Consider the following 56,856-nt stretch of genomic DNA (forward strand, 5'->3'; position numbering starts at 1 on the left):
AAAACACTTCCCAGGAACTCATATTGCCCAAGAAGAACTCCATGCCCAGGTCTTTGATGGGCGTGAAATAGCCCACAAAGGTGAAGCCGGTCCACATGGCAATGGCCAGCCAGACAATGTGTTTGTAAACTTTTTTGAACAGCTTTTCGAGCGACATTTTTTCGCCGTCCAGCCGGATGCGGGCACTGCGATCGCCTTCGACCTTGCGCTCCACCCACAAGAAAATCTCGCTGTAAACCGTTTGCGGACAGGCATAACCACACCACAAACGTCCGGCAACGGCCGTGAACAAGAACAGCGAAAAAGCCGAGATCACCAGGATCGCGGTCAGGTAAATGAAGTCCTGCGGATACAGGACAAAACCAAAAATATAAAAGCGGCGCGCACCCAAATCGAACAGCACCGCCTGGCGCTGGCCCCACTCGATCCAGGGCAGACCATAAAAAACCAGTTGTGTCAGGACCACCATGAACCAGCGCCACTTGGCAAAAATGCCTTGCACGCTGCGCGGGTAAATCTTTTGGGTCGCTGCATACAGCGACACCATTTGCACGTCGTCCTCAGCAGCTGCCACAGGGACGATGGGCACGATCTTTCTGGAAGGGTTTTCTTGGGAGTCCAAAACACGGGCTTTCAAATGAACAGAACACCCTCAATGGGGTGTCCTGAATCGGTCAACGATGGATAGGCGACCTTATTTGGCTGCGGCTACTGTCTTGTTGGACAGGCCCCAAACATAAGATGCCAACACATGAATCTGGCCTTCGGTCAACTTCGAAGCCTGAGCAGGCATCTGGTTGACTTTGCCGTTGTTGATCATGTTGACGATGGCGTTTTCACCCCAGCCGTGCAACCAGATGTCGTCCGTCAAGTTGGGGGCTCCCATGGCGTGGTTGCCTTTGCCGTCCATGCCGTGGCAAGCCGCGCAAGCACCGAACTTGGACTTACCCAAAGATGCACGCAGTGAATCATGTGGACTGCCCGACAGGCTGAGCACATAGTGGGCCACGTTGCGCACGTCTTCGGGCGAGCCCACAGCTGCGGCCATGGGGGGCATGTTGCCGTTGCGGCCCTGGGTCAAAGTCGCCTTGATGATGTCGGGCGTGCCGCCATACAACCAATCGGCATCGGCCAAGTTAGGGAAGCTCTTGCTGCCGCGTGCATCAGAGCCGTGGCACTGGGCACAGTTGTTCATGAACAAGCGGTCACCGATGGCCATGGCCTGAGGGTCTTTGGACACTTCTTCTGGGGGCATGCCCGAGAACTTGGCGTACAAAGGTGCCACTTCGGCATTGGCTTTGGCGACTTCAGCATCGTACTGACCGGCCGATGTCCAACCGAACTTGCCAGCCAGATTGCCCACACCGGGGTACATCGCCAAATACACGAAAGCGAACACGATGGTGATGATGAACAAGCCCACCCACCAGCGCGGCAGGGGGTTGTTCATTTCACGCAAGTCGCCATCCCAGACGTGGCCCGTGGTGTTGTCATTGGCCGTCATGGCCTTGGCTTTGCCGCTGAACCACAGAAGGATCAGACAGGCCATGATGCTGACCAGCGTGATGCCGGCCACATACAAGTGCCAGAAATTGCTGATGAAGTCACTCATTTTGATTCCTTTGATTTGTTATGTACTGAGGACAATTCAGTCTTCCTGACGAAACGGCAGTTGCGCGGCTTCGTCAAAGTTGGCTTGGTTGCGGCGTGACATGGCCCACCAGATGATGCCCAGGAAGATGGCAAAGGTGAGCACGGTCACGATCGAACGCAGGGTGTTGATGTCCATGGCCGTTCCTTATTTGCGGTGGATACCCATGCCTTGCAGGTAGGCGATCACGGCATCCATTTCGGTTTTGCCTTTGACGTCTTCGCTGGCTTTGGCAATCTCTTCGTCGCTGTAAGGCGCGCCCAGTGTGCGCAAGCCTTTCATGTGTGCAGGCAAGCTGGCACCGTCTACGGGGTTCTTTTCAAGCCACGAATAAGCGGGCATGTTCGACTCGGGCACCACATCACGCGGATTGTTCAGGTGGATACGGTGCCATTCATCGCTGTAACGGCCACCCACACGGGCCAGGTCCGGACCGGTACGCTTGGAGCCCCATTGGAAGGGGTGGTCATACACAAACTCACCAGCCACCGAGTACGAACCGTAACGCAGAGTCTCGGCACGGAAAGGGCGGATCATTTGTGAGTGGCAGTTGTAGCAACCTTCGCGCACATACACATCACGCCCAGCCACTTGCAGCGCGGTGTAAGGCTTGAGGCCTTCCACAGGCTGGGTGGTGGATTTTTGGAAGAACAGCGGCACGATCTCGACCATGCCACCGAACAACAACACGATGAGGATCAGCACGATCATCAAAAAGTTGTTGGTCTCGATTTTCTCGTGGGAGACGCCACCTGTTTTTTGGTTTTCAGCCATGTTTTATTTCTCCTCAGGCGTGAGCGGTCAGGCTTGGAATCTGAACTTCAACCGAGCGACCTTGTGTGGCCGTCTTGATCGTGTTCCACAACATGATCACCATGCCCCCCAGGTACAACAAACCGCCCAGCAAGCGCAGCACATAGAACGGGAAGGTGGCTTTGACCGACTCAACGAAGGTGTAAGTCAAGGTGCCGTCGGCGTTGACAGCACGCCACATCAGACCTTGCATCACACCGGCAATCCACATCGCAGCGATGTAGATCACGATGCCGATGGTGGCGGTCCAGAAGTGGATTTCAATCGCTTTGACGCTGTACATCTTTTTCTGGCCAAACAGGCGGGGAATCAGGTAGTACATCGAACCCATGGTCACCAGGCCCACCCAACCCAAGGCACCCGAATGCACGTGGCCCACGGTCCAGTCGGTGTAGTGGCTCAAGGCGTTCACGGTCTTGATGGACATCATCGGACCCTCGAAGGTCGACATGCCGTAGAAAGACAAGGACACGATCAGGAAACGCAGGATCGGGTCGTCACGCAGTTTGTGCCATGCGCCTGACAAGGTCATGATGCCGTTGATCATGCCGCCCCAACTTGGAGCCAACAGGATCAGCGAGAAGACCATGCCGATCGACTGCGTCCAGTCAGGCAAAGCGGTGTAGTGCAGGTGGTGAGGACCTGCCCACATGTAAGTGAAGATCAGGGCCCAGAAGTGCACGATCGACAAGCGATACGAATACACGGGACGCTCGGCTTGCTTGGGGATGAAGTAATACATCATGCCCAGGAAGCCTGCGGTCAAGAAGAAGCCCACCGCGTTGTGGCCATACCACCACTGCACCATGGCGTCTTGCACGCCGGCGTAGGCAGAGTAGGACTTGAACGCACCCACGGGCAACGCAGCGCTGTTGACCAGGTGCAGCAAAGCCACAGCAATGATGAACGCGCCAAAGAACCAGTTGGCCACATAGATGTGACGCACCTTGCGGGTGCCCACAGTGCCAAAGAAGACCACCGCAAACGCCACCCAGACCAACGTGATCAGGATGTCAATGGGCCATTCGAGTTCGGCATATTCTTTGCCTTGGGTGTAGCCCAGTGGCAAGGAAATGGCGGCCAGCAAGATGACCAATTGCCAACCCCAGAAGGTGAAAGCGGCCAGTTTGTCGTTGAACAGACGGACGTTGCAAGTGCGCTGCACCACGTAATACGCCGCTGCGAACAAGCCGCAACCGCCAAACGCAAAAATCACCGCATTGGTGTGCAGCGGTCGCAAGCGGCCATAACTGAGCCATGGAATGCCCAGATTCAACTCGGGCCAGGTCAGCTGGGCCGCGATGATCACGCCCACCAGCATGCCCACCACACCCCAAACCACCGTCATGATGGCGAACTGACGTACAACGGTGTCGTTGTAAGTCGTCGCCTGCATATTGGCAAATTTCATTTTCACCTCTTCTTTTTTAAAAACTTCGTTGCGAGTTTGCCCGGGTGTATACCCGCGGGACTTGATCAAAATCAATCGTTTCGCAATATCCGCTCACCTTCGGCCTCAATGTCTTCAAATTGACCTCGGTGAATGGCCCACCACAAGCCGGCCAGGATGAAAAACACCAAACCGACCGACAGGGGGATCAACAAATACAGGATGTCCATGGTTGTTCTTTCATGCTGCTGGAGTGCTGGACGCCACATCTTTGGACAAGCGCAAGGCGTTGAGGACCACCAGCAAGGAACTCAGCGCCATGCCCAAACCAGCTGCCCAAGCTGGCAAGCAACCCAAAAGGGCCAGAGGAATGCACGCGGCGTTGTAAACGGCGGCCCACACCAGGTTTTGCTTGACGATCCGCAGGGTCTGACGGCTTCGCACCAGGGTCTGCACCAGCGCGTGAAGCTGTCCCCCCATGAGCACAAAATCGGCCTTGGATTGCGCCAAAGGGACCGCCTGCCCCAAGGCAAAAGACACATCAGCCCCCGCCAACACCGGCCCATCGTTCAGGCCATCGCCCACCATGGCCACCCTGTGCCCGAGGGCTTGCCAAGCCTGTACCGCCTGCAATTTGTCCTGCGGGCTGCAAGCCCCACGGGCATCGTCGATGCCGACCAAGGATGCCACCTGCGTCACGGCGCTTTGCGCATCGCCCGAGAGCACCTTGAGCTGCAAACCCAAATGCTTCAAGGCCGCGACCACCGCCGGGGCTTCTGAGCGAAGCTCCTCGGCCAACTCAAAAGTGGCGATCCACCCTGCATCGTCCGCCAAACTGACTTGCAAATGCACACCCTCATAAACAGGGGCCTGGCAATAGGCGGCCGAGCCCAAGCGCAAAGGCACAGCGCGACCCGATACGGTCAACAGACCGGACACGCCCTGCCCCACTTTCTCGGAAACCGCCTGCGCCGCCTCGGACTCCAAGGTCGAAAGGCTGCCTTCGGCCAAGGCACGTTGACGGGCTTCTGACCACAAGGCCCGAGAAACCGGGTGCAGGGAATGGCGGGCCAGGATTGCCGCCCATTGCAAGGCTTGCGCCTGCGAGGTGCCCACCCGGGTGTGGATGTTGGCCACTTCAAACGCATCACGGGTCAGCGTGCCGGTCTTGTCAAAGATCACGGTGTCGATGGTCGCCAAATTTTGCAAAGCCTCCAGGCGGCGCACCAGCACCCCACCTCGCGCCAGCGCACCGGCCGAAGCCAGCATGGCCGCAGGGGTGGCCAAAGACAAAGCGCAAGGACAGGTCACGATCAGCACGGCCACCGCCACCATCAAGGCATGGGCAGGATCGGTCGGCCACCAATAAATGGCCGAAGCCAAAGACACCAACAAAATGGCCAGCAAAAATGGCTTGGCCCAGCGGTCCACCAGCAAAGCCATGGAGGGCTTGGACAGAGAAGCACTCTCCATCAAGGAAACAATTTGGGCATAACGCGTGGAGGCCCCCACTTGCTCGATCTTCACCTCGATCGTGCCGCTCAGGTTGTGGCTGCCAGCAATCACTCGGTCGCCGGCCTGCCGCGACAAAGGACTCGACTCCCCTGTGAGCAGGGCCTCGTCCACCTGCGTTTGACCGGCCAGCACCAGGCCATCACCGGCCAAGGCCTCGCCTGGCAGCACCTCAATGACATCGCCCACCGCCAAACGGCGAATGGAGATCAATGCCCACAGCCCATCGGGCATGCGTTTGCGCACGCTGTCAGGCAAGCGGTTGAGCACCGCCTCCAGCGCGCCAGCGGTGCGGTCGCGCATGCGCAACTCCAGCCAACGCCCCGTCAACAGAAAGAACACAAACATGGTCAACGAGTCGAAATAGACCTCGGCCCCAAAAGGGCCGGTGGGCTCAAACGTGCCGATGCTGCTGACCACAAAGGTCACCACCATGCCCAAGGCCACCGGCAAATCCATGCTCACCTGCCGGTGCCGCAGGTCGCGCCAGGCGCTGCGCAAAAACGGGGTGCACGAAAAAAACACCACAGGCAAAGACAAGACCCAGGAGGCCCAGCGCAGCAAATGCACCATCTCGGGCGTGATGTCGCCCGGCTCGGTCACATAGACCGGGGTTGCATACATCATCACTTGCATCATGCACAGCGCGGCCACGGCCAAGCGCCAGACCATGCGGCGACCTTCCTGACGGCGCCTTTCATGGGCATGTGCATCGTTGGCGGGTATGGCCTTGTAGCCAAAGCGCTCAACCGAGCGCATCCATTCAGAGGGCCGGGTGAGCTCCGGCGACCACACAATGCGGCCGCGGTGGCTGGCGGCATTGATTTGCACAGCCCCCACACCCGGTACGGCGCGCAAGGCATCTTCGAGGGTGATGGCGCAAGCCGCGCAATGCATGCCTTCGAACACCACGCTGGAACTCCAGCAACCGGCCTGGGTTTTTTCCGGAAGACTGAAGGCGGCCCACTCCTGCGGATCGTCCAGCAATTTCAGACCTTGCTCGCGTTCCAATGCGTCTTCTTGCGCGATGGCGAGAGGTGGAGATGGCAAAACATTGACTTCAGTCATGCCTGAACGATAAGCCAAGGCCCTGACACGAAGCTTGATGTGCATCAAGAAGCGGGCCAGCGCTGCGATTTAAGCTGAAGTTTTCAACGACGCTGAGGAGCACCTTATGTACAAATGCATTCTTGTGGCCACCGATGGTTCCACCCTGTCCAAAAAAGCAGTGACCAACGCGATCGCGCTGGCCGCCACCTGCGGCGCCGAATTGGTCGCCCTGAAAGTCGTGCCCCGTTACCCCCAAGCCTACTTTGAAGGCAGCATTCCTTTGTCCGCCTCGGAAGTCAGCCGCATCGAAGGCCAATGGACCGAAGCGGCCAAAGCCGCGCTGGATGCGGTCCAAAAAACAGCCAAAGCCAAAGGCGTGGTCAGCAAGGGCGTGACGGTGAAGTCTGATGTGGTCTCGGACGCCATCATTGCCACAGCCAAAAAGCACAAAGCTGATCTGATCGTCATGGCCTCGCATGGCCGCAAAGGCATCAAACGCTTGCTTTTGGGCAGCGAAACGCAACAGGTGCTCACGCATTCGCACATCCCGGTGCTGGTCTTGCGCTGACTTGAACGGGAGCCTCTCGGGGCTCCTGCTGGTGAGGGGCCACGCTGGAATATGGTCATAAAATAGCATTCACTACAAAGTATTCGCATTCATTTTGAAAACAGCCAAACACACCCTCGCGCGCCCGATACAGGCGCTCGGCAACGCTCTGAAATGCGCAACAGTCCTGAGCTTGGTCAGCTTGAGCCTCATGGCGGCAAGCGCCAACGCTCAGGAGCTGATGATCGAAAGCTGGCGCAAGGACGATCAAATCTTTTGGGACAAAGTGCTGATCCCGGCATTTCAGAGAAAACATCCGGGCATTCGCCTGAAATTTGTCCCTGAAGAAGCCCTCAGCTACGACCCGCGCCTGGACGCACGACTGTCCACCCGACGTGCTGGCGATCTGGTGTTTTGTCGACCATTTGACGGCGGCATGCGTTTGAATGCCAAGGGTTACTTGCAAGCCCTGACAGAACCCCAGCTTCAAAATTTCGATCCAAACGCCCGCCGCGCATGGACTTCGGACGATGGCAAAACAACGTATTGCATGCCGGTAGCCTATGTGATCCACGGCATCATTTACAACAAACAAATCTTCAAGGACCTGCAACTGGAGCCACCCCACACCGTTGCGGAATGGATGACCTTGCTCCAAAAAGTGGCCGCCGCAGGCAACGTCACCCCATTGGCCCTGGGCACAGCAGACATGTGGGAAACGAACCAAGTGATCTTCACGGGCTTAGGGCCGAACTTTTGGGAAGGTGAAAAATCACGGCAGGCCCTGATTCAGGGCCGCAAGAAATTCACCGATCCGGAATTCATCAGGGCATGGCGCATGATGGGCCAACTCAAGCCCTACATGCACGCCAAACAAAGTGAGATGTCCAACAGCGACATCCAGATCCTGTTTGCCACGGGCTTGGCGGCCGTCTACCCCACAGGCTCATGGGACATCGACTTCCTGCGCAACACCAGCTTCGCCTACAAAAAGAAAATCGACATGGGCGTCTTCAAGCCCCCTGTGGAGGCTGTGGGTCAACGTTGTCATCTGTCGGTACACCCAGACTTTGGGATCGGCATCAACAAAAGCACCAAACACCCCGAAGCGGCCAAACTGTTCATCGACTGGTTGGCCTCTGCGGAATTCGCTCAGTTATTGACGGACACACTGAGTGGCTTCTTTTCATTGTCCAAACACAAGGTCATGGTCAATGACCCCTTGAGCCAGGAGATGCTGGATTGGCGCAAAAGCTGCGACGACACCATCCGTTTGAACGCCGAAAAACTCAACCGGGTCTGGCCCTCATTGGAAGAAGAACTCTGGTACGTCAACGTGAAAGTCATCAATGGAGAGATGAGCGCTGAGCAGGCCGCAGAGCACATCCAGCGCATTCATGAAAAGAACGCGTATCTGAAAAAGTGACCGCACTTGTGCCCACAAAAAAGACCGCCTCGGCGGTCTTTTTTGTGGCACTTGCAGATCTCAGTTGAACAAGCCCTTGTACTGATCGCGCAGCAAGTTTTTTTGCACCTTGCTCATGGTGTTGCGCGGCAGCTCCGTCACCACAAAGCATTTCTTGGGGATCTTGAAATTGGCCAGCTTGGCTTTCAGCTCGGCGATGATGGCATCGGGCTGCACGGCAGCGCCTGGCTTGGCGATCACCACGGCCACACCCACTTCGCCAAAATCCGGATGCGGCACGCCCACCACGGCGCTTTCGGCCACGCCCTTCATCTCGTTGATGTAGCCCTCGATCTCGGCGGGGTACACGTTGTAGCCACCGCTGATGATCAGGTCCTTGCTGCGACCCACGATGGTGACATAACCTCGCTCATCGACCTTGCCCACGTCACCGGTCTTGAAGTACCCATCGGCTGTGAATTCTTCGGCCGTTTTTTCGGGCATGCGCCAATAGCCTTTGAACACATTGGGGCCTTTGACCTGGATGCCACCGATCTCACCCACCGGCAAATCCAGACCATCGTCGCCGCGCACGCGCAGCAAAACATCCGGCAAAGGAAAGCCCACCGTGCCGCCTCGGCGCTCGGACTGCTGTCCATAGCGTTTGTCTGCCGCGTAAGGGTTGGAAGTCAGCATGGCGGTCTCGCTCATGCCGTAGCGCTCCAAAATGGTGTGGCCCGTGCGCGCTTGCCATTCGGTGAAGGTCTCGATCAGCAAGGGGGCGGAGCCCGCGATGAACAAACGCATGTTCTTGACCGCCGCCTTGTTGAGGCTGGACTCGGCCAGCATGCGCACATACAGCGTGGGCACGCCCATGAACACAGAAGCCTTCGCCATGTGCGCGATGGCGCGCTTGGGATCGAACTTGGCCATCCAGATCATCTTGCTGCCGTTGATCAGGGCACCGTGGATGGCCACAAACAAGCCATGAACGTGGAAGATCGGCAAAGCGTGGATCAGCACGTCTCCATGGCCATCAGGTCCTCCGGTCGTCTTCCAGCCCCAGTAGTCTTTGAGCGTCAGCGCATTGCTCAGCATGTTGCCGTGCGTGAGCATGGCGCCTTTGCTGCGGCCGGTGGTGCCGCTGGTGTAGAGAATGGCGGCGAGGTCATCGGCTTTTCGGCTGACGGTCTGGTGCTGATCGCTGTGGTGCGCCGCACGGTCGAGCAAGCTGCCGGTCCGATCGTCGTTCAAAGTGAATACATGCTGCGTGCCTGCCTTGAAAGCGATCTTGCTGACCCAACCGAAGTTGGCACCACTGCAGACCACCACGGCGGGCTCGGCATTGCCGATGAAGTACTCGATCTCGGCGCTTTGATAAGCCGTGTTCAATGGCAAGAACACATAACCCGCCCGCAAGGTGGCCAGGTAAAGCATCATCGCTTCAACCGATTTTTCGACCTGCACCGCCACGCGACTGCCTTCGGGCAAATCGAGCGACTTCAGCAAATTGGCCATCATGGCGGTGGCACGCTCCAAGTCGGCCCAGCTGTAGCGAAGGCCTTCATCGGTCTCTACGGCGGTGGCCTGGAGGTCAGAGGGAAATGCGGCACGCAGTGCCGAAAACAAATTGTGTGAGCTCATGGATGATGTGCAAATATGAAGAAAAAGCCCCGATCAAAGGGCCTTTGAAACCCTTGAAAAATCAATCCAGCTTGGCACCAGAGGCCTTGACCACTTGTGACCACTTGGCCAGTTCTTTCTTGATGAAGCCATCGAATTGCGCACCGGTCAGGTTGGGAAACTCAGCGCCCTGCCCGGCCCACACGGCCTTGGCTTCGTCAGCCATGCACGCACGGCGCACTTCTTCAATCATGCGGGCCTGCGCATCGGCAGGCGTCCCCTTGGGGGCCCAGATGCCATACCAGGTGGACACGGTGTAGTCGGGCAGACCCAACTCGGCGGAACACGGCACGTCAGGGAAAGCGGCATTGCGCTTGCTGCCCGACACCATCAAGGCCTTGATGCGACCGCCCTTGATGTGCGCCGCCGAAGACCCCAAACCATCGAACATCATGTCCACGTTGCCCGCGATCAGGTCTTGCAATGCAGGGCCTGCACCACGGTAAGGGATGTGGGTGATGAAGGTCTTGCTTTGAAGCTTGAACAACTCGCCCGCCAAATGGTGCGAGGTGCCACCACCGGCCGAGCCATAGTTGAAGCGGCCAGGGTTCTTCTTGACTTCGTCCAAAAAGGCTTTGAAGTCGGCGCCTTGAAACTTCTTGGGATTGACCACCAGCACCTGCGGCACATTGGCCACCAGGATCAGTGGCACCAGATCGCGCTCCAGGTCATAGTCGAGCTTGGGATACATGAAAGGCGCAATGGTGTGGTGCACCGCGCCCATGAAATAGCTGTAGCCATCGGGCGTACTCTTGGCCGCCACCCCGGCGCCCAAAGTACCGCCCGCGCCGCCCCGGTTGTCAACGATGAGTTGCTTACCCGTCAATTTGGAAAACTGCGCAGACATGGGCCGCGCAAAAGCGTCTGTTCCACCGCCAGCAGGAAAAGGCACGATCAAGGTCACGGGCTTGGCAGGCCAAGCGCTTTGGGCCTGTGCAACACCCGCCCCGGTGGCCGCGATCGAAGCGGCGTACTTGAGAACGCTGCGGCGATCCATTTGAAAATTGAATGCTGTCATGGTTGTCTCCTCTTTGATGAATGTGTGCAATAGAAAAATGACGGTACTAAAAATACAAACGCGCCACGTCGTCCGAAACCGGCACATGGCCTTTTGCCAAGCCTAAGCGATAGCGATCGAGCTTGCGCAAGTCGTACAGGTAATTGACCATCAGGCCAAAAGATTGTTTGACGCCTTTGCCTGACATGTCGGCCGCCCAATGGATGTGCTCCACGCGCGCGCCATTGCCCAAATGGAAACGCGCAACAGGATCGGCCGGACGTTCCTCGATCAGCTCTTTGCCCAGGTAATGCGCCGCGCAGCCCAAAAGCCATTGGCGCAAGACCGACTTTTCCGGCAAAGTGGGCATCAGATCCAGCGCCGACAACACATGCTCGGCCGATGCAGGCTCAAACCCCACGGCACGGCCCAACTGGGATTTCAATTTTTCTGGCGTGGCCTCCAGCATGCGGCTGGCGTTTTTGTTGAGCCAGCCACGGAAACCCGGAATGGGCGACAAGGTGGCAAAAGTCTTGAGCTTGGGGAAATCCGAGCGCAGCGTCTCGACCACACGCTTGATCAGGGAATCCCCGAAACTCACCCCTTTGAGACCGGGTTGCGTGTTGCTGATGGAGTAAAAAATCGCGGTCGTGGCTTTGCTCAAATCCACGGCTTCAGCCGACTCGTCCAGCAAAGGACTGATGCTGCTGGCGATCTCGTTCATGAACGCCACTTCCACAAAAATCAGCGGTTCATCGGGCAAACGGGGGTGGAAAAATCCGTAGCAACGGCGGTCCGAATCCAGCCTGTTTTTCACATCGCCCCAGCTCTTGATGTCGTGCACCGCTTCGTACTTGATCAGTTTCTCCACCAAGCTGGCGGGCGAATCCCAGCTGATGCGGCGCAACTCCAGAAAGGCCACGTCGAACCAGGTGGTGAACAGGTTCTCCAACTCGGCTTCCAAGGCCAGCAAACGCTTGTTCGATTTGAGCGCGGGCATCAAGTCCTGGCGCAAATCCACCAGAAAACGCATGCCCTCCGGGAACACCGCAAAGCGTTGCAACAAGCGCGTGCGCGGCGACACCAAGGCCTTGCGCATGCGGATTTCGGCAACCCCTTCATCGGGCGTGCCCACAGCCGCCTCGTATTGCTCACGGGCTGCCCTGACCTTGGTCGCATCGGGTGCAAATTGTTCACTCATCAGCAACCAACAGTCCTGTCGCTGCTCAGGCGTGGCTTTGCTGTACCACTGGGCCACACCCCTGGCCCGCTTGCCACCTTCCACCTCGCTCACGCTGGGGTCCACGATGGCTTGTAATTCGGTCAGGGTGCGCCGCAAAACACGCGGCGACAAGGCCTCTTCTTTTTGACGCAAAGTGGCGTTGAGCCGTTCTCGTGAAGAGCGCGCTGGAGGCCCTTTGTCAGCCACTGATTTAGCGGCACGCCCCTCCTGCTTGACCTCTGGCACTGCAGACTTGTGGCCAGCACGCTTGCCTGCAGGCAACCAACCGGCCACCGTGCGTCCAATCCATTCGGATGTGTTCATGTCGTTACCCCAAGCTTGTCGTGTTCTGTGCTGACGGGCGCGATGCGGCTCTTGTGGTGGCGCGCCAGCTGCCGCAAAGCTTCTCTTTGCCGAGTCAAATGGGTGCGCATGGCCACTTCGGCACCTTGGGCATCCCGGGCCTTCAGGGCCGCAAAGATGGCCATGTGTTCGGCCAAGGACTGCGCCAATCGCCCAGGCGCATTGAGCTGTTGCAGGCGCGCCAATTTGAGGATCTTGCGCAAATCACCGATCACCTGGGCCAGCCATTTGTTGCCCGCGATGGCGATGACGGCTTCATGGATCGCGAAATTGGCCGCGTAATAGTCGGGGATGCGCCCTTGCGCAGCGCTGTCCTGCAATTGCCGGTGCAAAGCCTCCAGCGCAAGGATGTCGGCATCGCCTGCATGCAAAGCCGCCTCATGGGCACAGCGGCCTTCCAGCAAAGCGATCACGGGGAAGATTTCATCGAGATCTTGCTCGGTCACTTCGTTCACAAAGCACCCACGGCGTGGCTCATGGCGAATGAGCCCTTCTGCGGTCAAGACTTTCAGGGCTTCGCGCAAAGGGGTCCGCGAGATGGCCAACTGCTCGCACAGGCGCGTTTCGTCCACAAATGCACCGGGCGATAAATCGCCCGCAAAGATCAGGTCGCGCAGTCCCTGCGCCACCTGTTCGTGCAATGAATTGACGTGTCCTGCCATCTTGGTGCTCGGATAATTTTCTGTAATTACGCATAATTACAACCCAAGCAACCCGCACTTGTCGACAGGCTTTGGCCTGGAAATCGTCAGGAAAAACCCTGAATCAACAGGAAAATTTCAAATTTCCAGCAGGGCCAGCGCCCGCGCATACGAAGTGGCAGGATCGGTCACATCAAATTGCACGGTCTTCCATCCGACTTGGATGGCCCCCAGCACATTGCGGCTTTGGTCGTCCACGAACACGCAGTCTTGGGCCGATACACCCAGTGCGTCGCGGCACATCTCGTAGGCCCGGCGGTCGGGTTTCAAGATGCCGGTGTAGGTCGCATCAATGATCACATCAAAGAGTTTTAAGAGCGGCAGCCGCTCGCGAAAGCTCGCACCATAAAACAGGTCCAGCTCGTTGGACAGCACCGCCAGTTTGCAGCCCGCTGCTTTGGCCTGGTGCACAGCAGCGATGGCCTCGGGCCGAATCACGGCCTCGACATCGGCCCCCCGGGCCCGCTGCACAAAGGTCTGCATGTCGGTCCACGCTTCGCCCACCAGCTCGCCCACACTGCGGGTGCGGGCCATCCAGTATTCGCGCTCGGTGATGTGATCAGCCTGCATGGCCTGCCACAGCACATCGGTCTCGGGCGCAAAGGGGCCGCGCCAGGTCAGCGTGCCGGGCGGCAGGCCCAGCGCCGCCTCGCTCAGGTCGTGCGTTTCAAACAAAGTACGGCTGATGACCCCACCAAAGTCGAGCACCAGCGCCTTGGAAGATGGCGCGCTCATGGCGCGTCTTTCTTCACCAGCCCACGCGCCAGCCAGTCGTCGAACACCGCCAACACATGCTGCACAAACGCGGCGTCGTTGATGTGGGCGTCAATGCGCGAAACTTCGGCGGTGCCCCAGTCGCATTGGCGGCATTCGTCCATCAGCGCAGCCAAGCCTTCGGCGTCGTGCAACGGTGCACCCGGTCGGTCCCACTCTTCTATGCCTTGCAGTGGCAGCACCAGGTGCACCGGGCCTTGGGCTTGGCGCAAGCGACTGGCCAATTCCCGGGCAAATTTGCGGCGCATGTCGGCGTCAATGCCCACCGAGGCGATCAATCGGTTGTGGTCGTGCGAGGGCCGCCCAGCAAAGCGCTCGGGCATTTGGCCCCAGGCCGGGTAGTCCACCAGGTCGGTCGCACCCGGGGCCACAATCATTGGTACGCCTTTCAGACCTGCGCCCATCAAACGGTCAGGCCCCGCGCTCACCACCGAGCCGCCCATCTGGTTGACCATCTCCTGCAGGCTGAAGTCCATCACGCAGGCGAACTGGCCTTGCGCGGCCAGCGATTCAAACGCCCTGCCCCCCATGCCCGTGGTGTGGAACACCGCCAGATCGAAACCGCGTTGGTCCAGCTCAGGCTTGAGTTGCACCATGTATTTCAGGCAACTCGACCCCAGAGAGGTCATGCCGACCACGGGCCGCGCAAAACGCGGCACACGCGCCACACGACAGGCCCCCACCACCGCCCCTGCAGCTTGCGCCAGGGCCGACTGGCACAGGCTGTTGAGGCCATACAAGCCGCCAGCCCACAGCACCATCATCAAATCGGGCGGCATGCGCTCGGGCGGCAACAGGGGCGAAAACGCCACCGTGGACAGCACCACCTTGGGCACGCCCAGTGGCAAGCTGCTGGCGACATCGAGCGCCAGGTCGGTACCCATGGTGCCGCCCAGAACCAACAGGCCATCGATCTGACCTTCGCGGTGCATCTCGGCCGCCAGAGCACTTGCGCCTTGGGCCATCAGGGCCATGGCGCTGTTTTCATCGCCACTGTCGATCACTTGCTGCAAGGTCACGCCTGCCGCGTTGGCCACATCGGTGTTGCTCACGTCAGGCGTCACTTTGCCTTTGGCCAGCACCCCCACGTCCATGATCAGCGCCAGGCCGCCTGCTGCCCACACCTGCTCGCGCAAAAAGTCGATCTCATCGCTCTTGGTGTCGACGGTGCCGACGATCAGAATGACGGAGCTCTTCATGCGCGGCCCTCTTGTACAGCGGCAAAGGCGGATTCGAGCACGTCGCACATGAAGTCCACTTCCTCGCGGGTGATGACGAGAGGCGGCGACAAAATCAGGTTGGGGCCCGAAATGCGAACCATCAGCCCCGCCTTGTAAGCCGCCTTGGCCACCCGCGCCGGGATGTCGCTGCTGCGGGTCATCGGTGTGCGTTTGGCCTTGTCGCTCACCATTTCGATGCCCAGCATCAAGCCCACGCCACGCACGTCGCCCACAAAGCTGCAGGTGTCCACCAGCTTGCCCAATCGGCTCTGCAGGTGCGCGCCCACACGGGCCGCGTTGCCCGGAATGTCCAGCGCCTCGATCTGGTCGAGTGTGGCCAGCGCCGCCGCGGCTGCGATCGGGTGCGCGCTGTAGGTGTAGCCGTGCGAGACCGAGGCAGTGCCCGTGGTGTCGGCGTCAAACACATCGGCAATGCGGCGGTTGATGGCCGTGGCCCCCAGCGGGATGTAGCCCGAAGAAATGCCCTTGGCCAGGCACCACATGTCGGCGTTCACGCCCCACAGGCGCGTGCCAAACAGCTCGCCGCTGCGGCCAAAGCCAGTCACCACCTCGTCGGCGATCAAGAGCACGCCGTACTTGTCGCAAATCTGGCGAACCAGCGGCCAGTAGTTGGGCGGCGGCACGATCACGCCGCCCGCGCCCTGCACCGGCTCAGCAATGAAAGCCGCCACAGTGTCCGGGCCCTGGAAAACGATTTCGCGCTCCAGCAACTCGGCGCAAATTTCGCCCAGACGGATCGGGTCATCGGTGTATGGGTTGTGATAAGCCCAAGGCGTGTCGATGTGGAAGCACCCGGGCAGCAGCGGCTCGTAGGCGCGGCGAAAATTGGTGTTGCCGTTCACGCTCATGCCGCCAAAGTGCACGCCGTGGTAGCCCTGGCGCAGGCTGATGAACTTGAAGCGGTCGGCCTGGCCCTTGAGCTTCCAGTACTGGCGGGCAATCTTCAAAGCTCCTTCCACCGCGTCCGAGCCGCCGTTGGAGAACATCACGGTGGCCACCTCTTCGGGCTGCATCATCTGCACCAGGCGCTTGGACAACTCGATCGCCCGCACATGGGTGGTGCCGCGGAACACGTTGTAAAAAGGCAGCTCGTCCATCTGCGCCACGATGGCGTCGCGCACCGGCTTGTTGCTGTGCCCCAGGTTGCAGGCCCACAGGCCGCCGACGCCGTCAAGCATCTTGTGACCATCCACGTCCCAAATCCAGCAGCCCTCGCCTTTGGCAATGATGTCTGGCGTTGACTTTTTCATCGCACCCGGATGGGCCATGGGGTGCCACAGGTATTGGGCGTTGTCAGCCTTGAGTTGGTCGGTGTCCATTGTTTTCCCTTGGTATTTTTCAGAGCTGAATCCAGGCGGTCTTCAGGTCCAGGTATTTGTCCATGGCATGCATCGACTTGTCGTGCCCGTTACCCGACTGCCGCACGCCGCCCAGCGGCACGGTGATGTCCGGGCCGCCGTAGGTATTGACATGCACCAGCCCGGCCTTGATGGCGCGCACCATGCGGTGGGCTCGCGAAAGGCTGCCGGTCCACACCCCTGCAGCCAAGCCGTATTCGGTGCCGTTGGCCAGGCGCACAGCATGGGCCTCATCGTCAAAAGGCATGACGGCCAGCACCGGGCCGAAGACTTCCTGCCGGGCAATGTCCATCTCGGGCTGAACGCCATCGAGCACGGCGGGGCTCATGTACTGGCCACCAGGCACAGGCGCAATCACCTGACCGCCGGTGCGCAGACGCGCGCCCTGCGCCAGCGCACGCGCCAGCATGCTCTGGTTGCGGGCCAACTGGCGGGCGCTGCTCACGGCACCAATGTCGGTCGTTACATCCAGCGGGTCACCCACACGCAAACTGGCCGCGATGTTTTGCAGCCGATCTACAAATTCGTCGTGCACCGAGCGCTGCACCAAAAGGCGCGAGCCTGCCACGCACACCTGCCCGCTGTTGCGGAAAATGCCCATGGCCGAGACCTTGGCCGCCTGCGCCAGATCGACCGCATCATCAAACACGATGTTGGGCGACTTGCCGCCCAGCTCCAGATAGACCCGCTTGAGGTTGGACTCGGCCGAGGCTTTCAGCAACAGACGCCCCACCGGGCCGGAGCCCGTGAACGTGAGGATGTCCACGTCCATGTGCCGAGCCAGCGCCTCGCCAGCCACTGCGCCCGTGCCGGTGACCACATTGAGCACGCCCGGGGGCAAGCCCGCGTCCAGACACAGCTGCGCCAGGCGCAGCAAAGAGAGCGACGCGTCTTCAGAAGGTTTGAGCACCACCGAATTACCCGCCGCCAGGGCCGGGGCGATCTTCCAGGCGCCGATCATGAGCGGAAAGTTCCACGGCACAATGGCCCCGACCACGCCGACCGCTTCCTTGTGGATCAGCCCCAGCGTGCCCTCGGGCGTGGGCGCGATTTCGCCATTGATCTTGTCCACGCACTCGGCGTAATAACGGAAGGTGCCCGCCGCGCTGCCCGGCTCGGCCTTCCAGGCCATGGCAATCTCGGTGCCGTTGTCGCGCACACCCAGCACCGCCAGCTCGGCGTGGTGCGCTTCGATGCGGTCGGCAATGCGGTGCAACACCTTCTTGCGCTCGGCAGGGGCCATGCGGGACCACACCCCTTGCTCAAAAGTGCGGCGAGCCGCCTGCACGGCGCGGTCCACATCTTCTGCCCCAGCGGCAGCGATGCTGCACAAGGTCTGACCGTCAATGGGCGAGACGACCGGCAGCGTCTGGCCCGACGCCGCAGCCCCCCACTGGCCGTCAATCAGCACGCCCTGGTTGGGGATAAGTTGGTGACGCAGCGCGTCGATGTGTTCTTGTTTCATGTTCAATTCACTCCAAATTTCATGAGCCCGGACGCCGATTCAGCGTCAGTCCGGCACGTGCAGCACGATGCCATCGAGCGTACTCGACGCGATCAGCTGGCAGCTCAGGCGGCTGCCCGCTTGGCGCGGCGAGGTGACGATGTCGAGCATGGCGTTTTCCACTTCTTCCATCGGCGGGCAAGCGGCGAGCCAGGCTTCATCAACGTACACATGGCAAGTGGCGCAGGACAGGCAGCCGCCACACTCGCCCGCCACACCGGGGATGCCGTTCATTTGGGCTGCGTCCATCAGGTTGGTGCCGTCGTTGACGTCATCGCTTACGCGGTCGCCGTTGCTCATGATCCAGTGCACTTGGGGCATGGTTCGGTCTTTCTGTTCAGATGAAACGGATGTAGTGGTCGCGCAGTGCATCGCCTTCCAGGCCTGCGGTGCGTTCGATCTCGTGGCGCTTGATGCCCACATGGTTGGCCACCAGGCCTTCGCCCAGGGCTTGCGTCAGCACGGTGTCGGCTTCCAGGGCATCCAGCGCGCCCGCCAGGGTGTCGGGCACGCTCTGGGTGGCGTCCTTGTTTTCGAGGCAGTCGCCCGTCTCGATGGGCTGGAGTGCATAAGCGTTGGCCACGCCCAGGCGCGCCGCCTGCAACACCGCAGCGGTGTGGGTGTAGGGGTTGGCCGCTGCGTCGCCCATGCGGTGCTCGATGCGCGCGCCGGGTCCGCTTTCGGCCGACAGGCGCACCGTGACACCCCGGTGGTCCACCGCCCAGTTTTGCCAAAAGCCCGAGAGGCTGGCCGGTTGCAAGCGCTGGTAAGAATTGGCGCTGGGGGCCAACAAACCCGCCAGCGCCTGGTGGTGGTGCATGAGTCCGGCGGTGCAACCGAGCGTCAAGGCGTTGAACTGGCTGGCGTCGTGCCCGCCCGAGATCGCGTTGTGGCCCTGGCCATCGCGCAGGCTGAAGTTGATGTGCACGCCGCTGCCGCCAACCGTCAAGATGGGCTTGGGCATGAAGGTCAGCACGATGCCGTGTTGGAAAGCCACCTCACGCGCCAAGAGGCGGAACAAAAAGATGTCGTCCACCGCTTTGACGGCGCGGTCGTATTTGAGCGTGAACTCGAACTGCGGCGCGTCGTACTCGGTGTTCATGCTGTCGATGCGAAAGCCTGCCGCCGTGGCCTTTTCCCACAGGGCATCGGTGAAGCCCCTCGGGTCGGCAAAGGGGCCGGTGGCATACACATGGGCTGCAGGCGTGTCATAGGGTTTGAGCGAACCGTCGGGCTCGATCTGGAAGGCAAAGGCTTCGAGCTCGATGCCCACCATCGGGTCGTAGCCCATGGCCTGCCAGTCGGCCACGGCGCGCTTGAGGGCACTGCGCCCGCACATGGGCAGCGGTGTACCGTCGTTGGCTTTGAGGTCACCAATGGCCACCTGGGTGAAAGGCTGCCAGCCGGGGCGAATGTCCTCGGGGGTGTAGACGGCCTCCATGTCAGGCAGGCCTTCCATGACCATGGCGCCGGGCGCAGGGATCAGCTCTTTCTCATACGTCACGCCGAAGGTGCCCCGGCAAAAGCGGGCACCGCCGCCCTGCCCGGCTTGGAGCGTGACGTATTTGCCCCGCGGAATGGCCAAGTGGTCACAAAACAGCACCCGCAGGCGTTCTTGAACATTGGACATGGTGATTCCTTTCAAACCTAGGTTCAGATGAGGTGCATGCGCAAGGGCAAACGTTTGATGCCCGAGACAAAGTTGGATCGCAAAAAGGCGTGCTCACCCGTTTGCTCGATGCGGTCGACGCGCTTGATCAGCTCCTGCATCAAGACGCGCAACTCCAGCCGCGCCAGCCACATGCCCAGACAGGCGTGCGCCCCGCCCTGGCCAAAAGACAGGTGACGGTTCACGCCACGGCTCAAATCCACAGTGAATGGTCGATCAAAAGCCCGCTCGTCGCGGTTGCCAGAGATGAACCAGAGCAGCACTTTGTCGCCCGCCTTGACTTGTTTGCCGTGGTACTCGAAGTCCTCGGTGGCGGTGCGGCGGAAATGCGTGGCGGGTGAAGCCCAGCGGATGAACTCGTCGGCCACGCCTTCCCAAGCGGCCTCGCCTTGCACCGCCTTGAGTTGCTGCATCAAGCCCGGCTGGTTGGCCAGCGCATGCAAGGCGGCGGCAATTGAATAACGGGTGGTGTCATTGCCCGCGGCCACCAACAGGCAAAAGAAGTTGCGGAATTCGGTGTCGCTGATCACGTTGCCCTGGGCGTCGGGTTGGGTGATCAGGTGGAGTACGCCGCTGGTGTCGCCGGCGCTGCGTTTGCGCTCCATCAGCTGCGCGGCGTAGTCGAACAGGTCGGCCCCGGCAGGCGAGCGGAACGGCATGAAGCGGTAGGCCTCGGTGTCCATTTTGTCGACCACATGGCTGGTGAAATCGCTGTCGGTGTTGGCCATGAGCGCATCGCCCCTGTCCACCAGCCAGTCCAGGTCTTCTTCGGGCAGGCCCGCGATGCGCCCGAGCATGCGCATGGGCAGCTGGCGGGCAATGTGGTGCGTGGCGTCAAACTCGCCCAGCGCCAGGGCTTGATCGAGAATGCCCACACACAGCTCGCGAATCTGGTCTTCGTACAGCGCCATCATGGGCTTGGAAAAGGCCTTGGCCACCAGCATGCGGGTGCGGGTGTGCTCGGGCGGGTCGGTCTCTTGAAAGGTCCGCCGCGCCATGTACTCCTCGTGCGACTGGTCTTCCATGCGGATGCCCTGTGCAGAACTGAGGCGCTGGTGGTTGCGGTTGAGCTCCAGGATGTCGGCGTGCCGCGTGACCGACCAAAAACCTTTGCCATCGGCCCACTCGCACCAGGCCATGGGGTCCTCGTCGCGCAAGCGTTTGAAGGTGTTGTGCGGCGTGCCGTTCACATAGCTGTCGTGGCTGGAGATGTCGGCGTGGCCATCGTCGCTGGGGTGCCAGACGGTCATTGCGGGTTTTTCCTTGCGTGTTCAAAAAATTGCGCCATCCACTGGCCAAACAACGGCACATCGACAGGCTGAGCCAGGCTGGCGTGGGCACGGGCCAGGGTGTCGGCATCGAGCTTGTCGGCCAGGAAGCCCAGCAGGGCCTGCATGAACACCAACGGCATTTCGGGGTGGTACTGGGTGGTCCAGATGTGCTGGCCGATTTGCATCGAGCCGATGGGGCAAAAATCGCTGCCGCCCAGACACTCGGCCCCCTCGGGCATGCGGGTGACCTGCTCGTTGTGGGCGGCCATCAAGGTGGTGGTGCTTTGCGCGGGCTGCATCCAGGGGCGTGTGGCCTGCCAGTGCGTGGGCGCGGTGCCCAGGCCCCAGCCTGCGGCGTTGCGCGCCACCTGCCCGCCCAGCGCCCGGGCCACCGCCTGGTGGCCAAAGCACAGGCCGATCAGCGGCTGGCGAGCCGCATCGACGGCGCGGATGAAATCCAGCAATGGCCCCACCCAGGGCAGGCGGTCGTCGTTGACCGAGGCCGGGCTACCGGTGATGACGTAGCCGTCAAAGTCCTCGGGGCTGGCGGGCAGCACCCCGTCCTTGACCGGCAAGACCTCGTAAGACCAGTCGGGCCGCAAGGGCTGCAGCAGGTGAACGACCTTTTGCCCGTCGTTCGGAAAATGCGCCGCAAACGGCGAGGTGTCGTCGTTGGTCAGCAAAACGGCGATATGCAGGTTCGGCAGGTTCATCCGGAGTCTTTCAGGCTGATGCCCATGCTATGCACAAGGCGAACAAGCCACTATCAAGTTTGGGCACCGTACACCCCGGGTTTTCACGAAAAAGCCCGCACTTCGGAACCGGGCACACTCAGGGGCATGCATTTGCGCCGCGTTTTCTGCCCTTGATGAGCACCCCTGCCTCTGATTCACCTTGGGTCCAGGTGCTGGACACCCAGGACATGGACCAGCACGCCCTGGCCCAGCAGGGCTGGGCGCTGCAGTACGAACAACTCTCACCCGGCCAGTTCAAGGGACGCATCCACCAGGTGCAGCTGCCGGAGGTGACCCTCCTGCGCGAAGACACCAGCATCGCCTTGCGTCAGCGCGGGCGGCTCGACGACAGCGTCTACGGCTTTGCCATGGCGCTGCAGGACTCGCCCGACCTGTTTTTCAACGGCCAGCGGGTCCCAGCCCACGCCATCATGTGTGGCAAAGGCGATGAGGTCGACCTGACCACCCCGCCCCACTTCACGCTGATCGCGGTGGTGGTGGAGCGCAGTCTGCTCAACCCGCTGTGGGAGCGCATGTACCAAAAGCCCCTGGCGCATTGGCTCGAAAAGCAGCTGGTGCTGCAAACCACCGACGTCAAGGCCCAGAACCTGCGCGACCTGCAACTGACCTTGCTCGACCAAGCCAGCGCCTTGGCCCACCGCCAGCATGACGAGCAGGCGCTGCGCCAGCTGCGTGACGAGATCCTGATGGAATGGCTAGAAGCCCTGCCCGCACAGGTCGACACTTCGGAGTTGCCCACGTTGGAGCGCCGAAAAAAACTGGTGGACCGCGCCTGCGAACTGATGCTGGGGCACGCTGACGAACCCCTGTCCATCCTCGAGGTCTGCAGCCGCGTGGGTACCAGCCGCCGCAAGCTCAATTACTGTTTTCAGGATGTGCTGGGCACCACACCGGTCAAATACCTGAGGTCCTTGCGCCTGAACAGCGTGCGGCGGGCATTGCGTCAAGCAGCGCCAGGCGTGACGATCCAGGACATCGCCTCGCACTGGGGTTTTTGGCACCTGAGTCAGTTTTCGCAGGACTACAAACGCCTGTTTGGCGAACTGCCCTCCAGCACCTTGCACCAGCGGCAAAACTGAACTGCACCGGGTAAACCCCGGAGATGGTTTGCCACTTTTCGATAGCGTCAACGCCCGGACCGGGCTCAGACTTACTCAGCGACTGCATGCAGCAGGGCACAAGACAACCCCACAAGGAAGACAACGATGAACACCTCCCAATGGCTCAAGCGATCACTCTTTGGCTTACTCTGCAGCGCCGCTGTGTTTCAGGCTGCGGCGCAAAGCTTTCCCAACAAAGCCGTCAACCTGGTGGTCCCCTACCCTGCAGGGGGTCCTTCTGACTTTGTGGCACGACAACTGCAGCCCGAGCTCAACCGGCTGCTGGGCCAACCGGTCATCATTGAAAACATCGGCGGCGTGGGCGGCGCGATCGGCATCCAAAAAGTGCTCACCGCCCCCGCAGATGGTTACAACATGACCTTGGGCACCCCCATGGAATTGGTGCTGGCCCCATTGGCCATGTCGGCCGTGAAGTTCAAACCCGATGACATGAAGCTGGTGGCCCAACTGGTGACCACCACCATGGTGCTGATCACCCGCAAAGACCTGCCGGCCAACAATGTGGAAGAGCTCATCGCCATGGCCAAAAAGCCCGGCGCCAAAGAGCTGTCCTATGGCAGCGTGGGCCCCGGCTCGCTGTACCACCTGATCGGCGAAAAATTCGCCCAGCAAACGGGCACCAAGATGCTGCATGTGCCCTACAAGGGCGCGGCCCCCCTCATGACCGACCTGATGGGCGGGCAGATCGACATGGTCTTCATCCCGCTGGCCGGCAGCACGCCCGCCATGATCACCGAAGGCAAGGTCAAAGCCTTGGGCCTGACGACCAAAACAGCACACCCTCGCTTTCCGAACATCGCACCCTTGGCGGCCCAAAAAGGCCTGGAAGGTTTTGAGTTCGATCTGTGGGCCGGTATCGAAGTGCCCAAGAACACGCCTGCTGATGTGACAGCGCGACTGAACAAAGCCATCTACGAAGCTTTGCAAAACGCCGACATCCGCAAAGCCTATGAGGCGACTGGCAACACCGTGGCCAAGCCCATGAGCCCGGAAGATCTGGCCCGTGTCTACAACAGCGAAACCGCACGCTACCAGGCCATCGCCAAATCGATCAACTTGCAACCCCAATGATGGTCTGTGCTGCCAACGGCACTTGGGCTTTGAGGCGCTGCGTGTGAACGAGCCCTGGCGCACGGCCACCGAGCTGCTCACCCTTTTGCGGACGGGCGACATCTCCAGCCTTGCGTTGCTGGAGCAGCACATCCAGCGTGTGCTGCAACTGGACCCGGCCATCAACGCCGTGGTGGTGCGCGATTTCGAAAGCGCCCGCCAGCGTGCCCGCGAGGCCGATGCGGCCTGGCGGCGCGGTGAGCACTGGGGCCCACTGCACGGCCTGCCCATGACCGTCAAGGAATCCTTCGATCTGCCAGGCACCCCCACCTGCTGGGGCTTTCCAGACTACAAGGACAACATCGCCCAACACCCGGCGATCGCGGTGCAACGCCTGCAGGATGCGGGCGCCGTGGTGTTTGGCAAAACCAATGTGCCGGTGGCCCTGGGCGACTGGCAATCGTTCAACCCGGTCTATGGCACCACCAACAACCCCTGGGACTTGAGCCGCAGCCCAGGCGGCTCGTCGGGCGGGGCCAGCGCCGCATTGGCCGCAGGCATGACGCCACTGGAGCTGGGCAGTGACATCGGTGCCTCGATCCGCAACCCGGCGCATTACTGCGGCGTATATGGCCACAAGCCCACCTGGGGTATGGTGCCCATGCAAGGGCACCAACTGCCGGGCGTGCGCTGCATCGACAGCCTAGACATCGCCGTGGCCGGCCCCCTGGCGCGCAGCGCGAAGGACTTGCAGCTGGCCATGCAAGTGCTGACCACCCCTTTGCAACAGTTCGGCCCCATGGGCTGGACAGCCGCGCAATGGCGGCGCAACGAGAAAGCCCCGCACCAATGCCGCGTGGCCATCGTCTACGACGACCCCGAAGCCCGCGTGGACCACAGCATCCAAAACCGCCTGCATGCGCTGGCCGACTTTTTACGCGCACAAGGCGTGACAGTGTTGGAGGACCACCGTCCGGTAAACAGCGCGCAGTCGCACCGCGTGTACACGCACCTGCTGCGTGCAGCCACCGGTGCCTGGCTGGACGACAAAACATTCGCCCGATTCCAAAGCCTGGCAGAGCAAGCCGATCCATCACAAGACACCATGCGCGAACGCGTCTGGCGCGGCAGCACCCTCACGCACAGAGACTGGGTGGAGTTCGACCAGCAACGGGCCGTGCTGCGCGCGCAATGGCGTGACTACTTTGGCACGGTGGACTTGCTGATCACCCCGGTGGCCACCTCTCCTGCGTTTTTGCATCAACAGCAGGGCGAGCGCTGGGATCGCATGCTCCAGGTCAATGGCCAGGACCAGCCCCACACCGACAGCCTGTTCTGGGCGGGTTACCCCGGCGTGGTCGGTCTGCCCGCCACGGCCATCCCGATCGGGCAAAGCCCAGAGGGCTTGCCCGTCGGGGCGCAGATCATCGGCGACACCTTGGCAGATCCCCTCTGCCTGAAAATGGCCCGCTGGCTCGAAACCGAATGGTGCGGCTTCGTGCCGCCCCCACACCTGAACTGAACAGCTTGCCCAGGACCGACATGACCGACATCACCGACTTCAACGCCAGCGCACTGTCTGAGCGCATCCACAATGGGCAAATCTCCTGCACGGAGGTCATGCAAGCCTACCTGCAGCGCATCGACATGCTCAACCCGCGCTACAACGCCATCGTCAACCTGGCGCCAGCCGACCAGCTGATGGCACAAGCCCGCCAATGCGACGAAGAACTGGCGCGTGGCCAGTCGCGCGGTTGGCTGCACGGCATCCCGCAAGCCATCAAGGACACGGGCCATGCGCTGGGTTTTCCGACCACCTTTGGCAGCCGTTTGTTGGCCGGGCAAATGCCTCGCGCCGACAGCATCATGACCGAGCGCATGAAAGCCGCTGGCGCCATCGTGATCGGCAAAACCAATATGCCTGAGCTGGGCCTGGGCTCGCACACTTTCAACACCCTGTTTGGCACCACACCCAACGCCTGGGACACATCGGTCAGTGCAGGCGGCAGCAGCGGCGGCGCGGCCGTCGCACTGGCCCAACGCATGCTGCCCGTGGCCGACGGCTCGGACTTCATGGGCAGCCTGCGCAACCCGGCGGGCTGGAACCACCTGTTTGGCATGCGCCCTTCCCAAGGACGCGTGCCTTTCGGCCCGGGTGCCGATGTGTGGGTGGACCAACTGGGCACCGAAGGCCCCATGGCCCGCAGCGTGCAAGACCTGGCGAGGCTCCTGGCCACACAGTCGGGCCGCGACCGTCGTCAGCCGCTGTCGATCAACGCTGCGCTGGACGTCTCGGGCATCCAGTACACGCCAGATGCACTCCAAGGCCTGCGGGTCGGCTGGCTGGGGGATCTGGGCGGTCATCTGGCCATGGAAGACGGCATTTTGGGCGTCTGTGAAGACGCACTGCGAGAGATGCAAAACGCTGGGGCCCACATTGAGCCCACAGCACCGGGCTTTGACACCCAGGCCCTGTGGGAATGCTGGTTGGTCTGGCGCCGTGCGCTGGTGGGCCCCAAGGCTGCTGCACTGCTGCAACTGCCCCATGCCCGTGAAACACTCAAACCCGAAGTGCTGTGGGAATACGACAACTCGGTCAAGCTGTCCTACATGGATTTCCAGCGTGCCAGCCAGCAACGCACAGCTTTCTACAACCACCTGCTGCAAATGTTCGAGCGCTTTGATGTGCTGGCCTTGCCCGTGGCGCAGGTCTGGCCCTTCCCGCTGGAAGAACGCTGGCCGCAAAAAATCGGCGAACGCCAGATGGACACTTACCACCGCTGGATGGAAAGCACCATTTACGCCACGCTGGCAGGCCTGCCCGCCATCAGTTTGCCTGCGGGCTTTCACCCCACCAAACCCTGGCCCATGGGTATCCAACTGATTGGCAAGCCGAAAGGCGATGTGGCTTTGTTGCAGGTGGCAGCGGCCTACGAAGCCGTGCGCAGCGACTGGCTGCAACGCCGCCCGGGGTGATTCAGGCCGCTGCTTGGCGGCGGCCGCACCAAAGCCAGAGCACAGCACCGCCCACGATCATCGGCACACACAGCCATTGCCCCATGCTCATGCCCAAGCTCAAGAGGCCCAGGTGTGCATCGGGTTCGCGGAAATACTCGGCCACAAAGCGGAACACGCCATAACCGAACAGGAAGGCAAAGGCCACCTGTCCTTGCGCACGCGGCTTGCGGGCATAGAGCCACAGCAGCACGAAAAGCAAAATGCCTTCCATCAAGAACTGGTAGATCTGCGAGGGGTGACGCGGCACATCGCCTGCGCCACGGAAAAGCATGGCCCATGGCAAAGATGGATCGGCCACGCGGCCCCAAAGCTCACCGTTGATGAAGTTGCCAATGCGCCCAGCGGCCAAGCCCGTGGGCACACAAGGCGCCACAAAGTCCATCACTTGCAAGAACGGCCGCTTGCGCGACCACGCAAACCAGACCATGGAGGCCATCACGCCCAGCATGCCGCCATGAAAGCTCATGCCGCCTTGCCAGACCGCAAAAACTTCCAGCGGATGGTAAGCGTAATAACCGGGTTTATAAAACAGGCAATAACCGATACGACCGCCCAGCACCACGCCCAGCACACCCAAGAACAGAATGTCTTCTACATCCTGGCGCGTCCACTCGGACAAACGCGAGAACGGCAAGTGGTGCAGACGGCGCGTGCCCAACCAGTAAAACAGCGCAAAAGCGGCCAGGTAGGTCAAGCCATACCAATGGACAGCCAAAGGGCCCAGTTGCAGGGCGACGGGATCGATTTGAGGGTGGATCAGCATGGGGAGCGATTGTGCCCGCAATGTGGGGCACGCATCAGCATGCTGTCCAACACAGTTGTATCAACCCAGCAGCGACAAATCGCGCACAGCGCCCTTGTCGGCCGAGGTGGCCAGCAAGGCATAGGCCTTCAATGCCGCTGAAATTTTGCGTGGGCGTGGCAAGGCTGGCTTCCAGCCCAGCTTGTCTTGCTCCACACGGCGCTTGGCCAGCTCCTCGTCGCTCACCAGCACGTTGATCGAACGGTTGGGGATGTCGATGCGGATGCGGTCGCCATTGCGCACCAAGCCGATGGTGCCACCCGCTGCCGCTTCGGGCGAGCAGTGGCCAATCGACAAGCCCGAAGTACCACCAGAGAAACGACCGTCGGTCAGCAAGGCGCAGGCTTTGCCCAGGCCTTTGGATTTGATGTAGCTCGTGGGGTACAGCATTTCCTGCATGCCGGGGCCGCCTTTGGGGCCTTCGTAGCGCACGACCACAATGTCGCCTGCCTTGACTTTGTCGCTCAGGATGTTTTCCACAGCTTCGTCTTGCGACTCCACCACGTGGGCTGGGCCTTCAAACACCAGCAGGCTGTCGTCCACGCCGGCGGTCTTCACCACGCAACCGTCGAGCGCGATATTGCCGCGCAGCACAGCCAGGCCACCTTCTTTGTTGAAAGCGTGCTCGATCGAGCGGATGCAGCCTTCGGCACGGTCGGTGTCCAAGCTGGGCCAGCGCGAGTTCTGGCTGAAGGCCACTTGGGTGGGAATGCCACCAGGACCGGCCATGTAGAAGTGTTTCACGGCATCGGACGGGTTGCGAGCGATGTCCCATTGGTCCAAGACCTCTTTCATGGTCTTGCCCAATACAGTGCCCACATCGGTATGCAGGCGCCCGGCACGGTCGAGCTCACCCAAGATGCCCATGATGCCGCCGGCACGGTGCACGTCTTCGATGTGGTACTTGTTGGTGTTGGGCGCGACCTTGCACAGCTGAGGCACGATTTTGGACATGCGGTCGATGTCGGCCATGGTGAATTCAATCTCGGCTTCCTGGGCGATCGCCAGGATGTGCAAGATGGTGTTGGTCGATCCGCCCATGGCGATGTCCAGCGCAATCGCGTTTTCAAAGGCTTTGAAACCCATGGAACGTGGCAAAACCGACGCGTCGTCTTGTTCGTAATAGCGCTTGCACAGCTCCACAATCGTGCGACCGGCTTGCTTGAACAGCTGCTCGCGGTCGGCGTGTGTGGCCACGACGGTGCCGTTGCCAGGCAAAGCCAAGCCCAAAGCCTCGGCCAAGCAGTTCATGGAGTTGGCCGTGAACATGCCCGAGCACGAACCACAGGTCGGGCAAGCCGAGCGTTCGACTTCGGCCAAATCGGCGTCGCTCACCTTGTCGTCAGCGGCCATGACCATGGCGTCGATCAGGTCGAGCTTTTTGAATTCCATCACTTGCGTCTGGGGGTTGGCCAAACGCACCTTGCCCGCTTCCATGGGGCCGCCCGACACAAAAATCACGGGGATGTTCAGGCGCATGGCGGCCATCAGCATGCCGGGGGTGATCTTGTCGCAGTTGGAGATGCACACGATCGCGTCGGCGCAATGGGCATTGACCATGTACTCGACCGAGTCGGCAATGATGTCGCGGCTGGGCAGCGAGTAAAGCATGCCGTCGTGGCCCATGGCGATACCGTCGTCCACGGCAATCGTGTTGAACTCTTTGGCCACACCACCTGCGGCTTCGATCTCACGCGCCACCAGCTGGCCCAAGTCTTTGAGGTGCACGTGGCCGGGCACAAACTGGGTGAAGGAGTTGGCGATGGCGATGATCGGCTTGCTGAAGTCATCGTCCTTCATGCCCGTGGCGCGCCACAAAGAGCGGGCACCGGCCATGTTGCGGCCAGCGGTGGATGTTTTTGAGCGGTAAGCGGGCATTCAAGGCTCCTGTCGGAATTACATGAAAAAAGTCATCGGATTATGGCCCAGCACAAGCATGCGCTGGTCACGCAAGACAAAGACTCAGTCACCTGTAAGTCAATCACCCCAAAATCCGGATCCAGCTACACTCACAGCCAAGAGCTCCTTGGGCTCGCCCCCCCTGATCCTTTTAACCCACAAGGTACCGACATGAAAAAATTCGTTCTTGCCCTGGCCATGACCGCTGCCGCCGCAGCCCCTGCTTTTGCTGACCTGGCATTGGCCACCTCCAAAAACTGCATGGCTTGCCATGCAGTTGACAAAAAACTGGTGGGCCCCAGCTACAAAGATGTGGCCGCCAAGTACAAAGCTGACAAGTCGGCTGTCGACAAGCTCGCCACCAAAATCGTCAAAGGCGGTTCGGGCGTTTGGGGTGCCGTGCCCATGCCAGCCAACCCTCAGGTGAACGAAGCGGAAGCCAAAAAATTGGCCGCTTGGGTCTTGAGCGCCAAGTAATTCGCCAACTGTTGGCTTTGGCCTCATCAAAAAAACCCGCTGTTTTCAGCGGGTTTTTTGTTTTTGGGAACTCACACGCTGTGGGTCCCCGTACTCGATCAGATCAAAGGCCGATGGCTGCGATACCGGCTTTAGCAATCTGGGCGTCTTCATTGGACTTGACCCCGCTCACGCCCACTGCACCAAGACAAGCGCCGTCTTTCATGATCGGCACGCCACCTTCGAGCATGCCTTCCACGGCAGGAGCCGACAGGAAGGAATAACGACCGCCGTTGATGACGTCTTCATACACTTTGCTTTCGCGCTGACCCAGCGCTGCTGTGTGAGCCTTGGCTGGCGCAATGTGCGAAGAAATGGGAGGCGCACCGTTCAGGCGCTGGAAGTGCAAAAGGTGGCCGCCCGCATCGACGATGGCAATGCTGACGTTCCAATTGTTTTTCTGTGCTTCGGCTTGGGCAGCAGCGGCAATGGTTTGAACATCGGACAGTTCGAGCACGGATTGGGTTTTCATGGTTTTCAGGACATTGTTTAAAAAAAGCAAGGATACACGCGATGAGAACAGCCATTGCACACCTGAGCGTAAAACTGATTCACCCGATAACCCCATCAACTGCCGGAAATTTACCTTGCAGTGTGAGCGCCCTACAATGAGCGAGCCCTTTTTCGTGGGCCTTGAACAGGAGATCCAACATGAGCGACCTTCGCACTCTCAACACCGCTGACTGGGGGCACGCCGACCCCTCAGCCCGTCACCGCGTTCTGCGCAACACCTATTGGCTGCTGGCCCTGAGCCTGCTGCCCACCGTTTTGGGTGCTTGGCTTGGCGTGAGCACCGGCATCACGCAATCCCTGTCTGGGGGTTTGGGGCTGGTTGTTTTCATGGCTGGCGCGTTTGGCTTCATGTTCGCCATTGAAAAAACCAAAAACTCTGCCGCAGGCGTGCCCGTGCTGCTGGCCTTTACCTTTTTCATGGGCTTGATGCTCTCGCGCATGATCGCCATGGTGCTGGGCTTTAAAAACGGCTCCGACCTGATCATGACCGCGTTTGCGGGCACCGCCGGGGTGTTCTTCGTCATGGCCAGCCTGGCCAGCACCATCAAACGTGACCTGTCGGGCATGAGCAAATGGTTGATGGTCGGCGCTTTGGCCATCATGATCGGCGGCATCATCAACGTGTTCGTCGGCTCCTCCGTCGGCATGATGGTGATCTCGGTCATGGCGATTGGCATCTTCAGCGCCTACATGCTGTACGACCTCAAGCAGATCATTGATGGCGGAGAGACCAACTACATCAGCGCCACATTGGCACTTTACCTGGACATCTTCAATGTGTTCCAAAGCTTGCTGGCCTTGCTTGGCATCATGGGCGGCGAACGCGACTGAAAGCGTTTTCACCCAGCAAAAAGGCTCCCTCGGGAGCCTTTTTTTCATGGACGCTGATGACGCTTCAAGCCAGCTCAAACACCGCCATGCTTTCCACGTGCGCCGTGTGGGCGAACATGTTGATCACGCCCGCGCTCACGCAGCGGTAACCGGCGCGGTGCACCAGCAAGCCCGCATCTCGGGCCAGTGTGGCGGGGTTGCAGCTGACATACACGATGCGCTGGGGTGGGGTCCAGCCTTGGCGCAGTTCTTTGTTCTCGTGCAACTCGGCCAGCGCTTTGGACAAAGCAAAGGCGCCTTCACGCGGTGGGTCCACCAACCACTTGTCAGCAGTGCCATCGGCCACCAGCATCTCTGGCGTCATTTCAAACAGGTTGCGGGCCACAAAGCTGGTCGGCGCCAGGGCTTGCCCCGCAGGCCGATCGGCCTGGTTGCGGGCGTAGTTGTCGCGTGAACGGGCCACCAGGGTCTCTGCGCCCTCAATGCCCAACACTTCGGCCGCCTGCGTGGCAATCGGCAAGGTGAAGTTGCCCAAGCCGCAGAACCAGTCGATCACGCGTTCGTTCTTTTGTGCTTGCAACAAACGCAAGGATCGCGCCACCAACACGCGGTTGATGAAGGGGTTCACCTGCGTGAAGTCGGTGGGGCGGAACGGCATGGTGATGCCGAAGTCCGGCAAGCCATAGCTCAGCTGAGGACCTCCGGCGTCCAGCAAATGCACCGTGTCCGGGCCTTTGGGCTGCAGCCACCATTGCACCTGGTGTTGCTCGCCAAAAGCGCGCAGCTTGGCCAGATCGCCTTCGCTCAAAGGCGCCATGTGACGCAAGACCATGGCAGTGACCTCATCGCCGCAGGCCAGCTCGATCTGGGGCAAGGTTTCACGGGCCTCCATTTGCGCAATCAAGGCACGCAAAGGCATCAGCATGGCGCTGACGTGCGGCGGCAGGATGCGGCACACCTTCATGTCGGCGATGTAGCGGCTCTTGCGTTCGTGAAAACCAATCAGGACTTCGCCCTTTTTGATCACATAGCGCACCGACATGCGGGCACGGTAGCGGTAACCCCATGTGGGCCCTTCGATCGGGCGCAGCATGGTGCCGGCTTTGACTTTGCCCAGATGCCAGAGGTTGTCTTCGAGCACCCGCTGCTTGATGGCCACTTGCGCCGAAGCTTCCAGATGCTGCATCTTGCAGCCGCCGCAAGCGCCGCCATGCAGACCAAAGTGCGGGCAACCAGGCGTGACACGTTGTGAAGACTCTGAATGGATCTCGGTGACGGTGCCCTGCTCCCAGTTGTTCTTTTTGCGGCCGACTTGAACAGAAACGACCTCGAAGGGCAAAGCGCCTTCGATGAACACCACTTTGCCGTCGGGGCGGCGGGCGATGCCTTGGGCATCCATGTCAAGTGAACCGACACGCAACCAGCCTTCGGGCAAATCGTCGCTGTTGGGGGCTTCGTGTTGGGGAATGGAGAGTTCTTGTTTTTCGCTCATGCCCCAATTGTCTCATTGGGCCAGGCGCAAATTCAGACCCAGGCCTGCAGGTATTCTTGCCAATGCGGCTCTTGGCCCGCCAAGGCGGCCACATTGTCTTTGACGAACTGGATTTCCTGCGTGTATTCGGCCTCGGTCAGGCCGCCGCGCATCTTTTGAAAGCGGCAATACAGCAAATAGGTGTTCATCACATCGGTTTCGCAGTAGCGGCGCACCTCTTCGGTTTGCCCCGCCAGAAACTGCTCGTAGACCTGCGAACCGTCCATGCCCAACTTGCCCGGGAAACCACACAACTTGGCCATGGCGTCCATGGGCGCGTTGTTGCGCGGGGTGTACTTGGCCAGCAAGTCCATCAGGTCCAGATGGCGCATGTGGTAGCGCGAAATGTAGTTGTTCCACTTGAACTCACGGTCGCTGCCGTGCGTGCCCTCGCCCAAGTCCCAGTACTTGTCGGCCACCACACCATGCTGCAAGCCACGGTAGTGCAGCACCGGCAGGTCAAAGCCACTGCCGTTCCAGCTCACCAGTTGCGGCTCGTGTTTTTCGATGACGTTGAAGAAGGTCTGAACGATGCGGCCTTCGCTTTGGCCATCGCGGTCCACAAAGGAATGGACACGCAAGCCCTCGGCATTGCGAAAGACACAGCTGATGGCCAACACTTTTTGCAGGTACAGGGGCATGAAATCGCTTTGCCCTTTGGCCTCGCGCTCGGCCTTCCACTGGGCATGCGCCTGGGCATCGGTCAGCTCGGGGGATGCGGCGTTCAAACGCCGCCAGCCGGCCATGTCGGGAATGGTCTCAATGTCAAAGACCAGGACAGGCCAAGCCATGCGGGGCTTTCAGCGGGCTGGCAAAAACTTGGCCGGATCGACTGGCTTGCCCTGCCGGCGCACCTCGAAGTGCAGCTTGACGCGGTCGGCATCGGTGTTGCCCATCTCGGCGATCTTCTCGCCCTTGCGCACTTTCTGGTCTTCTTTGACCAGCAGCTTCTGGTTGTGGGCGTAGGCCGTCAAGAAGGTGTTGTTGTGTTTCAGAATGATCAGGTTACCGTACCCGCGTAGACCGGCACCAGCGTAAACCACTTGACCATCTGCGGATGCCATCACGGCATCACCGGCCTTGCCCGCAATGTCCAGCCCTTTGTTCTTCGACTCGTCAAAGCCACCAATCAATGTGCCATTCGAGGGCCAGATGAAACCCAGCCCCTCGTCGGCAACGGCAGCGGGAGGATTGACAGGCGCGGGCTTGGTGGATGTGGTGGCCGCGGGCATTTCTGCGCTCGAAGTGACGGGCCGCACCACGACGCCCGAAGCTTCGACCGCAGCGCCTGGGGGCGCGACCCGCAAGACCTGCCCCACCTCAATCACATCGGGATTGCTGAGGTTGTTCCAACGTGTCAAATCGCGCTTGGACTGACCGTGCTCCAAACCGATGCGGGTCAGGGTCTCACCGCGCTGGACGGTGTAATAGCCCGGTTTGCCGGCATTTTCTGCACCGGGCAAAACCTTGACAGGGGCCGCAGCCGCGTCGACAACGCCGGCGCCCGTTCGCGAACTGGCGATGCGGTCTTCAACGGGCGCCATGACACGAGGGGCCGAGGAGCAGCCCACCAAAACAGCAGATCCGATCGTTAATGCGACAAAGCATGAGATGCGTTGAAGTTCAATCATGAATTCTTTCATTTAAGCAACGCCTGATTTTAGAGGCACAAAATGAACCGCTTCCAACACCTGATGATCAAATCCCCCTGCGGTCCTATGGATCACCACCAAAGCCTGATGACCTGCCGGCGTGATCGTCGGCGCCACCAATCGACCGCCAACAGCCAACTGGTCCAGCCAAGCCTGGGGCACGGATTCACCGCCAGCCGCAGAGATGATGCCTGCGTATGGCCCACCTTTGGGGTAGCCCAGCATGCCATCGCCAAAAATCAAATGGACATTGTGCAAGCGCAAAGGACGCAAATTTTCTCGCGCTTTTTCGTGCAAGCCGCGCAGGCGCTCAATGCTGTAAACCTCTGTGGCCACATGGCTCAACACCGCAGCTTGGTAGCCGCACCCTGTGCCGATCTCCAGAATGCGGCCCAATTTGCCCGAAACGCCCTCACGCATCAACTCGATCATGCGGGCCACCACATTGGGCTTGGAGATGGTCTGCCCTAAGCCAATCGGCAAACTGGTGTCTTCATAGGCTTGCACTGCCAAGGCGGTTTCCACAAAACGATGGCGCTCAACCAAGCCCATGGCCTGCAGCACCATCGGGTCTTGCAAACCCTGAGCGGCCAATTTGCTGACCATGCGGGCTCGCAAAGGACTGTAATCCATGCCCAGGCCAGAGCTCAATGGCGGCGATCTGTGCGCAAGCGAGGCGCCAGCCACAGCCTTGCTGGGCAAAGGCTTAGGCTTGGGCATGGCCACAGGTCTTTGAGCGCCCACAACGGGCGCCGGGGTACGGGTGGTGCGTGGCGCCCCAAGTGCGGGCAATTTGGCCGGGAAACCGGGGCGCTGACTCATGCAGGCTCCGTCACATGCAAACGTTCAAATGCGCGCGACCAAAGGTCAAGCGACTGGTGTTCGGTCAAATCCACCTTCAGTGGCGTGACCACCATGTGCCCCAGTTTGGCCGCATGAAAGTCTGTGCCTTCACTGTCATCCATCGCAGGCCCTGCGTTGCCAATCCAGTACATGGTCTGGCCACGGGGGTCCACCTGCGTGATCACCGGCTCTGCCGCATGGCGGCGGCCCAAACGACACAACTGAGGTGCACGGATCTGATCCAGGGGCAAATTTGGAATGTTCACATTCAATAACCACGGCTGTGCATGGAGCAAATCGCCGGACTGCATTTGGGCGATCAGCTGTTTGACCTTTTGGGCGGCAGCATCCACATGGGCCCAGCCTTTTTCAATTTGCGAAACAGCGATGGCCGGGATCCCGAACAAATAGCCCTCCATCGCAGCGCCCACGGTACCCGAATACAAGGTGTCATCGCCCATGTTGGCACCGTTGTTGATGCCGGAGACCACCAGATCAGGTCGGTAGCCGAGCAAACCCGTCAAAGCAATGTGCACGCAATCGGCGGGCGTGCCATTGACATATCGAAAGCCATTGTCAGCGCGGTTCACGTACAACGGGGTGTGCAAAGTCAGCGCGTTCGATTTGGCGCTGTTGTTGTGCTCGGGCGCGACCACCTCCACATCGGCGATGGTCTTGAGCGCTTCATAAAGCGCGACGATCCCCTCTGCGCGAAAGCCATCGTCGTTCGAGATGAGAATTTTCATGTGGGGTTCCAGTGTGGTCTCCAATTGTAGAGGGCCCTCCTCTGGCGAATGACACAAAAAATGCAGCGAAATACCGGTCGCTCGGGGGACATAAATTCAGCACCGCCATCCCTACCATCGTCCACAGTCCAAAACACGCACCTCAGGAGACATTGAATGCACGCATGGCTTTGCGAAAACCCCATTGGCGTTGACGCGCTGACCTGGAAAGAACTGCCCACCCCCACACCCGCGGCGGGTCAGGTATTGCTCAAAATTGAGGCGGCCAGCCTCAATTTTCCAGACCTCTTGATCGTTCAAAACAAGTACCAGATGAAGCCCGAGCTGCCTTTCGTGCCGGGTTCTGAATACGCGGGCGTTGTCGAAGCCGTGGGCGAAGGCGTCACCCACCTGAAAGTCGGCCAATCGGTGGCATGCCTGTCGGGCACCGGCGGATTTGGCACCCACACCCTGGCTCCCGCCAAGCTGTGCATGCCGCTGCCTGCAGGCTTTCCAGCCGTCGATGCGGCCGCGTTCATCATGACCTACGCCACCTCGCACCATGCGCTGGTGGATCGTGCCGCCCTCAAGTCGGGCGAAACAGTGTTGGTGCTGGGCGCCGCAGGCGGCGTGGGCACGGCGGCCATCCAGATCGCCAAAGCGATGGGGGCCAAAGTGATCGCGGCCGCATCGACCGATGAAAAATGCGCTTTGTGCAAAACCTTGGGCGCAGACGCCACCATCAACTACAGCACCGAAAACCTGCGCGAAGCCCTCAAGACCTTGACCGAAGGCAAAGGGCCCGATGTGATTTACGACCCGGTGGGCGGCGAGTTTGCAGAACCGGCTTTCCGCTCCATCGCTTGGCGCGGCCGTTATCTGGTGGTGGGCTTTGCAGGTGGCCCTATTCCAACCCTGCCCCTGAATTTACCTTTGCTCAAAGGCGCTTCTTTGGTGGGTGTGTTCTGGGGCGACTTCGCCCGCCGCGAACCCCAGGCCAATGCCGCCATGATGGCCGAGCTGGCCCAGTGGTACGGCCAAGGCAAGATCAAACCCGTGATTGACAGCACCATGCCCATGGCCGACCTGAAGGCAGCATATGCCCACATGGGTTCACGTGGCGTGAAGGGCAAGCTGGTGATGGTCAACTGATCCTCGCCAAGCCAAGAAAAAAGCCCTTGCATTGCTGCAAGGGCTTTTTTTATTTGGGGTGGCTGATGGGGCTCGAACCCACGACAACAGGAATCACAATCCTGGACTCTACCAACTGAGCTACAGCCACCGTAGAAACGAAATTATAACCTGAACTTCAGCGCTTTTCCGCAGCTTCGGCACGCTGGCTCTGAGGTTTTTCAATCAGGATTTCTGCCTTGAGCTGCTGCTTCAGATAGGTCAGGTAGGCTTGGCCTTCAGCCTGGCCCCACAACTGGGTCATCTGCTGGCGGCTTTGGGCCAATTGCTGGGCCGAGGAGGCATCGCGCGGCACCAGTTTGTTCACACGGGCCACCACAAAGCCTTGCGTGCCCAGATCCACACCCACCAAAGCAGGCAAACGCGCAGGATCAGCACGCAACACCGCATCCACCACGGCTTGCGCTTGGCCTTGTGTTTGGTCGCGCGAGACGATCACAGCGGCTCCCACTTGGGCTTGCGCGGCTTGGTCTTTCCAGGAGGCCAATTTGGCTTGGCCTTCGGCTTTGGCCAAGTCGGCAGATTTTTCAACCACGTACTGACGGCGCACTTCGTCCTTGACTTCGGCAAATGGACGAACAGCGGCCGGACGGTAAGCCACGATGCGGGCAGACACGAGGGTGTTGGGGGCCACTTCCACAGCCGCTGTGTTGCGACGCTTGCTCACCGACTCTTCCGCAAACAAGGTTTGCAGCAATTTGGCGTTGGCCAAAACGCCCTGTGCACCTGCAGCCGGCGTGCGGGTCAAGCCCTGGGCTTTTTGAACGGTCAACTTCAGACGATCGGCTGTGGGCTTGAAGCTTTCGGCCTGCTCGTAAACGCTGTTGCTGAAGGTTTCGGCCTGCTCGGCAAATTGGCGCTGGGCTTGCTGCTTGCGCAAGTCGGCCTCCAATTGAGGGCGCATGGATTCAAAGCTGGGCGCTTTGGGGGCTTTGATGTCGGTCAATTCAATGATGTGAAAGCCGAACTCCGACTCCACCACATCGCTGATGTCGCCCTTCTTCAAGGCAAAGGCCGCATCTTCAAACGCTTTGACCATGGCGCCTTTGGCGAAGAAGTCCAGATCGCCACCTCTGGTGGCAGAGCCTGTGTCTTGCGAATTTTTGCGGGCCACATCGGCAAAGGATTTGGGACTCTTGCGAACGGCAGCCAACAATTCCTCCGCTTTGGCCTTGGCCTTGGCACGGTCAGCGGCAGGAGCGTCCTTGGCTGCGTTGATCAGGATGTGGCTGGCGCGGCGCTCTTCCTTGCCCGCCAGACGCTGCACGTTTTGTTCGTAATACGTTTTCAGGTCTTGCTCGGGCAGGCTGATGCTCTTTTGCAAAGATGCCGTGTCCAGCACCAGGTATTCAATGTCGGCGCTTTCCACCGAGCGGAAACGCTCGGACTGGGCTTGGTAAAACTTTTCCAGATCCGCATCGGCCACTTGAACCTTGGCGGCGAAATCGGCAGGCGTCCATTTCTGGATCTGGATTTCACGGCGCTGCAAATACGCATTCAAAGCGGTATCGGTTTGGCTTTGCGAGGCCACCACGGATTGCTGCAAGCCGCCCATCACTTGCTGGGCCGACAAGTCCTGGCGGACTTTGGCTTCCAGCATTTCAGGCGTCATGCCCTGGCTGGCGGCCAGTTGGCGGTAGCGCTCCATGTCCAGCTTGCCATCGGCGCCGCGCAAACCGGCAATCGAAGGATCTTGTTGCAGATAACGGGCCAGACGCTGATCGCTGGTGATCAGCAATTGCTTGTCGGCCGCCGCCGCGATCACGCGGTCATTGACCATGCGCTCCAAGGTGGCGTAACGGGCCTCGACAGAGTCCAGCAGTTTGGGATCCAGATTGGGCACTGAGGCGCGGATGCGCTCGACTTCGCGTTGATGTGCCGCATCCCATTCACCTTGCGTGATCTTGTTGCCCGCCACTTTGGCCACAGGCGCACCTTGGTCTGAAAAGCGGCTGTAGCTGTCCATACCGAACAAGACAAAGGACGGAATGACCAGCAAAAACAGCAATCCCATCAAAATTTTGGAGTGATTGCGGATGGAATCAAACATGTTCGAAGTCTCGGTTTATCAATAAAAAAGGCGAACAACCTGTTCGCCTTTACTTTTTGTGGTGGTGGGCGCTGACGGTCTCGAACCGCCGACCTACTCCGTGTAAAGGAGCCGCTCTACCAACTGAGCTAAGCGCCCCACCTGAAAAAAGTGAAATCAGTTCAAAGCATCCTTGAGGGCTTTACCTGGACGGAACTTTGGCACCTTGGCAGACTTGATTTTAATCGCAGCGCCGGTGCGTGGATTGCGACCGGTACGGGCAGCACGTTTGCCCACGGCAAAAGTACCGAAACCCACCAAAGAAACCGTACCGCCCTTTTTCAAGGTTGTGCGCACAGCACCGATAGTGGCTTCCAGAGCGCGGCCCGCAGCGGCTTTGGACAGGTCGGCTTGTTTTGCAATGTGTTCGATCAATTCAGTTTTGTTCACAAGAAACCTCTTGAAATGGCATGACCGGTCTACCCGGCGTTTGGACTGAAAAATGACTTGGCAACCATGAGCGCCAAGTCAAAATGTATTCGGCAATTGGCCTGTGAACATTAAAGCCAGCCCCTGTGGGCCTGTCAATCCAATGTCAGACAGCAAACCATGTTGCGGCACGAATTCTAGCCGTGAAAACAGTGGTCAGTTATTGCCACATTGATATTTTTTGCCGGGTCAGCCGCCTGTCATGAAGACAAAAACAATCATGCTCACAAGGCCTGCGCAATGGCTTTGCCGACATCCGATGTGTTGGCGGTACCCCCCAAATCGGGCGTGCGGGGTGCACCACTGCCTGGGGCCAAGACCTTCTCGATCGCGGCAAGCACACCGTCGTGCGCCGCCTTGTAGCCCAGGAACTCCAGCATCATGGCACCACACCAGATCTGACCGATCGGATTCGCAATGCCTTTGCCCGCGATGTCTGGGGCCGAGCCGTGAACGGGCTCGAACAAAGAGGGGAACAAACGGTCGGGGTTCAGGTTGGCACTGGGCGCGATGCCAATCGTGCCTGTGCAGGCCGGGCCCAGATCACTCAGGATGTCGCCAAACAGGTTGCTGGCCACCACCACATCAAAGAAGTCGGGGCGCTGCACAAAGTGCGCGGTCAGGATATCGATGTGGAACTTGTCGACGTTGATGCCAGGATAGGCCTTGGCCATCTCGGCCACGCGCTCGTCCCAGTAAGGCATGGTGATGGCGATGCCGTTGGACTTGGTGGCGCTGGTCAGGTGCTTTTTGGGGCGCGTTTGTGCCAGCTCAAAAGCAAATTTCAGCACGCGGTCAACACCGATGCGGGTCATGATGGATTCCTGCATCACGATCTCGCGCTCGGTACCGGGGAACATGCGGCCGCCCACGCTGGAGTACTCGCCCTCGGTGTTCTCACGAACGATGTACATATCGATCTCGCCGGGCTCGCGGCGGCTGCCGTCCTTGCGCACCACGGGGGCGATGATGCCGGGCATCAGGCGCGCCGGGCGCAGGTTGATGTACTGGTCAAACTCGCGGCGGAACAAAAGCAGCGAGCCCCACAGCGACACATGGTCGGCGATTTTCTCGGGCCAGCCCACCGCGCCAAAGTAAATGGCGTCGTGACCACCGATCTGGTCTTTCCAGTTGTCGGGGAGCATCTTGCCGTGCTTTTCGCAATAGTCCCAGCTCGAAAAATCGAAGTGGTCAAACTGCAAGTCAATGCCGAATTTACGGGCTGCCGCGTCCATCACGCGCAGGCCTTCGGGCATGACTTCTTTGCCAATGCCATCGCCTGCGATGACGGCGATGCGGTGTTTCTTGCTCATGGGGTGCTCCTTGTCAATGAGACGGTTCAGTGTGTGAAAAATTCTTGCGCTTGGGCAATCACTTGCTCAGGGGCTTCTTCGGCCAGATAGTGGCCGCAATCGAGCGCGCACCCTGTCACTTGGGCAGCGCGTTCGCGCCACAGGGCCAGCACATCAAAGCAACGCCCGACCGCGCCATGCTGCCCCCACAGCACCCGAAGGGGTTGTAGCAACTGACGGCCTGCGGCCACATCGGCGCGGTCGTGTTCCAAGTCCAGCGAGGCGCTGGCGCGGTAGTCTTCGGCAATCGATCGGGCGGTGCCCGGCAATGCTGCACAGCGTTCGTATTCGGCCAGCGCTTCGGGGGCAAATGCCGCCAAGCCTGCATAGCGGGCCCCCATCACACCGCGCACATAACGGGCCGGGTCCGATTCAATCAGGGCTTCGGGCAAAGGGGGTGGCTGGATCATGAAAAACCAATGCCAATAGGCACGGGCAAACGCTTCGCTGGTGTTTTCATACATCGCCAATGTCGGCGCAATGTCGAGCAGCAGCAGGCGCTTGACGGCATCGGGTGCATCGGCCGCCAGCCGGTGGGCCACCCGGGCACCCCGGTCGTGGGCCAACACATCAAAGCGTTCAAACCCATGGGCTTTCATCACCGCCAGGGCGTCCAGCGCCATCTCGCGCTTGCTGTGGTTGTGGTGGGCGGCATCGGCCTCAAGGCGCGAAGAATCGCCGTAGCCACGCAAGTCCATCAGCACCACGCGGTGCGTCTGCGCCAACACGGGCGCCACACGGTGCCACATGGCCATGCTTTGCGGGTGACCGTGCAACAACAAAACTGGCGTCCCCGCCCCTGCGGCGCGGGTGTGCAGCTGCACGCCTTGGCGTTCGACCGTGAGCGGGGTGAAAGTTTCCAACATGACCCGAGCTTAGCGCTCAAAACAGCAATAATCCGGCAATTGATTATTCACAATAAGAAAACAATTGGACCGTTCAGACCTTGAATTGACCTTGGCCGTGCGACAGCACGGCAGCCTCAGCAAAGCCGCTCGGGCATTGCAACTGGCGCCACCCGTGGTGACCAAGCGCTTGTCTGCACTGGAAGCCGATTTGGGAGTGCGGCTGTTTCAGCGCACCACCCGCCGCGTAAGCCCCACCACCGAAGGCCACGCCCTGTGCGACCGCGCGGCCCAGTTGCTGCAAGGCTTTGCCGCGATTGAAGACGAGCTGCGCGAACGCCAAAGCGAGCCCTCCGGCCCCATCCGCATGGTCAGCAGTTTTGGTTTTGGCCGCTTGTGGCTGGGGCCGCTGCTCGCCGAATTCCAGCAACGCTACCCGGCCGTACAGATCGAATTGCAGCTCTCCGAACGCTTGCCCGATCTGGCCAACGAGGGGTTTGATGCCGCCATCTGGCTGTGGAATCCGCCTGCACACATCGCCGCCGAGTGGATCTCGCGCAAGCTGGCGCCCAACCAAAGGGTGCTGGCGGCTGCCCCAGCCTACCTGCGGCAACACGGCATGCCCACGGCACCCGAACAACTCACGCAGCACCAATGTCTGGTGGTGCGCGAGAACGGCGGTGAAACCGGACAAGGCCAGCGTTTTGACGAATGGCGACTGACGCGTGAAGGCTTTGCACGGCCCTTGCACATCCCGGTCAAGGGACCGCTGTCCAGCAACTCAGGCGAAATGGTGCGCGACTGGTGCCTGGCCGGTCAGGGCATCATGCTGCGCAGTTTGTGGGACATTGCGCCGCTGCTGGCGACCGGCCAGTTGGTGAGGGTCTTGCCGGACTGCGCCATGCACGATGCGCACATCCACTGGCTGGCGCCCTACCGCTCGCAGATGCCCTTGCGCATCCGACTGCTGCAGGAATTTTTGGCCGACCGGTTCCGTGAGGAACCGTGGAAAGTGCTCAGCTCCGGGCGGGCCGCACCACGAGGCTGACGCCCAGCGCCGTCAAAGCGGTGCCCGCAATCGTCGCGGCGGTGATGGTCTCGCCAAACAACAACCAGGCCATCATGGCCGTGGTCGGCGGCACCAAGTACATCAGGCTGGTGACAGACGCCGCCGCACCGCGCTGGATCAGGATGTACAGCAAGGAGCTGCCCCCCAAGGTCAAGCCCAGAACCGCCCAGGCCATGGCGCCGATCGATTCGGCATTCCATTGGATGATCTCAGGCTCTGCCAGCGCCAAAGGCAGGGTCACCAGCGAGGCGGCCAACAACTGCACGGCATTGGCCGAGCGGACATCGCAAGGCTGCACAAACCGTTTTTGGTAGAGGGTGCCAATCGTGATGCTGAACATTGCCCCGATGGCAAACGCCATGTTGACCGGTGTCACATGGTCCATGGCCGAGCCCAAAGTCAGCTTGCGCCAAACCACCATCAACAGCCCGGCAAAGCCCAACGTGAGACCCGCCCACTGGCGCGGCGTCACGCCGGGCTGGCCCGAACTGCGCAAGCTCCAGGACAACCAGATCGCGGTCAGCACCGGCTGAAAACCCACAATCAGCGAAGACAAACCCGAGCCCATGCCCGCCTTGACAGCGGCCCATACGCCGCCGAGGTAGCCCGCATGCATCAAGACACCCGTGACCGCCAGATGCAGCCATTGCGCACGGTCACGCGGCCAGGCCACGCGGGCCAGGCCAATCCAGATCAGGAAACAGACGATTGACAAGAAGTAGCGCACCAGCAAAAAGCTCAATGGCGGGGCATGTGGCATGCCGTATCGGGCCACGATGAACCCAGTGCTCCAGATCAGCACGAAGACGACCGGCATGGCTTTGATCCAGGCCGTCGTCTGAGAGCGTGAGTTCATTTGACCCGTGCCCGGATTTCAGGCAGGGCCTTTTGCATGTAATAAACCATCGACCAAATCGTCAGCACCGCAGCGATCAGGATCAACACGGCGCCCCAGTCGCGGGTGTCGATCACGCCGAACAACACGCCGTCATAAAGCAAGAAAGGAATGGCCACCATCTGCACCGTGGTCTTGAGCTTGCCCACCATGTGCACGGCCACACTTTTGCCCGCACCGATCTGGGCCATCCACTCGCGCAACGACGAAATCGCGATTTCACGGCCAATGATGACCAGCGCAATCAACACATGCACCCGGTTCATGTGCACCAGCACCAGCAAAGCCGCGCAGACCAGAAACTTGTCGGCCACCGGGTCGAGGAAAGCGCCAAAGGCAGATGCTTGGTTGAGCTTGCGGGCCAGGTAACCATCCAACCAATCGGTGATGGCAAACACCACAAACATCGAAGTGGCGATCAGGTTCTGCGTGGCCATGGTCAAACCCGGCCAGTAATACACCCCCACGATCAATGGAATCGCGACGATGCGCGTCCAGGTCATGATGGTTGGAATCGTGAAAAACATGGCTCTCATTGTGGCACGGCTATTTGGTGTTTCTCTGACAAGCGGGCGACCTTCAATGCAAGGCCTGGTAAATGGTTTCGGCCAACTCGCGTGAAATACCCTCGACACCCGCCAAGTCCTCCACGCTCGCGCCCTCCACACCGCGCACGCCGCCAAAGCGCTGCAACAGGCGAGCGCGCTTGCGCGGACCAATGCCGGGGATCTCTTCGATCTTGCTGCCGCCCATGCGCACCTTGGCCCGCTGGGCCCGCATGCCCGTGATGGCAAAGCGGTGCGCCTCGTCACGGATTTGCGCGACCAGCATCAGCGCGGCCGAATCCTTGCCTAAGTACACCTTCTCGCGACCATCGGCAAACACCAGCTCTTCCAGACCCACCTTGCGGCCCTCGCCTTTTTCGACGCCCACGATGTGCGACAAGTCCAGCCCCAGCTGGGTGAACACTTCGCGGGCCATGGACACCTGGCCCTTGCCGCCATCGATCAGCACCAAGTCGGGCAAACGGGCCATGCCCTCGGCCGAGCGCATGGCCTCGGCCAGCTTGCCATAGCGGCGCATCAGCACCTGGCGCATGGCGGCGTAATCGTCGCCGGGTGTAATGCCCTCGATGTTGTAGCGGCGGTACTCGCTGCTTTGCATCTTGTGCTGGCGAAACACCACGCAAGACGCTTGCGTGTTCTCGCCCGCCGTGTGCGAGATGTCAAAGCACTCGATGTGCAGCGCATCCAGATCGTCTGGTGCCAGGTCCAGCGCATCGGCCAGTGCCCGGGTGCGGGCCTGCTGCGAGCCCTCTTCGGCCAACAAACGCGCCAGCTGGATGTCGGCGTTTTTCTCGCTCATCTCCAGCCACACCCGGCGCTGCTCGCGCGGGTTGTGCACGGCCGACACCTTGTAGCCCGCCTGCTGCGACAGTGCATCGACCAAGGTCTTATCCACCGCCACGCTGGTGATCAGGGCCGCCGGCACCGGAATGCCGATGTAATGCTGCACCAAAAAAGCTTCGAGCACCTGCACATCGACTGGACGGGCGACTTGATCCTCGTCGTCCACCGCCTGCAAGGCATGGGCGTCCTCCACATGCGCGGGAAAGTAAGCCCGATCCCCCAAATGCCGCCCGCCGCGCACCATGGCCAGGTTCACGCAAGCGCGCCCGCCCTGCACACGCACCGCCAGAATGTCCACATCGGTGTCGGTGCCCGTGTCCACCGACTGCTGGTGCAAGACCTTGGACAGCGCCGACATCTGGTTGCGCACCTCGGCAGCCAGCTCAAATTCCAGCCGGTCGGCGTGCGCCATCATGCGCGCTTCCATCTCCTGCAGCAGGGTCTGGGTTTCGCCTTTCAAAAAACGTTCGGCGTTTTTCACATCGTCGGCATAGGCCTGCGGTCCGATCAAATTCACACACGGGCCAGAGCAACGCTTGATCTGGTACAGCAAACAAGGGCGGCTGCGGTTGGCAAACACCGTGTCTTCGCAGGTGCGCAGGCGAAACACTTTTTGCAAAAGCTGGATCGTCTCCTTGACCGCCCAGGCACTCGGAAAAGGCCCGAAATAACGGTGCTTCTTTTCCACCACGCCCCGGTAATACGCCACGCGGGGGAAAGTTTGGGGCTCGGGCGCTCCGTCCACCGCCTTCAAAAACAGCGTGCCGTTGCCCGTGAGCTTGAGGTAGGGGTAAGTCTTGTCGTCCCGAAACAGGATGTTGAAACGCGGGTTCAGCGTCTTGATCAGGTTGTTTTCGAGCAGCAGCGCCTCGGCCTCGGAGCGCACCACCGTGGTCTCCATGCGGGCGATCTTGCTGACCATGTGGCCAATGCGCGTGCCGCCGTGGTCCTTCTGAAAATAGCTGGACACCCGCTTTTTGAGCTGCTTAGCCTTGCCCACATACAGCACATTGCCCTGCGCATCAAAGTAGCGGTAAACCCCCGGCAAAGCCGGGAGCGCAGCCACCTGGGCCAGCAAAGATTCGTCGTGTGCCGCTGTCATGGCGCGTATTGTGACGGTGAAACACTTTGCCCCGACAATCTCCTCCCATGAAGACGCACCGCCTCTGGGACATTTTTTGCACCGTCATCGACAACCACGGCGACTTGGGCGTGTGCTGGCGCCTGACTCGCCAGCTGCTGGCCCAAGGCCAATCGGTGCGCCTGTGGGTGGACGACGCCTCGGCCCTCAGTTGGATGGCCCCTGACGCCCACGCCCTGCCCCACTTGCAAGTGCTGCCCTGGGCCGCCGCCAGCCAAAGCGACATGCTGAAAAGCTTGAAGCCGGCCGACGTGTGGATCGAAGCCTTTGGCTGCACACTGCCCGAAGCCTTCGTTGCCCACGGTGTGTCGACTCGCCAGCACCAACCCGCCTGGACCAACCTCGAATACCTGAGCGCCGAAGACTGGGTGCCCCGCATGCACAAGATGCCTTCGCCCGTGATGAGCGGCCCGGCCAAAGGTTGGACCAAAACCTTCTTTTATCCCGGCTTCACTGAGGACACCGGTGGCCTGCTGCGCGAAACCGATTTGCTGGAACGGCAACAGCGCTTTGACCGCCAAGCTTGGCGCAAGCAACACGCCCCAAAGCTGGCACCGGACGGCCTGCTGATCAGCCTGTTTTGCTACGAACCCGCCGCTCTGCCCCAGCTCTTGCAACAACTGGTGGGCACACCCCACCACCTGCTGGTCACCCCAGGCCGGCCGCTGGCGGCGGTGCAACAAGCACTGGCCCACATGCCTGTACATCCCAGCTGGAGCGCCCTGCCCTACACCGACCAAAACGGCTTCGACGAAATGCTCTGGGCCTGCGACCTGAACTTTGTGCGCGGCGAAGACTCGCTGGTGCGAGCGCTGTGGGCAGGCGAGCCCTTCATCTGGCACATTTACCCGCAAGACGACAACGCGCACCATGACAAGTTGGAGGCATTTTTAGGGTGGATGCAGGCACCGGAAAGCCTGAGAACGGCGCATCGGGTTTGGAACGGCATTGAAAACACGGCTTGGCCCACATTGAGCACCGAAACCCGCGAGACTTGGTCCGCCTGTGCCACAGCAGCTCGCGCCGGACTGCTCACTCAAAACGCGTTGCACGCCCAACTCATGAACTTTGTTCCAACCCAGACGACTAACGCCTGACTTCAGCTGCAGGGATAATCCCGCCCCATGACCCTCATCGACACTCTCTTCCCAACCTTATTCCCGTTTGGCTGGCAGCACTACCTGCTGGGCGGCCTCACCATTGGCGCTGGCGTGGCGCTGCTTTATTTGTTCAACGGCTGGGTCGGTGGCATGAGCACCGTGTTTTCCAGCAGCTGGTCCTTGGTGTCCAAACGCGCCTTCTTTCAGCAAGAGCGCTTTCTCAATTCGCGCAGCTGGCGTCTGGTTTACGCCGTGGGCGTGGTGCTGGGCGCGCTGGTCTGGCGCTTTGCGCTGGCAGGTGGCGAGGCACAACACACCAGCGTGCCGGTGTGGCAATTGCTGATCGGCGGTTTTCTGGTTGGCTACGGCGCACGGCTGGGCAATGGCTGCACCTCGGGGCACGGCATTTGCGGGCTGGGCTCGCTGCAGTTGCCTTCGCTGGGTGCGGTGCTCACCTTCATGGCCACCGCATTTTTGACCGCCAACCTGATGGCCATGGCCACGAAAGGTCTGGCATGAACACCCCCCACATTCAAGCCCACACCCTCAGCTTCCCTAAAGCACTGGTCACTTTGCTGGCAGGTGCCTTGTTTGGTTTTGGCCTGTCGCTGGCCACCATGGTCCAGCCCGAGGTCGTCATCGGCTTTTTGCAGTTCAAGGACTGGGGCCTGATGCTGGTCATGGGCGGCGCTGCGGGCTTGGCCATGTTGGCTTACAAGGGCTTTCCGCGCTGGTTCAATCGCCCTTTGCTGGGCGGTCAGTTTCTGACCCAACCGGCCAGTTGGAACCGCCAAACGGTCATCGGCTCGGCCATTTTTGGCATCGGCTGGGGTTTGTCGGGTGTGTGCCCCGGCCCGGCCATTGCAGCCTTGGGCACGGGCAACACCGACATTTTGTGGGCCTTGGGCGGCATTGTGCTGGGCGGCCTGGCCCATGGCCTGACGGCGCGGGATTGATCCCTTGGCGTTTGCCCCATCAGAAAACCAGGCCCCTCAGGTTAGAATAGAGGGCTTGACCTCAGGTCACCCTTTTTCATTTCAGACTCAATTCCTATGAAAACCGCTCAAGAAATCCGCGTCGGCAACGTCATCATGCACGGCAAAGACCCCATGGTCGTCCTGCGCACCGAATACCAACGCGGCGGCCGTGGCTCGTCCACCGTGCGCATGAAGCTCAAAAGCTTGATCGCCAACTTCGGCACCGAAGTCGTGTTCCGCGCCGACGACAAGATGGACCAGGTCATCTTGGACAAGAAAGAGTGCACCTACTCTTACTTCGCTGACCCCATGTACGTTTGCATGGACACCGAATTCAACCAGTACGAAGTCGAAGCCACCAACATGGGCGACGCTTTGAACTACCTCGAAGACGGCATGGAACTCGAAGTGGTGTTCTACAACGAGAAAGCTATCTCGGTGGAATTGCCCACCAGCGTGGTCCGCGAGATCACCTGGACCGAGCCAGCCGTCAAAGGCGACACATCGGGCAAAGTGCTCAAGCCCGCCAAGATCGCCACCGGCATGGAAGTGCCAGTGCCTTTGTTCGTGGCCCAAGGCGACAAGATCGAAATCGACACCCGCACCGGCGAATACCGCAAGCGCGTCTGATCTTCCGATCGGCCTGAAAAGAAAGCCCCGCAAGGGGCTTTTTTCATGGGCGTTCAGCCATCGCCATGGCACGCCAGCTCCAGCGCTGGATGCACAATGGCGGCATGCAATCGACCTCCAACCTCAAGTCCCCTTCCATCCCCCACGCTTGGGCTGAAACCCAAACCGATTTTCACGATGCCGGCTGGCTGGAGCCGCAAGCAGAACGTCTGGCTTTTGCCGACCCTGAATTCCTCTTGCGCCGCGAAACCCGTGGCGTACGCTTGCAACTGGAAATGCTCAAGCCCGATCTGGCCCAGACCGAAGCTGGCATTGAGCACACCGTGGTGGTGTTTGGCAGCGCACGTTTCACCGACATGGCCACCGCGCAGGCCCGACTCCAGGCCGCCCAGCAAACGGCTGAGGCCCCCGCCATTGCGCAGGCTTTGACGCAAGTGCGCAACGCACAGCACTACGAAAAAGCCCGCACCTTTGCCCAGCTGGTCGCCCGGTCCTGCTGTAGCCTTCCCCAAGACGAAAAGCTCTACATCTGCACGGGCGGCGGCCCCGGCATCATGGAAGCAGCCAACCGAGGCGCACACGAAGTGGGCATGCCCTCGGTGGCACTGAACATCGCTTTGCCACACGAGCAGCACCCCAACCCCTATGTCACGCCGGATCTGAGCTTCAAGTTCCACTACTTTGCGCTGCGCAAAATGCACTTCATGATGCGCGCCAAAGCTTTGGTCGCCTTTCCGGGCGGCTTTGGGACGCTCGATGAATTGTTCGAGGTGATGACCTTGGTGCAAACCCGCAAGGCCCGCCGAGTGCCGATCTTGTTGTTTGGCACCGATTACTGGACGCGGCTGATCAACATGGACGTGCTGGTGGATGAAGGCACGATTTCCGCCGAAGACCTCCAGCTGTTCCGCTACGTGGACACACCCGAAGCCGCCTGGAAAGCCATTTGCGACTTCTACCAGCTGAATGTGCCAGAGGCCTGAAGACAAGGAAGGATCGGCAAACACCATGTCCGGCAGACCAACCCTGTGTCACCCCGAACCAACCCTGTATCACCCCGAACCAACCCTGTGTCGCCCAGAACCAAGCTCGTGTCACTCCGGACTGCCACCTTGTCACCCCGGACTTGATCCGGGGTCCATCAGGAAACACCTGGATGCCGGATCAAGTCCGGGATGACCAGCCCTCTCAAGCTCTTGGACTCATGTGTCCGTGCGGGCGCAGCTTGAAGGCCGACTTGGCCCCCAGTCCCACCGCCGCACCCACCACCCAGAACACCGGGGCCACGCCCGCAATGGCCCCTGCTGCGCCAAACAGCATGGGCATCAGCACGCTGGAGGCGTTGATGCTCATCAAGCGCAGGCCCAGCGCCTCGCCCTGACGGTGCACAGGCGTGATCTGGTGCAAGGTGCTCATGATCATGGGCTGCACCGCACCCAGCACCAAGCCCAGCAACACTGAACACGCACCCATGGCCCAGGGCGTGGACATGAAGGGGTAGGCCCCAAACAAGGCCGCCGTGCACACCATGGAGGTGGTGATGATCTGGTACTCGTGCAGATGGCGCGAGACCCAAGGCAGGCAAATTCGAATGATGGCCGCGGCGACCGCAAAAGAGCCCAAGATGGTGCCCACCACCGAAGCGCTCAAACCGCGCTCGTGTCCCAGCAAGGGCACCACGAAGGTGTGCACATCCCAGCAGGAAGACAGCAACCAGTTGACCCCCAGCAAGCGCAGCATCAAGGGCTGGTGCAACAAATCCAGCACATGCTTTTTTTCTTTGGGGCCTTCAAGCACGGGTGACGTCTTTTCGCGCACATGGCGCACACACAGCAAAGTGAGCAAAGGCAACAAGGCCATGAGCAAAAACGCAAACCGAAAGCCCGTTTCGTGCGCACGCGCTGGCCCGGCAAAGTCGATCATCAAGCCCGCCAGCACGGGCCCCAAAAAATTGGAAATGGCCGGACCGATCGAGAGCCAGCTGAAAGCACTTTTCAGCTCGGAAGGCCCATGGGCCAAACGGCCCACATGGCGCTGCAAGGCAATGACCGCCATGCCGGTGGCGCCGCCCGAGGCCAAGGCGCTCACGCACAACATGGGAAAGATGGGCCAAATCGCCGACAGGCTCACACCGATGAAGGCGATGGCCACGCTCAAGGTCAAAGGGGCTTTCAAGCCTTTACGGTCGGCGTAACGCCCTGCCGGCAAAGCCAGAAACACCTGGGTCAATGCAAACAAGGCCAGCAAGGCCCCCACCGCCATGGCGCTGAAGCCCTGCTGCAAAGCCAGCAAGGGCACGGCCATGCGGGTGCCCGCCATGCAGGCGTGCAGAAAAATTTGCCCGGCAATCAGGCGCGTGAGTTCGCTCTTCATGCCACGCGCCTCATGCCCAGCCCCGATCAGGCATCGCCACCGGGCAGCAAGGCCTGCGTTTCGGACTCGGGCAAGGCGTCCACCTGCCGCAAGGCGCGGTTCATCACGTTGCTGCGGGTCTGCGCTTGGTCAAGTGTGTTGAGCACGGTTTGCGTCTGGTTGCGCACCTTGTCGAGCACATCGCCAAACTTGCCGAACTCGGTCTTGACAGCGCCCAGCACCTGCCAGACTTCGCTGGAGCGCTTTTCAAGGGCCAGGGTTCTGAAGCCCATTTGCAAGGCATTGAGCATGGCCATCAGGTTGGTCGGGCCGGCCAGCGTCACGCGGTGGTCGCGCTGCAAGGTCTCCATCAAACCCGGGCGACGCAGCACCTCGGCATACAGGCCTTCGGTGGGCAAAAACATCACAGCAAAGTCGGTGGTGTGCGGCGGCTCCAAGTACTTGTCGGCGATCGACTTGGCCTCGAGTTTGATGCGGGCTTCAAGTGCCTTAGCGCACAGCTCGGCCTGCACCGGATCGGCACGGCCCTGAGCTTCGAGCAGGCGCTCGTAGTCTTCGTTGGGAAACTTCGCATCGATCGGCAGCCACACGGGCTGGCCGCTGTCTGAGCGGCCGGGCAAGCGGATGGCAAAGTCCACACGGTTCTTGTCGCCGGGGCGCGTGGCCACCTGCACGGCGTATTGCTCGGGGGTCAGCACCTGTTCCAGCAAAGAAGCAAGCTGCGCTTCGCCGAACATGCCACGGGTCTTGACGTTGGTCAGCAGGTGCTTGAGGTCGCCCACGCCTTGCGCCAGGGTGTGCATTTCGCCCAGGCCTTTGTGCACCTGCTCCAGGCGGTCGGCCACTTGCTTGAAGCTCTCGCCCAACCGGGCTTGCAGCGTGGCCTGAAGTTTTTCGTCGACGGTCTGGCGCATTTCGTCGAGCTTGGCGGCGTTGCTTTGTTGCAGCTGGGCCAGCTGGGTTTCCATGGTGCCGCGCATCTCGGTCAGGCGGCGGGCGTTGGCCTCCGACAGCGCATTGACCTGCTGCGCCAGGCTGTCGGTCAGGCTTTTTTGTAGCAAGGCCAGCTGCTGGGCCAGCGCATCGATCTGCTGGTTTTGCGTGCGGGTGGCCTCGGCGCTTTGCTGCAGCAGCGACTGCTGAAACAAGGTCAAGGTCTGCATCGCCTCTTGCCGCCCTTGCACGCCCGACTGATTGATCTCGGTGCGCAGCTCGCGCTCCAAGCGCTCGGACTGGCTTTGCACGGCCTCGAACTGTTGCTGCTGCCAGGCCGATTGCTCGGCCAACCGCGCTTGGCGTTCCGGGCTGTCTTCTTGCGGTGCGGGCTTGCGGAGCAAGAGAAAGACCAGCAGCACCAGGTTCAGTGCCACCAAGGCGATCATCAGCCAGGTTTCGTTCATGCGGTGCGTCCGGCCACCGTGTTGAGCGGCGTCACCGCCTGCCCTTTTGTGAAAAATTCCATCAGGTTGTCAGCAGCCAATTGGGCCATGGCTCGGCGGGTCTTGATGGTGGCGCTGGCAATGTGCGGGGTCAGCACCACATTGGGCACCTTGAGCAAGCCCGGGTGAACCGAGGGCTCACCCTCAAACACATCGATGCCCGCCGCAGCGATTTGACGCGCAGCCAGGGCTTTGGCCAAAGCCGCATCGTCCACGATGCCGCCGCGTGCAATGTTGACCAGCGTGGCAGTGGATTTCATTTGCGCCAGCTCGGCAGCGCCGATGGTGTGGTGCGACTCGGCGCTGTAGGGCACGACCAACACCACATGGTCCGCAGTCTTGAGCAGCTCTTCCTTGCTCACATAACTGGCTTTGCACTCGGCTTCCAACTCAGCGCTCAGGCGGCTGCGGTTGTGATAAATCACATTCATGCCAAAGCCGTGCGCGGCGCGGCGGGCAATGCCCTGACCAATGCGGCCCATGCCAATGATGCCAATGGTCGAGCCGTGCACTTCGGCCCCGGCAAACATGTCGTAGCTCCACTTGGTCCACTGGCCTGCGCGCAGAAAATGCTCGCTTTCGGTGATGCGGCGGGCTGTGGCCATGAGCAGTGCAAAGCCAAAATCAGCCGTCGTCTCGGTCAGCACGTCAGGCGTGTTGCTGGCCACCACGCCCGCAGCGGTCATGGCGGGCACGTCAAAGTTGTTGAAGCCCACAGCCATGTTGGCCACGATGCGCAGCTGAGGATTGGCTTGAAGCAGTGCAGTGTCGATGCGCTCGCTGCCGGTGGTCAATGCGCCCACTTTGCCCTGCATGCGGCGGGTCAGTTCTGCGGCAGACCAAACCTCATCGGCCTGGTTGCTCTCGACTTCAAACACCTGCGCCAAAGACTGCAGGACCTCGGGGAAGATGGCGCGTGCCACCAAGATGGAAGGTTTATTCATGGTTTCACTCAAAATTCAGGTCATGGTCATTCAGTGCGTCAAATGAAACTGAAGGATGTACAAAGCGGCCCCAGCGAAATAGCCCAACAAAGCCCAAACGCTGATTTTCTTGACGTACCAGACAAAATCGATTTTTTCCAGCCCCATCGCAGCCACCCCAGCGGCTGAACCGATGATCAGGATCGAGCCACCGGTGCCTGCGCAATAAGCCAAAAATTCCCACAGGAAACTGTCGGGCGGATACTGTGTCAGGCTGTACATGCCCATGGAAGCTGCGACCAAAGGCACGTTGTCCACCACGGCACTGACCAAGCCAATGATCATGACGATCACATCCTGGCGCCCAACAGTTTGATCAAACCACTGCGCCAGCGAGGACAGAATATGGGTGTGCTCCAGCGTGGCAACCGACAGCAAAATGCCTACGAAAAACAGCACTGCGCTCATGTCAATGCGGGTCAAAGCGCTGACCAGCGTCAGGTGGGCTTTGGCCTCGTCGGTTTTGTCCTTGTGCACCAGATCACCCACCAGCCACAACAAGCCCAGACCGAGCAAAATGCCCATGAACGGTGGCAAATGCGTCAGTGCCTTGAACACCGGCACAGCCACCAGGATGCCCAAGCCCAAGAAAAACATCAGATTGCGCTCGAAAGCCGGCGTATCGGTCAAATCGGCGCGCTCTGCAAGCGCTGGTGAGAGCACCTCACGCCCACGCACCACATACGCCATGGCGGCCAAAGGCACCAGCAAACTGGCCAACGAGGCAACAAAAACCCCCTTCATGATTTCCAGGGCCGTGATCTGCCCGCCAATCCAAAGCATGGTGGTCGTGACATCGCCGATGGGTGACCAAGCGCCGCCTGCATTGGAGGCAATGACGATGGCTCCGGCAAAAAACAAACGATCTTCACGCTGGTCCAGCAATTTTTTCATCAACGACACCATCACGATGGCTGTCGTCAAGTTGTCGAGCACCGAGCTGAGAAAAAATGTGACCAGCCCAACCAACCACATCAAACCCGACAAGGAACGGGTCTGGATGCGCGAGGTGAGGATTTCAAATCCATTGTGGGCATCCACAACCTCCACAATGGCCATGGCCCCCATCAAGAAAAACACGATCTGAGCCGTCGACATCAGCGACTCACCCAATTGATGACTCACTTGCTCGGCATCCGTGTTCCCAAGTGCGTAAAGGGTCCAGAGCACCCCTGCAGCCAGCAAAGCCGTCGCGGTTTTATTGATCTTGAGTGGGTGCTCAAAAGCAATAGCGGCATAAGCCAAAACAAAAATAGCAATGATTGCCGTCAGCACATCAGACCCCTTTCAATACAGCGATGGTTTCGGTTGAGTCAATCTCAAAAACCTGTTTCAGATATGCCAAGTATTTTTCGTCATCGCACATGCCTTTGCCCGGCGTGTCTGACAACTTGGCGACGGGCTGGCCATTGCAGCGGGTCATCTTGATGACGATCTGCAGCGGCTCGTATCCCAAATCGTTGGTCAGGTTGGTGCCCACGCCAAAAGCCAGCTGACAGCGCCCCCGGAACTGCTGGTACAGCTCGATGGTGCGCGGGATCGTCAGGCTGTCGCTGAAGATCAGGGTCTTGGTTTTAGGGTCCACCCGATTGTGCTGGTAGTGGGCGATCATGCGCTCACCCCAGCTGAACGGGTCACCGCTGTCGTGGCGCGCCCCATCAAACAGCTTGCAAAAATACAGGTCAAAGTCACGCAGGAAGGCGTTAAACCCGTACACATCGGACAGCGCGATGCCCAGGTCACCCCGGTACTCCTTGGCCCAAGATTCGAAAGCAAAAATCTGGCTGTCTCGCAGACGCGGGCCCAAAGCCTGCGCAGCCTGCAGGTACTCGTGGGCCATGGTGCCCAGGGGCGTCAGGCCCAGCAGGTAGGCGTAATACACATTGCTGGTGCCCGCAAACTGGCCTTGAGGGCCGGTGCCCAAACGGGCCGACAACACGCGCAGCACCTCTTCGTGCCAGGCCCGCGAAAAGCGGCGGCGCGTGCCGTAATCGGCGATCTTGAGCGTTTCCAGACCTGCGCCCTGCAACTGCGCGATTTTCTGGTCCACGCGGCGACGGCCTTCCATCAGATCGGGCACCTTCTGGGTGTTGCGGAAGTACACCTCGTTGACGATGGCCAGCACCGGAATTTCAAACAAAATGGTGTGCAGCCAAGGGCCCTGGATGGTGATGTCGATCTCGCCAGAGGGCAAGGCCGTGACCTGGATGTATTTTTCGTTGAGCTTGAACAAGCCCAGAAAGTCCACAAAATCGCTCTTGATGAAGCGCAGTGAGCGCAGGTACTGCAGCTCGGACTCCTTGAAGTTGAGGCTGCACAGCGAGCGGATTTCCTGGCGGATCTCGTTGACGAAAGGTGCCAATGCCACGCCGGGGTTGCGGCACTTGAATTTGTATTCGACCTGGGCACCCGGGAACTGGTGCAGCACGACCTGCATCATGGTGAATTTGTACAGGTCGGTGTCGAGCAGACTGGTGATGATCATGGCAAAAGGTGACCACCCCACAGAAACGGGGCGATGCGGTAA

The 56,856-nt window shown here is 60.2% G+C and carries 54 protein-coding genes and 2 tRNA genes (1 of these 56 cut by a window edge); 15 read left to right on the forward strand and 41 right to left on the reverse strand.

Features of this window, described 5'->3' with window-relative positions; all coding sequences use genetic code 11:
* From ccoG to B9Z43_RS03850, 7 genes are all read right to left on the reverse strand, one after another.
* Positions 1-622 carry the 5' end (the start) of a cytochrome c oxidase accessory protein CcoG gene (gene ccoG / locus B9Z43_RS03820; protein WP_233253944.1) on the reverse strand. 836 nt of this gene lie to the left of the window's left edge, so only the first 622 of its 1,458 coding nucleotides appear in the window; it begins with the start codon at positions 620-622; its stop codon lies beyond the left edge, outside the window.
* Between the two features lie 72 nt (positions 623-694).
* On the reverse strand, positions 695-1,612 hold the full coding sequence (gene ccoP / locus B9Z43_RS03825) for a cytochrome-c oxidase, cbb3-type subunit III (RefSeq protein ID WP_108322783.1): 918 nt from the start codon (positions 1,610-1,612) through the stop codon (positions 695-697).
* A gap of 36 nt (positions 1,613-1,648) precedes the next feature.
* Positions 1,649-1,789, reverse strand: coding sequence for a cbb3-type cytochrome c oxidase subunit 3 (locus tag B9Z43_RS03830; RefSeq protein ID WP_108322784.1), 141 nt, complete (start codon positions 1,787-1,789; stop codon positions 1,649-1,651).
* 9 nt (positions 1,790-1,798) lie between these two features.
* Positions 1,799-2,425, reverse strand: coding sequence for a cytochrome-c oxidase, cbb3-type subunit II (ccoO, locus tag B9Z43_RS03835; protein ID WP_108322785.1), 627 nt, complete (start codon positions 2,423-2,425; stop codon positions 1,799-1,801).
* 13 nt (positions 2,426-2,438) lie between these two features.
* Entirely contained in the window at positions 2,439-3,875 is a 1,437-nt protein-coding gene (gene ccoN, locus B9Z43_RS03840) for a cytochrome-c oxidase, cbb3-type subunit I (protein WP_108323260.1), read from the reverse strand.
* Between the two features lie 71 nt (positions 3,876-3,946).
* Entirely contained in the window at positions 3,947-4,084 is a 138-nt protein-coding gene (ccoS, locus tag B9Z43_RS03845; RefSeq protein ID WP_089960903.1) for a cbb3-type cytochrome oxidase assembly protein CcoS, read from the reverse strand.
* Between the two features lie 10 nt (positions 4,085-4,094).
* Positions 4,095-6,434 carry a cation-translocating P-type ATPase gene (locus B9Z43_RS03850; RefSeq protein ID WP_108323262.1) on the reverse strand — a complete coding sequence of 780 codons (2,340 nt, stop codon included), beginning with the start codon at positions 6,432-6,434 and terminating at the stop codon, positions 4,095-4,097.
* A gap of 106 nt (positions 6,435-6,540) precedes the next feature.
* Here B9Z43_RS03850 and B9Z43_RS03855 point away from each other — a divergent pair, with 106 nt between their 5' ends.
* Complete coding sequence (locus B9Z43_RS03855; RefSeq protein ID WP_108322786.1) at positions 6,541-6,984, forward strand: universal stress protein; 444 nt, start codon at positions 6,541-6,543, stop codon at positions 6,982-6,984.
* Between the two features lie 190 nt (positions 6,985-7,174).
* Positions 7,175-8,389, forward strand: coding sequence for an ABC transporter substrate-binding protein (locus B9Z43_RS03860; RefSeq protein ID WP_108323264.1), 1,215 nt, complete (start codon positions 7,175-7,177; stop codon positions 8,387-8,389).
* A gap of 60 nt (positions 8,390-8,449) precedes the next feature.
* Here B9Z43_RS03860 and B9Z43_RS03865 read toward each other — a convergent pair whose 3' ends face one another.
* The 12 genes from B9Z43_RS03865 to B9Z43_RS03920 form a co-directional block, all read right to left on the reverse strand.
* On the reverse strand, positions 8,450-10,012 hold the full coding sequence (locus tag B9Z43_RS03865; RefSeq protein WP_108322787.1) for a malonyl-CoA synthase: 1,563 nt from the start codon (positions 10,010-10,012) through the stop codon (positions 8,450-8,452).
* Between the two features lie 61 nt (positions 10,013-10,073).
* Complete coding sequence (locus tag B9Z43_RS03870) at positions 10,074-11,069, reverse strand: tripartite tricarboxylate transporter substrate binding protein (protein ID WP_108323266.1); 996 nt, start codon at positions 11,067-11,069, stop codon at positions 10,074-10,076.
* Positions 11,070-11,115: 46 nt separating this feature from the next.
* Complete coding sequence (locus B9Z43_RS03875; protein ID WP_108322788.1) at positions 11,116-12,594, reverse strand: malonyl-CoA decarboxylase; 1,479 nt, start codon at positions 12,592-12,594, stop codon at positions 11,116-11,118.
* Positions 12,591-13,295, reverse strand: coding sequence for a GntR family transcriptional regulator (locus tag B9Z43_RS03880; RefSeq protein ID WP_108322789.1), 705 nt, complete (start codon positions 13,293-13,295; stop codon positions 12,591-12,593). The genes B9Z43_RS03875 and B9Z43_RS03880 overlap by 4 nt, the downstream gene beginning before the upstream one ends.
* 117 nt (positions 13,296-13,412) lie before the next feature.
* Positions 13,413-14,069, reverse strand: a complete 657-nt coding sequence (locus tag B9Z43_RS03885; protein WP_108322790.1) for an HAD-IA family hydrolase — start codon at positions 14,067-14,069, stop codon at positions 13,413-13,415.
* Positions 14,066-15,307 carry a Tm-1-like ATP-binding domain-containing protein gene (locus B9Z43_RS03890; RefSeq protein WP_108322791.1) on the reverse strand — a complete coding sequence of 414 codons (1,242 nt, stop codon included), beginning with the start codon at positions 15,305-15,307 and terminating at the stop codon, positions 14,066-14,068. The genes B9Z43_RS03885 and B9Z43_RS03890 overlap by 4 nt, the downstream gene beginning before the upstream one ends.
* Positions 15,304-16,668 carry an aminotransferase class III-fold pyridoxal phosphate-dependent enzyme gene (locus B9Z43_RS03895; RefSeq protein ID WP_108322792.1) on the reverse strand — a complete coding sequence of 455 codons (1,365 nt, stop codon included), beginning with the start codon at positions 16,666-16,668 and terminating at the stop codon, positions 15,304-15,306. Before B9Z43_RS03895 ends, B9Z43_RS03890 begins: the two co-directional genes overlap by 4 nt.
* 19 nt (positions 16,669-16,687) lie before the next feature.
* Complete coding sequence (locus tag B9Z43_RS03900) at positions 16,688-18,172, reverse strand: aldehyde dehydrogenase (protein ID WP_108322793.1); 1,485 nt, start codon at positions 18,170-18,172, stop codon at positions 16,688-16,690.
* 45 nt (positions 18,173-18,217) lie between these two features.
* Positions 18,218-18,532 (reverse strand): 2Fe-2S iron-sulfur cluster-binding protein, encoded by a 315-nt coding sequence (locus B9Z43_RS03905; RefSeq protein WP_108322794.1) that lies wholly within the window; start codon positions 18,530-18,532, stop codon positions 18,218-18,220.
* 16 nt (positions 18,533-18,548) lie between these two features.
* Positions 18,549-19,841, reverse strand: coding sequence for a glutamine synthetase family protein (locus B9Z43_RS03910; RefSeq protein WP_108322795.1), 1,293 nt, complete (start codon positions 19,839-19,841; stop codon positions 18,549-18,551).
* 23 nt (positions 19,842-19,864) lie between these two features.
* Positions 19,865-21,130 carry a cytochrome P450 gene (locus B9Z43_RS03915; protein WP_108322796.1) on the reverse strand — a complete coding sequence of 422 codons (1,266 nt, stop codon included), beginning with the start codon at positions 21,128-21,130 and terminating at the stop codon, positions 19,865-19,867.
* Positions 21,127-21,864 carry a type 1 glutamine amidotransferase gene (locus B9Z43_RS03920; protein ID WP_108322797.1) on the reverse strand — a complete coding sequence of 246 codons (738 nt, stop codon included), beginning with the start codon at positions 21,862-21,864 and terminating at the stop codon, positions 21,127-21,129. The genes B9Z43_RS03915 and B9Z43_RS03920 overlap by 4 nt, the downstream gene beginning before the upstream one ends.
* Positions 21,865-22,019: 155 nt before the next feature.
* Here B9Z43_RS03920 and B9Z43_RS03925 point away from each other — a divergent pair, with 155 nt between their 5' ends.
* The 4 genes from B9Z43_RS03925 to B9Z43_RS03940 all read left to right on the forward strand — a co-directional run bounded on the left by B9Z43_RS03925 (position 22,020) and on the right by B9Z43_RS03940 (position 27,053).
* Complete coding sequence (locus B9Z43_RS03925; protein ID WP_158270059.1) at positions 22,020-22,985, forward strand: helix-turn-helix domain-containing protein; 966 nt, start codon at positions 22,020-22,022, stop codon at positions 22,983-22,985.
* A 126-nt stretch (positions 22,986-23,111) separates the two neighbouring features.
* Positions 23,112-24,098, forward strand: coding sequence for a tripartite tricarboxylate transporter substrate binding protein (locus B9Z43_RS03930; protein ID WP_108322799.1), 987 nt, complete (start codon positions 23,112-23,114; stop codon positions 24,096-24,098).
* A gap of 43 nt (positions 24,099-24,141) precedes the next feature.
* Positions 24,142-25,599 carry an amidase gene (locus B9Z43_RS03935; RefSeq protein WP_158270060.1) on the forward strand — a complete coding sequence of 486 codons (1,458 nt, stop codon included), beginning with the start codon at positions 24,142-24,144 and terminating at the stop codon, positions 25,597-25,599.
* Positions 25,600-25,619: 20 nt separating this feature from the next.
* On the forward strand, positions 25,620-27,053 hold the full coding sequence (locus B9Z43_RS03940) for an amidase (protein ID WP_108323268.1): 1,434 nt from the start codon (positions 25,620-25,622) through the stop codon (positions 27,051-27,053).
* A 1-nt stretch (position 27,054) separates the two neighbouring features.
* Here B9Z43_RS03940 and lgt read toward each other — a convergent pair whose 3' ends face one another.
* Both lgt and ilvD read right to left on the reverse strand, forming a co-directional pair.
* Positions 27,055-27,858 carry a prolipoprotein diacylglyceryl transferase gene (lgt, locus tag B9Z43_RS03945; RefSeq protein ID WP_108322801.1) on the reverse strand — a complete coding sequence of 268 codons (804 nt, stop codon included), beginning with the start codon at positions 27,856-27,858 and terminating at the stop codon, positions 27,055-27,057.
* Positions 27,859-27,918: 60 nt separating this feature from the next.
* Positions 27,919-29,775, reverse strand: coding sequence for a dihydroxy-acid dehydratase (ilvD, locus tag B9Z43_RS03950; RefSeq protein ID WP_108322802.1), 1,857 nt, complete (start codon positions 29,773-29,775; stop codon positions 27,919-27,921).
* Between the two features lie 192 nt (positions 29,776-29,967).
* On the opposite strand from ilvD, the gene B9Z43_RS03955 reads away from it, so the two are divergent.
* Positions 29,968-30,273 carry a c-type cytochrome gene (locus tag B9Z43_RS03955; RefSeq protein ID WP_108322803.1) on the forward strand — a complete coding sequence of 102 codons (306 nt, stop codon included), beginning with the start codon at positions 29,968-29,970 and terminating at the stop codon, positions 30,271-30,273.
* 103 nt (positions 30,274-30,376) lie between these two features.
* Here B9Z43_RS03955 and B9Z43_RS03960 read toward each other — a convergent pair whose 3' ends face one another.
* On the reverse strand, positions 30,377-30,784 hold the full coding sequence (locus B9Z43_RS03960) for a heme-binding protein (protein WP_108322804.1): 408 nt from the start codon (positions 30,782-30,784) through the stop codon (positions 30,377-30,379).
* Between the two features lie 179 nt (positions 30,785-30,963).
* Here B9Z43_RS03960 and B9Z43_RS03965 point away from each other — a divergent pair, with 179 nt between their 5' ends.
* Positions 30,964-31,656 (forward strand): Bax inhibitor-1/YccA family protein, encoded by a 693-nt coding sequence (locus B9Z43_RS03965; protein ID WP_108322805.1) that lies wholly within the window; start codon positions 30,964-30,966, stop codon positions 31,654-31,656.
* Between the two features lie 64 nt (positions 31,657-31,720).
* Here the strand turns inward: B9Z43_RS03965 and rlmD are convergent, their stop codons facing one another.
* The 5 genes from rlmD to surE are packed head-to-tail and all read right to left on the reverse strand — an operon-like array spanning position 31,721 to position 36,428.
* A complete protein-coding gene (gene rlmD, locus B9Z43_RS03970; RefSeq protein WP_108322806.1) occupies positions 31,721-33,148 on the reverse strand; it encodes a 23S rRNA (uracil(1939)-C(5))-methyltransferase RlmD in 1,428 nt (475 codons plus the stop codon).
* Between the two features lie 32 nt (positions 33,149-33,180).
* Positions 33,181-33,978, reverse strand: a complete 798-nt coding sequence (locus B9Z43_RS03975) for a 3'-5' exonuclease (RefSeq protein ID WP_108322807.1) — start codon at positions 33,976-33,978, stop codon at positions 33,181-33,183.
* Between the two features lie 9 nt (positions 33,979-33,987).
* Complete coding sequence (locus tag B9Z43_RS03980; protein WP_108323270.1) at positions 33,988-34,818, reverse strand: peptidoglycan DD-metalloendopeptidase family protein; 831 nt, start codon at positions 34,816-34,818, stop codon at positions 33,988-33,990.
* Between the two features lie 12 nt (positions 34,819-34,830).
* Positions 34,831-35,661: a protein-L-isoaspartate(D-aspartate) O-methyltransferase gene (locus tag B9Z43_RS03985; protein ID WP_199222239.1), complete on the reverse strand. Its 831-nt coding sequence runs from the start codon at positions 35,659-35,661 to the stop codon at positions 34,831-34,833.
* Positions 35,658-36,428: a 5'/3'-nucleotidase SurE gene (gene surE, locus B9Z43_RS03990; protein WP_108323275.1), complete on the reverse strand. Its 771-nt coding sequence runs from the start codon at positions 36,426-36,428 to the stop codon at positions 35,658-35,660. The genes B9Z43_RS03985 and surE overlap by 4 nt, the downstream gene beginning before the upstream one ends.
* A gap of 156 nt (positions 36,429-36,584) precedes the next feature.
* On the opposite strand from surE, the gene B9Z43_RS03995 reads away from it, so the two are divergent.
* The gene (locus B9Z43_RS03995; protein ID WP_108322808.1) at positions 36,585-37,559 is read left to right on the forward strand and encodes an NADPH:quinone oxidoreductase family protein; all 975 of its coding nucleotides are present in this window, start codon (positions 36,585-36,587) and stop codon (positions 37,557-37,559) included.
* Positions 37,560-37,613: 54 nt separating this feature from the next.
* On the opposite strand, the gene B9Z43_RS04000 is transcribed toward B9Z43_RS03995, so the two are convergent.
* From B9Z43_RS04000 to B9Z43_RS04025, 6 genes are all read right to left on the reverse strand, one after another.
* Positions 37,614-37,689, reverse strand: a tRNA-His gene (locus B9Z43_RS04000).
* Positions 37,690-37,716: 27 nt separating this feature from the next.
* Positions 37,717-39,648, reverse strand: a complete 1,932-nt coding sequence (locus tag B9Z43_RS04005; RefSeq protein ID WP_108322809.1) for a peptidylprolyl isomerase — start codon at positions 39,646-39,648, stop codon at positions 37,717-37,719.
* A 62-nt stretch (positions 39,649-39,710) separates the two neighbouring features.
* A tRNA-Val gene (locus B9Z43_RS04010) sits at positions 39,711-39,786 on the reverse strand.
* A gap of 18 nt (positions 39,787-39,804) precedes the next feature.
* Positions 39,805-40,077: an HU family DNA-binding protein gene (locus B9Z43_RS04015; RefSeq protein WP_108322810.1), complete on the reverse strand. Its 273-nt coding sequence runs from the start codon at positions 40,075-40,077 to the stop codon at positions 39,805-39,807.
* A 263-nt stretch (positions 40,078-40,340) separates the two neighbouring features.
* Positions 40,341-41,429 carry a tartrate dehydrogenase gene (locus B9Z43_RS04020; protein WP_108322811.1) on the reverse strand — a complete coding sequence of 363 codons (1,089 nt, stop codon included), beginning with the start codon at positions 41,427-41,429 and terminating at the stop codon, positions 40,341-40,343.
* Positions 41,430-41,455: 26 nt separating this feature from the next.
* Positions 41,456-42,334: an alpha/beta fold hydrolase gene (locus tag B9Z43_RS04025; protein WP_108322812.1), complete on the reverse strand. Its 879-nt coding sequence runs from the start codon at positions 42,332-42,334 to the stop codon at positions 41,456-41,458.
* Positions 42,335-42,398: 64 nt separating this feature from the next.
* On the opposite strand from B9Z43_RS04025, the gene B9Z43_RS04030 reads away from it, so the two are divergent.
* Complete coding sequence (locus B9Z43_RS04030) at positions 42,399-43,361, forward strand: LysR family transcriptional regulator (RefSeq protein WP_108322813.1); 963 nt, start codon at positions 42,399-42,401, stop codon at positions 43,359-43,361.
* Here B9Z43_RS04030 and B9Z43_RS04035 read toward each other — a convergent pair.
* From B9Z43_RS04035 to uvrC, 3 genes are read right to left on the reverse strand one after another with little or no spacing between them, the layout of a single operon-like run.
* A complete protein-coding gene (locus B9Z43_RS04035) occupies positions 43,330-44,238 on the reverse strand; it encodes a DMT family transporter (protein WP_108322814.1) in 909 nt (302 codons plus the stop codon). The two genes, B9Z43_RS04030 and B9Z43_RS04035, sit on opposite strands and share 32 nt — an antisense overlap.
* Positions 44,235-44,804 (reverse strand): CDP-diacylglycerol--glycerol-3-phosphate 3-phosphatidyltransferase, encoded by a 570-nt coding sequence (gene pgsA / locus B9Z43_RS04040; protein ID WP_108323277.1) that lies wholly within the window; start codon positions 44,802-44,804, stop codon positions 44,235-44,237. Before pgsA ends, B9Z43_RS04035 begins: the two co-directional genes overlap by 4 nt.
* A gap of 52 nt (positions 44,805-44,856) precedes the next feature.
* A complete protein-coding gene (uvrC, locus tag B9Z43_RS04045; RefSeq protein ID WP_108322815.1) occupies positions 44,857-46,788 on the reverse strand; it encodes an excinuclease ABC subunit UvrC in 1,932 nt (643 codons plus the stop codon).
* A gap of 47 nt (positions 46,789-46,835) precedes the next feature.
* Between uvrC and earP the strand changes: the two genes are divergently transcribed.
* The 5 genes from earP (at position 46,836) to B9Z43_RS04070 (ending at position 50,517) form a co-directional block, all read left to right on the forward strand.
* Positions 46,836-47,924: an elongation factor P maturation arginine rhamnosyltransferase EarP gene (gene earP, locus B9Z43_RS04050; protein WP_108322816.1), complete on the forward strand. Its 1,089-nt coding sequence runs from the start codon at positions 46,836-46,838 to the stop codon at positions 47,922-47,924.
* Positions 47,925-47,951: 27 nt separating this feature from the next.
* Positions 47,952-48,446, forward strand: a complete 495-nt coding sequence (locus B9Z43_RS04055; RefSeq protein WP_108322817.1) for a YeeE/YedE family protein — start codon at positions 47,952-47,954, stop codon at positions 48,444-48,446.
* Entirely contained in the window at positions 48,443-48,883 is a 441-nt protein-coding gene (locus B9Z43_RS04060; protein ID WP_108322818.1) for a DUF6691 family protein, read from the forward strand. The genes B9Z43_RS04055 and B9Z43_RS04060 overlap by 4 nt, the downstream gene beginning before the upstream one ends.
* A gap of 96 nt (positions 48,884-48,979) precedes the next feature.
* On the forward strand, positions 48,980-49,534 hold the full coding sequence (gene efp, locus B9Z43_RS04065; protein WP_108322819.1) for an elongation factor P: 555 nt from the start codon (positions 48,980-48,982) through the stop codon (positions 49,532-49,534).
* A gap of 104 nt (positions 49,535-49,638) precedes the next feature.
* On the forward strand, positions 49,639-50,517 hold the full coding sequence (locus B9Z43_RS04070; RefSeq protein ID WP_108323279.1) for a TIGR00730 family Rossman fold protein: 879 nt from the start codon (positions 49,639-49,641) through the stop codon (positions 50,515-50,517).
* Positions 50,518-50,722: 205 nt separating this feature from the next.
* Here the strand turns inward: B9Z43_RS04070 and B9Z43_RS04075 are convergent, their stop codons facing one another.
* The 5 genes from B9Z43_RS04075 to pncB are packed head-to-tail and all read right to left on the reverse strand — an operon-like array spanning position 50,723 to position 56,814.
* Entirely contained in the window at positions 50,723-51,907 is a 1,185-nt protein-coding gene (locus tag B9Z43_RS04075; protein ID WP_108322820.1) for an MFS transporter, read from the reverse strand.
* A 26-nt stretch (positions 51,908-51,933) separates the two neighbouring features.
* Positions 51,934-53,307, reverse strand: coding sequence for a DNA recombination protein RmuC (locus B9Z43_RS04080; RefSeq protein WP_108322821.1), 1,374 nt, complete (start codon positions 53,305-53,307; stop codon positions 51,934-51,936).
* A complete protein-coding gene (locus B9Z43_RS04085) occupies positions 53,304-54,290 on the reverse strand; it encodes a D-glycerate dehydrogenase (RefSeq protein ID WP_108322822.1) in 987 nt (328 codons plus the stop codon). The genes B9Z43_RS04080 and B9Z43_RS04085 overlap by 4 nt, the downstream gene beginning before the upstream one ends.
* 30 nt (positions 54,291-54,320) lie before the next feature.
* Positions 54,321-55,604, reverse strand: coding sequence for a sodium:proton antiporter NhaD (nhaD, locus tag B9Z43_RS04090; protein WP_108322823.1), 1,284 nt, complete (start codon positions 55,602-55,604; stop codon positions 54,321-54,323).
* A gap of 1 nt (position 55,605) precedes the next feature.
* On the reverse strand, positions 55,606-56,814 hold the full coding sequence (pncB, locus tag B9Z43_RS04095; RefSeq protein WP_108322824.1) for a nicotinate phosphoribosyltransferase: 1,209 nt from the start codon (positions 56,812-56,814) through the stop codon (positions 55,606-55,608).
* Positions 56,815-56,856: the final 42 nt, after the last annotated feature.

It is taken from the genome of Limnohabitans sp. MMS-10A-192 (genome assembly GCF_003063335.1).
In the GTDB taxonomy this organism is placed as follows: Bacteria; Pseudomonadota; Gammaproteobacteria; order Burkholderiales; family Burkholderiaceae_C; genus Limnohabitans_A.

Coding starts and splice junctions, on each gene's coding strand:
- ccoP (WP_108322783.1), bottom strand. CDS start 1,612: ATGAGTGACTTCATCAGCAATTTCTGGCACTTGTATGTGGCCGGCATC.
- B9Z43_RS03830 (WP_108322784.1), bottom strand. CDS start 1,789: ATGGACATCAACACCCTGCGTTCGATCGTGACCGTGCTCACCTTTGCC.
- ccoO (WP_108322785.1), bottom strand. CDS start 2,425: ATGGCTGAAAACCAAAAAACAGGTGGCGTCTCCCACGAGAAAATCGAG.
- ccoN (WP_108323260.1), bottom strand. CDS start 3,875: ATGAAATTTGCCAATATGCAGGCGACGACTTACAACGACACCGTTGTA.
- ccoS (WP_089960903.1), bottom strand. CDS start 4,084: ATGGACATCCTGTATTTGTTGATCCCCCTGTCGGTCGGTTTGGTGTTT.
- B9Z43_RS03850 (WP_108323262.1), bottom strand. CDS start 6,434: ATGACTGAAGTCAATGTTTTGCCATCTCCACCTCTCGCCATCGCGCAA.
- B9Z43_RS03855 (WP_108322786.1), top strand. CDS start 6,541: ATGTACAAATGCATTCTTGTGGCCACCGATGGTTCCACCCTGTCCAAA.
- B9Z43_RS03860 (WP_108323264.1), top strand. CDS start 7,175: ATGGCGGCAAGCGCCAACGCTCAGGAGCTGATGATCGAAAGCTGGCGC.
- B9Z43_RS03865 (WP_108322787.1), bottom strand. CDS start 10,012: ATGAGCTCACACAATTTGTTTTCGGCACTGCGTGCCGCATTTCCCTCT.
- B9Z43_RS03870 (WP_108323266.1), bottom strand. CDS start 11,069: ATGACAGCATTCAATTTTCAAATGGATCGCCGCAGCGTTCTCAAGTAC.
- B9Z43_RS03875 (WP_108322788.1), bottom strand. CDS start 12,594: ATGAACACATCCGAATGGATTGGACGCACGGTGGCCGGTTGGTTGCCT.
- B9Z43_RS03880 (WP_108322789.1), bottom strand. CDS start 13,295: ATGGCAGGACACGTCAATTCATTGCACGAACAGGTGGCGCAGGGACTG.
- B9Z43_RS03885 (WP_108322790.1), bottom strand. CDS start 14,069: ATGAGCGCGCCATCTTCCAAGGCGCTGGTGCTCGACTTTGGTGGGGTC.
- B9Z43_RS03890 (WP_108322791.1), bottom strand. CDS start 15,307: ATGAAGAGCTCCGTCATTCTGATCGTCGGCACCGTCGACACCAAGAGC.
- B9Z43_RS03895 (WP_108322792.1), bottom strand. CDS start 16,668: ATGGACACCGACCAACTCAAGGCTGACAACGCCCAATACCTGTGGCAC.
- B9Z43_RS03900 (WP_108322793.1), bottom strand. CDS start 18,172: ATGAAACAAGAACACATCGACGCGCTGCGTCACCAACTTATCCCCAAC.
- B9Z43_RS03905 (WP_108322794.1), bottom strand. CDS start 18,532: ATGCCCCAAGTGCACTGGATCATGAGCAACGGCGACCGCGTAAGCGAT.
- B9Z43_RS03910 (WP_108322795.1), bottom strand. CDS start 19,841: ATGTCCAATGTTCAAGAACGCCTGCGGGTGCTGTTTTGTGACCACTTG.
- B9Z43_RS03915 (WP_108322796.1), bottom strand. CDS start 21,130: ATGACCGTCTGGCACCCCAGCGACGATGGCCACGCCGACATCTCCAGC.
- B9Z43_RS03920 (WP_108322797.1), bottom strand. CDS start 21,864: ATGAACCTGCCGAACCTGCATATCGCCGTTTTGCTGACCAACGACGAC.
- B9Z43_RS03925 (WP_158270059.1), top strand. CDS start 22,020: ATGAGCACCCCTGCCTCTGATTCACCTTGGGTCCAGGTGCTGGACACC.
- B9Z43_RS03930 (WP_108322799.1), top strand. CDS start 23,112: ATGAACACCTCCCAATGGCTCAAGCGATCACTCTTTGGCTTACTCTGC.
- B9Z43_RS03940 (WP_108323268.1), top strand. CDS start 25,620: ATGACCGACATCACCGACTTCAACGCCAGCGCACTGTCTGAGCGCATC.
- lgt (WP_108322801.1), bottom strand. CDS start 27,858: ATGCTGATCCACCCTCAAATCGATCCCGTCGCCCTGCAACTGGGCCCT.
- ilvD (WP_108322802.1), bottom strand. CDS start 29,775: ATGCCCGCTTACCGCTCAAAAACATCCACCGCTGGCCGCAACATGGCC.
- B9Z43_RS03955 (WP_108322803.1), top strand. CDS start 29,968: ATGAAAAAATTCGTTCTTGCCCTGGCCATGACCGCTGCCGCCGCAGCC.
- B9Z43_RS03960 (WP_108322804.1), bottom strand. CDS start 30,784: ATGAAAACCCAATCCGTGCTCGAACTGTCCGATGTTCAAACCATTGCC.
- B9Z43_RS03965 (WP_108322805.1), top strand. CDS start 30,964: ATGAGCGACCTTCGCACTCTCAACACCGCTGACTGGGGGCACGCCGAC.
- rlmD (WP_108322806.1), bottom strand. CDS start 33,148: ATGAGCGAAAAACAAGAACTCTCCATTCCCCAACACGAAGCCCCCAAC.
- B9Z43_RS03975 (WP_108322807.1), bottom strand. CDS start 33,978: ATGGCTTGGCCTGTCCTGGTCTTTGACATTGAGACCATTCCCGACATG.
- B9Z43_RS03980 (WP_108323270.1), bottom strand. CDS start 34,818: ATGATTGAACTTCAACGCATCTCATGCTTTGTCGCATTAACGATCGGA.
- B9Z43_RS03985 (WP_199222239.1), bottom strand. CDS start 35,661: ATGAGTCAGCGCCCCGGTTTCCCGGCCAAATTGCCCGCACTTGGGGCG.
- surE (WP_108323275.1), bottom strand. CDS start 36,428: ATGAAAATTCTCATCTCGAACGACGATGGCTTTCGCGCAGAGGGGATC.
- B9Z43_RS03995 (WP_108322808.1), top strand. CDS start 36,585: ATGCACGCATGGCTTTGCGAAAACCCCATTGGCGTTGACGCGCTGACC.
- B9Z43_RS04005 (WP_108322809.1), bottom strand. CDS start 39,648: ATGTTTGATTCCATCCGCAATCACTCCAAAATTTTGATGGGATTGCTG.
- B9Z43_RS04020 (WP_108322811.1), bottom strand. CDS start 41,429: ATGAGCAAGAAACACCGCATCGCCGTCATCGCAGGCGATGGCATTGGC.
- B9Z43_RS04025 (WP_108322812.1), bottom strand. CDS start 42,334: ATGTTGGAAACTTTCACCCCGCTCACGGTCGAACGCCAAGGCGTGCAG.
- B9Z43_RS04035 (WP_108322814.1), bottom strand. CDS start 44,238: ATGAACTCACGCTCTCAGACGACGGCCTGGATCAAAGCCATGCCGGTC.
- pgsA (WP_108323277.1), bottom strand. CDS start 44,804: ATGTTTTTCACGATTCCAACCATCATGACCTGGACGCGCATCGTCGCG.
- uvrC (WP_108322815.1), bottom strand. CDS start 46,788: ATGACAGCGGCACACGACGAATCTTTGCTGGCCCAGGTGGCTGCGCTC.
- earP (WP_108322816.1), top strand. CDS start 46,836: ATGAAGACGCACCGCCTCTGGGACATTTTTTGCACCGTCATCGACAAC.
- B9Z43_RS04055 (WP_108322817.1), top strand. CDS start 47,952: ATGACCCTCATCGACACTCTCTTCCCAACCTTATTCCCGTTTGGCTGG.
- B9Z43_RS04060 (WP_108322818.1), top strand. CDS start 48,443: ATGAACACCCCCCACATTCAAGCCCACACCCTCAGCTTCCCTAAAGCA.
- efp (WP_108322819.1), top strand. CDS start 48,980: ATGAAAACCGCTCAAGAAATCCGCGTCGGCAACGTCATCATGCACGGC.
- B9Z43_RS04070 (WP_108323279.1), top strand. CDS start 49,639: ATGCAATCGACCTCCAACCTCAAGTCCCCTTCCATCCCCCACGCTTGG.
- B9Z43_RS04075 (WP_108322820.1), bottom strand. CDS start 51,907: ATGAAGAGCGAACTCACGCGCCTGATTGCCGGGCAAATTTTTCTGCAC.
- B9Z43_RS04080 (WP_108322821.1), bottom strand. CDS start 53,307: ATGAACGAAACCTGGCTGATGATCGCCTTGGTGGCACTGAACCTGGTG.
- B9Z43_RS04085 (WP_108322822.1), bottom strand. CDS start 54,290: ATGAATAAACCTTCCATCTTGGTGGCACGCGCCATCTTCCCCGAGGTC.
- pncB (WP_108322824.1), bottom strand. CDS start 56,814: ATGATCATCACCAGTCTGCTCGACACCGACCTGTACAAATTCACCATG.